General features: G+C 63.7%; 42 protein-coding genes and 5 pseudogenes. 15 read left to right on the forward strand and 32 right to left on the reverse strand.

Going from position 1 to position 52,431, the window contains the following annotated elements:
- Positions 1–93 precede the first annotated feature (93 nt).
- The 3 genes and pseudogenes from FHT32_RS33870 to FHT32_RS33880 all read left to right on the forward strand — a co-directional run.
- Positions 94–660, forward strand: a pseudogene (locus FHT32_RS33870) (transposase); the annotation flags it as partial.
- A gap of 228 nt (positions 661–888) precedes the next feature.
- The gene (locus FHT32_RS33875; protein WP_176668922.1) at positions 889–1,227 is read left to right on the forward strand and encodes a hypothetical protein; all 339 of its coding nucleotides are present in this window, start codon (positions 889–891) and stop codon (positions 1,225–1,227) included.
- A gap of 698 nt (positions 1,228–1,925) precedes the next feature.
- The gene (locus tag FHT32_RS33880; RefSeq protein WP_176668923.1) at positions 1,926–2,930 is read left to right on the forward strand and encodes a serine hydrolase; all 1,005 of its coding nucleotides are present in this window, start codon (positions 1,926–1,928) and stop codon (positions 2,928–2,930) included.
- Between the two features lie 596 nt (positions 2,931–3,526).
- On the opposite strand, the gene FHT32_RS33885 is transcribed toward FHT32_RS33880, so the two are convergent.
- Both FHT32_RS33885 and FHT32_RS33890 read right to left on the reverse strand, forming a co-directional pair.
- The gene (locus FHT32_RS33885) at positions 3,527–4,942 is read right to left on the reverse strand and encodes an ISNCY family transposase (protein WP_176668924.1); all 1,416 of its coding nucleotides are present in this window, start codon (positions 4,940–4,942) and stop codon (positions 3,527–3,529) included.
- 277 nt (positions 4,943–5,219) lie between these two features.
- Positions 5,220–5,492: pseudogene (locus FHT32_RS33890) on the reverse strand (IS3 family transposase); the annotation flags it as partial.
- Positions 5,493–5,556: 64 nt separating this feature from the next.
- Here FHT32_RS33890 and FHT32_RS35545 point away from each other — a divergent pair.
- Positions 5,557–5,727, forward strand: a pseudogene (locus tag FHT32_RS35545) (IS30 family transposase); the annotation flags it as partial.
- 657 nt (positions 5,728–6,384) lie between these two features.
- Entirely contained in the window at positions 6,385–6,831 is a 447-nt protein-coding gene (locus FHT32_RS33895) for a universal stress protein (RefSeq protein WP_176668925.1), read from the forward strand.
- A gap of 14 nt (positions 6,832–6,845) precedes the next feature.
- Here the strand turns inward: FHT32_RS33895 and FHT32_RS33900 are convergent, their stop codons facing one another.
- Both FHT32_RS33900 and FHT32_RS33905 read right to left on the reverse strand, forming a co-directional pair.
- Positions 6,846–10,175 carry an EAL domain-containing protein gene (locus FHT32_RS33900; protein ID WP_176668926.1) on the reverse strand — a complete coding sequence of 1,110 codons (3,330 nt, stop codon included), beginning with the start codon at positions 10,173–10,175 and terminating at the stop codon, positions 6,846–6,848.
- 287 nt (positions 10,176–10,462) lie between these two features.
- A complete protein-coding gene (locus tag FHT32_RS33905) occupies positions 10,463–11,995 on the reverse strand; it encodes a GGDEF domain-containing protein (protein WP_176668927.1) in 1,533 nt (510 codons plus the stop codon).
- Positions 11,996–12,281: 286 nt separating this feature from the next.
- On the opposite strand from FHT32_RS33905, the gene FHT32_RS33910 reads away from it, so the two are divergent.
- Together FHT32_RS33910 and FHT32_RS33915 are read left to right on the forward strand one after the other, a co-directional pair.
- Positions 12,282–12,773 (forward strand): helix-turn-helix domain-containing protein, encoded by a 492-nt coding sequence (locus FHT32_RS33910; protein WP_176668928.1) that lies wholly within the window; start codon positions 12,282–12,284, stop codon positions 12,771–12,773.
- A gap of 370 nt (positions 12,774–13,143) precedes the next feature.
- A complete protein-coding gene (locus FHT32_RS33915; RefSeq protein WP_371132313.1) occupies positions 13,144–13,905 on the forward strand; it encodes a tyrosine-type recombinase/integrase in 762 nt (253 codons plus the stop codon).
- A gap of 46 nt (positions 13,906–13,951) precedes the next feature.
- On the opposite strand, the gene FHT32_RS33920 is transcribed toward FHT32_RS33915, so the two are convergent.
- Positions 13,952–14,257 (reverse strand): hypothetical protein, encoded by a 306-nt coding sequence (locus FHT32_RS33920; protein WP_176668929.1) that lies wholly within the window; start codon positions 14,255–14,257, stop codon positions 13,952–13,954.
- A 219-nt stretch (positions 14,258–14,476) separates the two neighbouring features.
- Here FHT32_RS33920 and FHT32_RS35255 point away from each other — a divergent pair.
- The 4 genes and pseudogenes from FHT32_RS35255 to FHT32_RS33935 all read left to right on the forward strand — a co-directional run.
- A pseudogene (locus tag FHT32_RS35255) lies at positions 14,477–15,075 on the forward strand (NAD(P)/FAD-dependent oxidoreductase); the annotation flags it as partial.
- A gap of 211 nt (positions 15,076–15,286) precedes the next feature.
- Positions 15,287–15,955, forward strand: a complete 669-nt coding sequence (locus tag FHT32_RS33925) for a haloacid dehalogenase type II (protein WP_371132314.1) — start codon at positions 15,287–15,289, stop codon at positions 15,953–15,955.
- A gap of 92 nt (positions 15,956–16,047) precedes the next feature.
- Positions 16,048–17,817: a dihydroxy-acid dehydratase gene (locus FHT32_RS33930; RefSeq protein WP_371132315.1), complete on the forward strand. Its 1,770-nt coding sequence runs from the start codon at positions 16,048–16,050 to the stop codon at positions 17,815–17,817.
- A gap of 3 nt (positions 17,818–17,820) precedes the next feature.
- Complete coding sequence (locus FHT32_RS33935; RefSeq protein ID WP_176668931.1) at positions 17,821–18,747, forward strand: glyoxylate/hydroxypyruvate reductase A; 927 nt, start codon at positions 17,821–17,823, stop codon at positions 18,745–18,747.
- A 206-nt stretch (positions 18,748–18,953) separates the two neighbouring features.
- Here FHT32_RS33935 and FHT32_RS33940 read toward each other — a convergent pair whose 3' ends face one another.
- The 10 genes and pseudogenes from FHT32_RS33940 to FHT32_RS33985 all read right to left on the reverse strand — a co-directional run bounded on the left by FHT32_RS33940 (position 18,954) and on the right by FHT32_RS33985 (position 26,668).
- Positions 18,954–19,622 carry a haloacid dehalogenase type II gene (locus tag FHT32_RS33940; RefSeq protein WP_176668932.1) on the reverse strand — a complete coding sequence of 223 codons (669 nt, stop codon included), beginning with the start codon at positions 19,620–19,622 and terminating at the stop codon, positions 18,954–18,956.
- Between the two features lie 103 nt (positions 19,623–19,725).
- Positions 19,726–21,051 carry an FAD-binding oxidoreductase gene (locus FHT32_RS33945; protein ID WP_176668933.1) on the reverse strand — a complete coding sequence of 442 codons (1,326 nt, stop codon included), beginning with the start codon at positions 21,049–21,051 and terminating at the stop codon, positions 19,726–19,728.
- Between the two features lie 20 nt (positions 21,052–21,071).
- Positions 21,072–21,791: a cupin domain-containing protein gene (locus tag FHT32_RS33950; RefSeq protein ID WP_176668934.1), complete on the reverse strand. Its 720-nt coding sequence runs from the start codon at positions 21,789–21,791 to the stop codon at positions 21,072–21,074.
- A 42-nt stretch (positions 21,792–21,833) separates the two neighbouring features.
- Positions 21,834–22,277, reverse strand: coding sequence for an aldehyde dehydrogenase family protein (locus tag FHT32_RS35550; RefSeq protein ID WP_176668935.1), 444 nt, complete (start codon positions 22,275–22,277; stop codon positions 21,834–21,836).
- 167 nt (positions 22,278–22,444) lie between these two features.
- Positions 22,445–22,617, reverse strand: a pseudogene (locus FHT32_RS33960) (IS3 family transposase); the annotation flags it as partial.
- Positions 22,618–22,761: 144 nt separating this feature from the next.
- Positions 22,762–23,235, reverse strand: coding sequence for a hypothetical protein (locus FHT32_RS33965; RefSeq protein WP_176668936.1), 474 nt, complete (start codon positions 23,233–23,235; stop codon positions 22,762–22,764).
- Positions 23,236–23,428: 193 nt separating this feature from the next.
- The gene (locus FHT32_RS33970) at positions 23,429–24,328 is read right to left on the reverse strand and encodes an amidohydrolase (RefSeq protein WP_176668937.1); all 900 of its coding nucleotides are present in this window, start codon (positions 24,326–24,328) and stop codon (positions 23,429–23,431) included.
- An 8-nt stretch (positions 24,329–24,336) separates the two neighbouring features.
- Entirely contained in the window at positions 24,337–24,876 is a 540-nt protein-coding gene (locus FHT32_RS33975) for a carboxymuconolactone decarboxylase family protein (RefSeq protein ID WP_176668938.1), read from the reverse strand.
- Positions 24,876–25,838 (reverse strand): tripartite tricarboxylate transporter substrate binding protein, encoded by a 963-nt coding sequence (locus FHT32_RS33980; RefSeq protein WP_176668939.1) that lies wholly within the window; start codon positions 25,836–25,838, stop codon positions 24,876–24,878. The genes FHT32_RS33975 and FHT32_RS33980 overlap by 1 nt, the downstream gene beginning before the upstream one ends.
- Positions 25,839–25,870: 32 nt before the next feature.
- A complete protein-coding gene (locus tag FHT32_RS33985; protein WP_176668940.1) occupies positions 25,871–26,668 on the reverse strand; it encodes an SDR family NAD(P)-dependent oxidoreductase in 798 nt (265 codons plus the stop codon).
- Between the two features lie 103 nt (positions 26,669–26,771).
- Between FHT32_RS33985 and FHT32_RS33990 the strand changes: the two genes are divergently transcribed.
- On the forward strand, positions 26,772–27,656 hold the full coding sequence (locus FHT32_RS33990) for a LysR substrate-binding domain-containing protein (protein ID WP_176668941.1): 885 nt from the start codon (positions 26,772–26,774) through the stop codon (positions 27,654–27,656).
- A gap of 39 nt (positions 27,657–27,695) precedes the next feature.
- On the opposite strand, the gene FHT32_RS33995 is transcribed toward FHT32_RS33990, so the two are convergent.
- The 9 genes from FHT32_RS33995 to FHT32_RS34035 form a co-directional block, all read right to left on the reverse strand.
- Positions 27,696–28,679 carry a tripartite tricarboxylate transporter substrate binding protein gene (locus tag FHT32_RS33995; protein ID WP_176668942.1) on the reverse strand — a complete coding sequence of 328 codons (984 nt, stop codon included), beginning with the start codon at positions 28,677–28,679 and terminating at the stop codon, positions 27,696–27,698.
- Between the two features lie 103 nt (positions 28,680–28,782).
- On the reverse strand, positions 28,783–29,652 hold the full coding sequence (locus tag FHT32_RS34000; RefSeq protein ID WP_176668943.1) for an alpha/beta fold hydrolase: 870 nt from the start codon (positions 29,650–29,652) through the stop codon (positions 28,783–28,785).
- Between the two features lie 129 nt (positions 29,653–29,781).
- Complete coding sequence (locus tag FHT32_RS34005; RefSeq protein WP_176668944.1) at positions 29,782–31,119, reverse strand: MmgE/PrpD family protein; 1,338 nt, start codon at positions 31,117–31,119, stop codon at positions 29,782–29,784.
- Positions 31,120–31,206: 87 nt separating this feature from the next.
- Positions 31,207–32,187, reverse strand: a complete 981-nt coding sequence (locus tag FHT32_RS34010) for a tripartite tricarboxylate transporter substrate binding protein (RefSeq protein WP_256099275.1) — start codon at positions 32,185–32,187, stop codon at positions 31,207–31,209.
- A 45-nt stretch (positions 32,188–32,232) separates the two neighbouring features.
- Positions 32,233–33,039 carry a 3-oxoadipate enol-lactonase gene (gene pcaD / locus FHT32_RS34015; RefSeq protein WP_176668945.1) on the reverse strand — a complete coding sequence of 269 codons (807 nt, stop codon included), beginning with the start codon at positions 33,037–33,039 and terminating at the stop codon, positions 32,233–32,235.
- 8 nt (positions 33,040–33,047) lie between these two features.
- Positions 33,048–34,067 carry a tripartite tricarboxylate transporter substrate binding protein gene (locus tag FHT32_RS34020; RefSeq protein ID WP_176668946.1) on the reverse strand — a complete coding sequence of 340 codons (1,020 nt, stop codon included), beginning with the start codon at positions 34,065–34,067 and terminating at the stop codon, positions 33,048–33,050.
- 128 nt (positions 34,068–34,195) lie between these two features.
- A complete protein-coding gene (locus FHT32_RS34025) occupies positions 34,196–36,295 on the reverse strand; it encodes an acetate--CoA ligase family protein (protein WP_176668947.1) in 2,100 nt (699 codons plus the stop codon).
- A 4-nt stretch (positions 36,296–36,299) separates the two neighbouring features.
- The gene (locus FHT32_RS34030; protein WP_176668948.1) at positions 36,300–37,091 is read right to left on the reverse strand and encodes an enoyl-CoA hydratase/isomerase family protein; all 792 of its coding nucleotides are present in this window, start codon (positions 37,089–37,091) and stop codon (positions 36,300–36,302) included.
- Positions 37,092–37,125: 34 nt separating this feature from the next.
- Complete coding sequence (locus FHT32_RS34035; RefSeq protein WP_176668960.1) at positions 37,126–38,043, reverse strand: tripartite tricarboxylate transporter substrate binding protein; 918 nt, start codon at positions 38,041–38,043, stop codon at positions 37,126–37,128.
- Positions 38,044–38,279: 236 nt separating this feature from the next.
- Here FHT32_RS34035 and FHT32_RS34040 point away from each other — a divergent pair, with 236 nt between their 5' ends.
- A complete protein-coding gene (locus FHT32_RS34040) occupies positions 38,280–39,080 on the forward strand; it encodes an IclR family transcriptional regulator (RefSeq protein ID WP_176668949.1) in 801 nt (266 codons plus the stop codon).
- 264 nt (positions 39,081–39,344) lie between these two features.
- On the opposite strand, the gene FHT32_RS34045 is transcribed toward FHT32_RS34040, so the two are convergent.
- The 4 genes from FHT32_RS34045 to FHT32_RS34060 all read right to left on the reverse strand — a co-directional run bounded on the left by FHT32_RS34045 (position 39,345) and on the right by FHT32_RS34060 (position 43,750).
- The gene (locus FHT32_RS34045) at positions 39,345–40,655 is read right to left on the reverse strand and encodes an FAD-binding oxidoreductase (RefSeq protein WP_176668950.1); all 1,311 of its coding nucleotides are present in this window, start codon (positions 40,653–40,655) and stop codon (positions 39,345–39,347) included.
- A gap of 257 nt (positions 40,656–40,912) precedes the next feature.
- Positions 40,913–41,923, reverse strand: coding sequence for a 2-dehydropantoate 2-reductase (locus FHT32_RS34050; protein WP_218088541.1), 1,011 nt, complete (start codon positions 41,921–41,923; stop codon positions 40,913–40,915).
- An 11-nt stretch (positions 41,924–41,934) separates the two neighbouring features.
- Positions 41,935–42,702, reverse strand: a complete 768-nt coding sequence (locus tag FHT32_RS34055; protein ID WP_176668951.1) for a class II aldolase/adducin family protein — start codon at positions 42,700–42,702, stop codon at positions 41,935–41,937.
- A 169-nt stretch (positions 42,703–42,871) separates the two neighbouring features.
- Positions 42,872–43,750 carry an alpha/beta fold hydrolase gene (locus tag FHT32_RS34060; protein WP_176668952.1) on the reverse strand — a complete coding sequence of 293 codons (879 nt, stop codon included), beginning with the start codon at positions 43,748–43,750 and terminating at the stop codon, positions 42,872–42,874.
- 157 nt (positions 43,751–43,907) lie between these two features.
- On the opposite strand from FHT32_RS34060, the gene FHT32_RS34065 reads away from it, so the two are divergent.
- Positions 43,908–45,209: an NAD(P)/FAD-dependent oxidoreductase gene (locus FHT32_RS34065; RefSeq protein WP_176668953.1), complete on the forward strand. Its 1,302-nt coding sequence runs from the start codon at positions 43,908–43,910 to the stop codon at positions 45,207–45,209.
- 68 nt (positions 45,210–45,277) lie between these two features.
- A complete protein-coding gene (locus FHT32_RS34070; RefSeq protein WP_176668954.1) occupies positions 45,278–46,003 on the forward strand; it encodes a TetR/AcrR family transcriptional regulator in 726 nt (241 codons plus the stop codon).
- A gap of 108 nt (positions 46,004–46,111) precedes the next feature.
- Here FHT32_RS34070 and FHT32_RS34075 read toward each other — a convergent pair whose 3' ends face one another.
- Genes FHT32_RS34075 through FHT32_RS34090 form a run of 4 tightly spaced genes read right to left on the reverse strand, consistent with a single transcriptional unit; the run spans position 46,112 to position 52,349 of the window.
- On the reverse strand, positions 46,112–47,080 hold the full coding sequence (locus tag FHT32_RS34075; RefSeq protein ID WP_176668955.1) for a YCF48-related protein: 969 nt from the start codon (positions 47,078–47,080) through the stop codon (positions 46,112–46,114).
- 14 nt (positions 47,081–47,094) lie between these two features.
- Positions 47,095–49,476 carry an RND family transporter gene (locus FHT32_RS34080; RefSeq protein ID WP_176668956.1) on the reverse strand — a complete coding sequence of 794 codons (2,382 nt, stop codon included), beginning with the start codon at positions 49,474–49,476 and terminating at the stop codon, positions 47,095–47,097.
- A 25-nt stretch (positions 49,477–49,501) separates the two neighbouring features.
- Positions 49,502–51,211, reverse strand: a complete 1,710-nt coding sequence (locus tag FHT32_RS34085; protein ID WP_176668957.1) for a DUF1302 domain-containing protein — start codon at positions 51,209–51,211, stop codon at positions 49,502–49,504.
- Between the two features lie 19 nt (positions 51,212–51,230).
- Positions 51,231–52,349: a DUF1329 domain-containing protein gene (locus FHT32_RS34090; RefSeq protein ID WP_256099276.1), complete on the reverse strand. Its 1,119-nt coding sequence runs from the start codon at positions 52,347–52,349 to the stop codon at positions 51,231–51,233.
- Positions 52,350–52,431 lie beyond the last annotated feature (82 nt).

The raw sequence follows: 52,431 nt of genomic DNA on the forward strand, positions 1-52,431 counted from the left end.
CCACGCCACACCGCATCGCGCCTGTGATCGCAGGTCGTGCTCCACATAAAACGACGCTCGAGATAATGTGCCTTATGCGGAGCTCCGCATAAGGCACACGCGCGCCGGCCGTTCATCAAGGCCGAGGAGTCCATCCCGAAGGCAGCTCGTTCACCCGATCAGCTCGCGACCCGGTTCGTACGGCTGATTGCCAAGCTGTACAGTGCGGAGGCGCTGGCCAGGGACTGGACGCCCGAGCGCCGGCTGCGACTGCGTTCGCGCTACAGCGCCGCCGTTGTGCGCGAGGTCGAACGGCTGCTGCTCACGCACCTGCACGCCGTCGCGCCATCGAGCCTGCTGGGCGAAGCGCTGCAGTACCTGCACGGGCAGTGGCCCAAGCTCGTGCGGTTCCTGGACAACGGCACCTGGCCGTTGGACTCCAACCCGGTGGAGAACGCGATCCGCCCCTTCGTAGTTGGAAGGAAGGCATGGTTGTTCGCCGACACCCTCGGCGGTGCCAACGCGAGCGCCAATCTCTACTCGCTGATCGAGACCGCCAAGGCCAACAATGTCGAGCCCTACCGCTACCTCGTCGCGCTGTTCAAGAAGCTGCCGCTGGCGCAGACGGTCGACGACTACGAGGCGCTGCTGCCCTGGAACATCGAGCTCGGCGGGGCGTAGCCCTCCCTGCGCACATCGGCTCCGACACCACGCGCAAGGGCGTGGTTTATTGACTGCTTACAGCGTGCAGCATGTTCGGCAACCGTACTCGTTCGAGCTACCGTGACGTCTGAGCACTCTCAGCGGTCGTTCGAAGGCGGCGCAAAAAGCGATCGATAGCGTTCGGTGGCATTGAGCGCATGGGCCACTGCCGTACTATCGCCATCTCAGAATACCGAACCTCAGCCGATGAAATCGCCAGACAATCAAGAGAAACTTCTGGATGCCATGACCCTGCTGGAGATCGCGAACAGAACCTATCCGTCGATAGACCACTTCTTTTCAAAGTACTCAACGTCCGACCTGGTAAGTGGTGCCCACGACCTTATTCAGTGTGTTTACAGCAATGGCGAATCGTTGATTGAAGACGAAACGCACGAGTTGCTGGCCACGCTTGCGGCGGCTCGAAGTTATATGGATTGCGGAGGGCACCTCTGGAAGCCTTCGGTTGCTCCCCCCGAGCAGGTGGACCATCCCCAAGCGCCATCGAGCCTTCTGCGACGCATTCGCGCGAGATTTGGCGTTTAGAGCACGGACAGCAAACAGTTCTGCCCTGAAGTTACGGCGACAGGCATGTCGCCGTCGACAGCATGCTCCACGCCATTTCGAAGCAGCAGGTGGCCCACCACGCAAGCGTGCGGCGAGCCCGCTGCGACGCATCGGCCAGCATCAGCGGTTGCGGCCCAAACCAGCCGGCTGCGGCGTCGGTAAAATTCCACCAGGAGTGACTCTCCTGCGAGAGTCGAAAGAAGCAAGAATGCACGAATGGTCGATTCTGACTCACCGTATGGGAAACGACATTCGGGAACCTGGTCGAGGTCAGATGTTGGCCGTGCTGAACGAGCTTTTTACTTCTGAACGAGACCACGAACACCCGGATTGTTGCCTTCGCTGCGGAAGTGACGAAGGCAACTTGGGGGCCGTCTCTGTCTACCAGAGCGGGCGCGCCGAATACGTCAAGTACTCGGACTCTGACATGACGACAGAGCTTGAGCGTAGAACGCTCTCCGCGAACAATCCGGCAGAAGCGCTGACGCTCTGGGAAGCTCTGACAGAAGACCGCCTTTGAGACGACAGGCAGCTGGGAGCAGCCGTTCAAGATATCCGGCAACTTTGCCCTGAAGCGTGCATTCGTGCTGATCCCTCCAGTCGCGCTTCGCCGGCAAAATGGAGACAGGGCCGTCGATCAGCGGTGACGCCCTTCAAGATGAAGCGTGAGGGACAAGATGCGGAGATTCATCGTCTGGCTTTGTTCGATGGTTGCGTCCACCGCCTTTGCGCAGGCGTTGCCGCCTTGGCGAGCCTCTACGCCGGAAGAACAGCGCCTGGACGCCGTTGCGTTCGAGAACATCGACAAGGACATCGAGCAGAAACTGGGCGATGTCCAGAGCTTGGTGGTTGTCCTCGAGGGCCGGACCGTACACGAGTACTACCGCGATGGCGACCCGAACGCATTGCGGGACACCCAATCCGTCACCAAGAGCGCCTTGGCGCTCCTGGTAGGCACTGCATTGAGGCGAGGGCAGCTGTCTTCTCTTGAGCTATCGGTTGTCGAGCTTATGCCGGAGTGGCGCGCGCTCAACTCGGATCCTCGCGCGCAGACCATCACGTTGCGACACCTCATGGCCATGACTGCGGGCTTTGCGGTAGATGACCGATCTGGTACTGCAGCACCGCTCACACCGGCTTCCGCTTGGGCAAGGTCAATTCAGTCGGAGCCAGGGCAGCGCTTCGCCTACGACAACAACGGACCGCCCATGGTTCAAGCCGTCCTCGAGCGGGTTACCGGACGACCGATGGCAGACCTCGCACGCGACCAGCTCGTGACGCCTCTTGAAATGAGGGAGCCTACGTACTCTCGCGGCGGCCTTGCTTCCATGAGAACTGTTGACATGGCAAAGCTGGGGCACCTGGTGCTGCTGGATGGCACCTGGGCCGGCACCCCGTTGCTTCCCCCGGGCTTCGTCGCCCAGATGGTCAAGCCTCAAAGTTCGGGCGGGCCGCCCGTTAATTTGCCTTACGGACTCTTTTGGTGGGTGCCCTCGGGCTCCACCTTCTTCGCCAGCGGCTACTCTGGGCAGCTCATCTGGGTTCACTCGCCTCTTCGCTTGGTTGTGGCAGTGACATCCACGATTTCGCCGGACAGTGCGCATCGCGGGCAGGCCCTGACGCTCGCGCGAGGCCCGGTGTTTCAAGCCGTTCAACGGCGACTGGCCTTGTCTCCGAAATAGGCCTGAAGAGGCCGTCAGATTTAGGAGCCACTCCAGACGTACGACCGGCTCCGTCCCCAAGACAGTACTTCGTCAACTACCTTGGGGTGCTCAAGTGTGAGCAGTCGACCACCTCGCGATCGACTACAGTCAACAAGAACTAGTTCGGTCACCGGACCGCACATGTGTTGCATCGGAACATCTGGTCGCGCGGCGCGACTTTTTTCACGACCGAGGTTTGCCGGTAGTTGATCTCGAGCTGAGAAGATGCAGTGCACTGGATATGTCTCTCGTAACGGCACATCCAGCATGAGTAGCCCTGCACAACACATACTTCTCGCGAGAATATGAGAGCTCTCTGCCTGATTTTGAGCATAGCCGCATTGGCTGGCTGCGCTTCTAATCGTCCGACGACGAACGAAACCTCTGCGGCGAACCTTCCACGGGCGATCAGCGCGTTTGAGGAAATCTGTCAGTTTTGTCAAGGCCAAGTTCAGATGTCGCATCTCTGGCCAAATAGAAATGTCGCATTTCTTCTTTCTGGAAGTTCTCTAGCGAACGCAGTGACTGCCTTGCATCTGCACAGGCTTGGCTTGCCACCGAAGGCATCATGATCGTCATTTCAGCGCTGCCCGATGGGTCGGCGCGGGCGGCTTGCAAACGCTCATCACGGCCAGCTCGAGGTCTTCGGATGTGAACTGCCTCGAGCGCTTGGTGCCGGGCAGAGCCTTGCGAGGGTAGGGCGCCTGCCCCTGATTCGTGCGCGAGGGCGTGCTCGATTTCCTTCGATCGTCGCGCTGGCTCTGGATCACCAGGGCGGCCTGCAGTGCATGGCTCAGACGCTTGTTCTCCACGATGGCAGCCGTGTCCACCTGCGGCAACCTGTCGTAGCGCTCGTAGGCCAGACCGACGCCGTCCGCGCGCAGTTCAATACGGCCGTCCGGATACTCGTAAACATCGATGTAGCGATGGATCAGCTTGCGGTTGGCCGGCGTGTCCTTCAGCAGGTAGATCACGCGGTCGTGCTGCAGCGTCAGTGAGAGTGACACCTTGCGCTGCAACCGCCAGGTGAAGATCAGATCGAGATCTTCGTCAGCTCGCACAAGCCGATGGGCATCGAAGTCCCGTTTGGCCGGCTTCGCAAACCGGGCGTTAAAGTCAGCGATGAAGTGCGGCGCAAACGCATTCGCTGCCTCGCGCGTGCTGATCCCGCGCAGGCGCAGCTCCTTGACCAGACGGTCCTGCAGGGTCAGGTTGGCGCGTTCCACGCGACCCTTGGCCTGGCTTGTGTTGGCACACATGATGTCGATGTTCAGCTCGAACAGTGCACGGCCGTATTGCGTCGTGCCGCGGCCGAAGTCGGTCGAGTCGCGCGCTGAACGGAAGATGGTGGCCTTGTCGCTGTAGAACGCCACGGGTTTGCCATGTTCCTCGAGGTACGACCGCGTGGCTTCGAAGTACGCGAAGGCCGACTCGGTCGGCACGAAGTGCAGCTGCATCAATCGGCTGGTCGCGTCGTCGACGAACACCAGCAGCGTACAGGCCGGCGCGCGGTCTTCGAACCAGGCATGGTCGCTGCCATCGATCTGGATCAGCTCGCCCAAGCACGAACGACAATTCCTTGGTTGATGGATCTTGGGGGCGCGCTGTTTGCGGGGCGTCCAGAGACCTGCGGCTGTCATGAGCCCGCGTAAGGTCTCAACGCCGATCTTCAGCCCGTGCAGTTCCGCGAGCTTCTCTGCGGCCAGCGTTGGGCCGAAGTCAGCATAGCGCTCGCGCACGATCCTCAGCGCCCGATCTGCCACGCCAGCGCTCAGCTGGTTATTGCTGGGTTTGCCGCGTTTGCGCGAGACCAAGCCTTCAGGGCCGTCATCACGGTAGCGCTGCGCCAGCCGCGCTACCTGGCGCACCGTGAGCCCCAGACGCGCCGCGGCCTGCGCGGGTCGCAGCATGCGATCCATCAATGCCTGCATCGTTTTGATGCGGTCGACTTCGCGCATTGTCATAGTGATCGTCGCACTTGGCTGGGCCATCGCGCCACCTCGAATCCCACACAGCGGAAGCGCCACGATGCGACATTTCTACTTGGGAGAAAACGGACATTACTACTCGGGGCCTACAACGGCGATTTACACAATTATGATTATGTTAAATAAAAGAAAGGCTCGAATCACCGGCTATGTGCCAGACGGGTGAAGTAAATCTTTTGACAACGCGATGTCCTACGGCGCCGCGTGCTTACGGCGTGCTGGGCGCCCCGCGTTGGCGAAGAGCACCAAGTGGGCTGCTGCCGGTCTCATAGACACCGACCTAAGCTTTTTGAGCTTTCTCGAACTCTATGGGACTGACGAAGCGGAGCGTCGAATGACGGCGCGTCGGGTGTAGAACCGCTCGATGTAGTCGAACACATCGGCGCGGGCCTGTTCCCTGGACCGGTACACCCTTCTGGCCGTGCGCTCAGTCTTCAGTGAATTGAAAAAGCTCTCCGTGGCCGAGTTGTCCCAGACGTCGCCCGCGGCTCATGCTGCACGTGATGCCTTGCTCCTTAAGCAACTCCTGGAAGTGCTCGCTGGTGTACTGGGTGAATTCAACCGGTCGTCGCAACACTTTCAATCATGGAGGTGTTATAGGAAGACCGGCAGGTTGGATGCGGGAGTTGACGGGGCGATCGACAATGCGCTCGCCCGGTGCTCCTTCGCTTCGGCGAGAAGCGGAGCGACAGTTCTGGGCGCAGATCGCAACTGGAATCACGAGCGAGAAGGCAGCTGAGGCCGTAGGCGTCTCTCAGCCGGCTGTCGAAGACCTCCTGCACCATCGCCAGGTTTTCGCGCGCCGTGGCAATCGCCAGAGACTTGCTACGGCTTGCCGTGTGCAGGTGCTGCTGCCCTGCCCTCGCAGCCACAGCGTTCATTGCGGGACCGCTGATGCGTCGGGCCTGCCCGTAGGGCCGGTGCACTAGGCCACGCAGATGCCGGGTATGCCTACCTTCTGAAAGAGATGCGGGACACCGCGGACAGCTTCATCGTCGATGAGCATGCTGCCCCTCGGTCGCCGGTTTCTTTTGTGACTCGAACTTGACCTTACCTGCACAGTCGCAGGTCAAAGGCTGGCCGACATCCGCCGAAAAAGCTCTGCGGCAAATCCCGGGAGCGTTCAAACATTCTCTGCTCCGCCGAGTGATCAACGCCTGGGGAACACGAAGACGAAAGGGTAGAAATGACCTGCGAATTCAGTCTACACGAGGCTGTCCAAGGCGATGCGCGAGATCAGCAGCAGCAACGCGCAGCAGGTTGCGCGGACCGTGGCGCCACTGCGGCCTGTGCTTGCTCCGCCCTCCTCTATCACCTCGAAGGGAATCCCCTTTCCGAGCGACTTCTAGAGGGGACTGCCCAGATTCTGACCTTGTGGGCCTGAAAGCTGCGGACTAGACTAATCTACAGGGGCACCCGCGGTGCCGGGGGCCGAGGAGCCTGCCATGTACAAGCGGATTCTTGTCGCAACCGATGGCTCTGATTTGTCGGTGCGCGCGGTGGCCACAGCCATCGATCTGGCCCTGCTGAGCGGCGCGGAGCTGGTGAGCGTGACGGTCGTGCACCAGCAGCCCTACGGCTACTTCGAGGGCTCGATAGTGCTCAATCAACGAGAAATCGAAACCATGCAGGAGCAGTCGGATGCCACAGCCCAGCGGCTGGTGAGCGTTGTCCAGTCCACCGCGCTCGCTAAGGGGGTTCGCAGCGCACAAGCCATGGTCATGCGATCGAACCAGATCGCCGAGGCCATCATCACCGCGGCCAAGAATCGCCAGTGCGACCTGATTGTCATGGCGTCGCACGGACGGCGCAGCCTGGCCCGCCTGCTGTTGGGCAGCGAGACCCTGCACGTGCTGACGCACTCGCACATCCCGGTGCTGGTACTGCGCTGACGACGTGCGCCGCATCAGGCGGCCGATGACGGAACAAGCCGGCTGTGCAAATGACGGGCCATGAAGTCGCGCGCCTCGTCGGTCGGCATCGGCTTGCACAGCCAGTAGCCTTGGACCTCGTCGCATCCGCGACGGTGCAGGTAGTTGAACTGCGCATCGGTCTCGACGCCTTCGGCCACGACCTTCATGCGCAGCCCGTGGGCCAGGGTGATGATTCCGTCGATGAGCGCGCGCGCGTCCGCGTCCTGCGAAAGGTCGTTGATGAAGGAGCGGTCGATCTTGACCGTCGACAGCGGAAAGTGCCTCAGATACGACAGCGAGGAGTACCCCGTGCCGAAGTCGTCGATGGCCAAGCCCACGCCCATGTCGCGGATGGTCCGCAGCAGCTTCGCCGCGTGGTCGGGGTCCGCCATCATGGCGCTCTCGGTGATCTCCAGCTCCAGCAGCGAAGGATCGAGTCCGGATGATTTCAGGATGGTTTTCACGTCCGCGATGAGCGTTCGGCTCTCGAACTGCCGCGGCGACAGGTTGACACTGGTCAGCACCGGCGGCAAGCCGAATTTCTGCCATGCGAGCGCGTCGGCGCAGGCCTGCTCCAGCGCCCACGTCCCCATCGACACGATCAGGCCGAGCTCCTCGGCGATCGGGATGAACTGCACTGGCGGAATCATGCCCAGGACCGGGTGGTGCCAGCGCATCAGCGCCTCCACGCCGACGATACGCCTTGTCTGCATGTTCATCTTCGGCTGGTAGTGCATTTCGAGCTCGCCACGCTCCAGGGCGTGACGCAGCGCGCTCTCCAGCATGAGCTGCTCTGAGCTCTGCGCATTCATCTTGGCTGCATAAAAGCGGTAGGTGTTGCGCCCCTTTTCCTTGGCGCGGTACATCGCGGTGTCGGCGTTCTTCAGCAGCGTCTCGGCATCGCCGCCGTTCTCCGGATAGATGCTCACGCCTACGCTGGCGGTGACGTGAAGCTCGCGTCCTTCAATCACGAAAGGCTCTGCACAATGCTCGAGGACCCTTTGCGCGATCACCGCCGCGTCGTTGGCTCTCTCCAGGTCCTCTATCAGGAGCACGAACTCATCGCCGCCGAAGCGCGCCACGACATCGGTATTGCGCAGCAAGGCCTTGAGGCGTTGGCCGCAGGTCTTGATCATCTCGTCGCCGACGCCGTGGCCCAGCGTGTCATTGATGTGCTTGAAACGGTCCAGGTCGACGAACATCACGGCGAACTGCTTTTGCTGGCGATTGCTGCGCCTGATGGCGACAGCCAGCTCGTGCTGCAGCGACGAACGGTTGAGCAGCCTTGTCAGCTCGTCGTGGCTGGCCATGAAGCGAAGGCTGCGCTCGGCCAGCTTGCGCTGCCTGTACTGGGCGATCTGCAGGGTGATGACACGCAGCGACTCCAGTGTCTCGCTCTCGACGGTGGAAGGATTGACGCTGAAGAGCTCCAGGGCCGTGGTCGCGGCGGGGGCGACCATCGGCACGATGAGCCCGGTGGTCAGTCCCGCCTCGCGGGCCATCGCGTCGCGCACGAGATGAGCCGGCGACGCCTGCGTGTCGACGCGTACGACGCCACCGATACCCAGGGCGCGGCCCAACGAGCCTTCCTCTGGCCGGTAGGCGAGCGCTCGACTGTCGCGGGAGAACTTCATTACCGCAGCTCCCTTTTTTGCGGCATGCCAGGCGGCATCACAGCGGGCCAGGCCATCTTCGCCAACGCTCCACAACGCCGCACAGTCCCAGCGCAGATCGGTGCATATCGCCTCCAGCGCCAGCGCGATCACCGTCTCGGTCCTGCCGTCGCCGGCCAGCAGCTGGGCGATCTTGTATTCGAGCTTCTGGCGCAGCGCATCCTTGCGGGGGCGCGTGGCGTCACGCAATGTGCCGCGCACCAGCCTTCTTCCCCCGTCTTCTCCGGACTGCGCGATGACGTGGAGCCAGCGCTCGGTGCCGTCGGACAGGCACACGCGGTGCTCGAATTCGAAACGCTCCATGGACTCGGAAGCCTGCGTGATCTGCCGGTGGACCGCCGGTCGTTCCTGAGCCGGAACCCGCGAAAGCAGCGCGTACAGATCCAAGGGCGAGGCGTCGTCCTCAAAACCGAGAATGCGCCGGGCCTCCTCGGAGCATTGCAAGGCTCCGCTTCCAGGGTCGAGGGTCCAGCTCCCCAGGCTGGCCAGGTGCTGGGCTTCCTCTAACTGCCGTTCGCTGGCGCGCAGATTGGTGGTCATCTCACTCGCCAGCACCTGGGCCCGGCTGCGCGAGGTGTTCAGCGAGAGGACGATGCCCGCGATCAGTGTGCTGGTGGCCAGTCCGCCGAGAAGGACGAGCCACGGGATGATCCTGTCCAGCGGCCCGAAGACCTCGTTTTCGTCCTGGTCGACCTCGATCAACCAGGAGTGACCACCGAGCTCGAAGCCGAGCATGCGCTTGAGGCTGCGTGCGGGCGAAGCGAGCGCGGCGGGCGTCACCAGCGCAGCGCTGTCGAACAACAATTGATGCTCGCCGTACGCCCTCGGCGCCACGAACCTGGTCTCGACGCGCGTGCCGATCGGCGCCGTACCGGCCCCCGCATCGGCAAGGCGCAATCGCAGCGTTCGCAAGCGATCCGGATTGACCACGTCGCGCAGCATTCCCGCAATGCTGAAGCCCGCGCCCACGGAGCCCATGTAGGCACGGCGGCGCTGCTCGAGCGTATCCAGCGGCATCTGCGGCTGATAGACGGGCAGCCGCATCGCCAATCCGATGTCGGCCTCGCGCCCGGGGATGCGGACCTTGCGACCAGAGGTGACGAGCCCGCCCGTGTCGCGCCCCTGTTCGAGGGCATTTCCCCGGTCGGGCATCGCACCCAGATCATTGCCCAGCAGCTTCCCGTTGCTGGCCTGCGGTTCGATGTAGAGCAGTGGATAGTAGATAGTCCGCTCTCCGGGCGGCTTGATGGTGAAGCCTGGGCCAAGGTCTGCATCGAAGCCCGCCTCACGGCGTACCCGCTCCTCGAAGGCCCTCTTCTCGTCGGCGGTCACGAAGGGGGCGTAGCTGACGGCCTGGAAGCCAGGGTACACGCTCGGCAAGTTGAGCCCCTCGACGTAGTCCCTGAAATCGCTGCGCGTCACGCCCTCGGGGGTGTTGAATCGCGCCCGAAGCCCGGTCAGGACGGCGACATAGTCGTCGAACCTGTCTTCGACCTTGCGCGCCAGGTCGAGGGCGGTGGCGCCGAAGCGCGTCCGCGCGCTGCGCTCGATCTCCTGGTGCACGGAGATGCCGAGGGCGACCGACAGCGCGGCACCGACTACAAGAATCGCCAGCGGCAGGCGATTCTTGACCCAGATGGACATTGACATGGGATTCACCCCTCCGTCGATGGCTCAGGCCATTGCATCGTTGCTGCAATATATAGAGGCAGCGCAGCCGCGTCACGCAATTCAGCATGGATGTCAGCGCCCTCGTTCGACCGGTGCTTTTGAGCATCGACCCTCGAGAGCTACCCAGGCGGAAGGACGCCTGTTTCCGCTCTGGTTCCCAAGGGACAAATAGCAGGCGGTGTTCCTGTGGAAAGAACCGTCTCCTGCCCTGCCCCACTCAAAGCGGCCCGGCTCGCGCGAGAGGCTCCAGGTCGCAACTGCGCGATTCAGGAGACGGAGGGGTGCGCGGCGGCGCAGACGCGATCGCGCCCTTGCGTCTTGGCATGATAGAGGGCCTTGTCGGCGGCTTCGATCAGTTCCTTCGACTTTGCGCTCGAGTCGGCAGGCTTCAGCGCCTCCACGCCCGCGCTGAGCGTCACGAAGCCATTCGCCATCGCCGCGTGAGGGATCTTCAGGTCACGCACGGCATTGCGAATCCGCTCGGCCAGGTGGACTGCCGCCTGCACATCGGTATGGGGCAGCAGCACCGCGAGTTCTTCTCCGCCATAGCGCGCCGCCAGATCGCCCGGCCGCTTCGCGGCGACAGCGGCGACCGCGCGCCCGATCTTTTGCAGGCACTCGTCGCCCGCCGCATGCCCATAGATGTCGTTGTATTGTTTGAAGCAGTCCACATCGATCATGATGAGTGCTAAGGTGCTGGCGTCGCGCACCGCCCGAGAGATTTCGGCATCCAGCGTCACATCGAACTTGCGCCGATTGGCAAGACCGGTCAGCCCGTCTTCCATCGCCAGCGTGTTGAGGGTGGTGTTCAGCGTCTCCAGTGCATCCCGCGCCCGCCGCAACTCAGCCTCCGTCTGGATCTGCAGCTGGAACTGCTTGACGAGGCGCCATCCGACGCCCCCGACGATCAACACCAGCAGAACCACGCCTGCGGAGTGCCACAGCGTCTCGCGCCACCAAGGGGCTAGGATTTCCTCCTTGGAAAGCGACGCGGCGACGAACAGCGGATAGTTCGGCAGGCGCCGGAAGCTGTTGAGGCGCAGAACCCCGTCCTGCGCGGACCGGATGTAGGCCGTACCCACCGGCCCCTGCGACCGGTACGCCTGAAAGAGCTCGCTGCCGCGCATGTCGCGCCCCACCATGCCCGGATTGAACGGGCGCCGCGTGATCATGGTCCCGTCTTCGCGTATCAGTCCCAGGGCGCCGGCCTGCCCGATGTCAAGGCTGTCGAAGAAATTCCCGAAGAAGTCGACCCGGATGGTGGCCAGTGCCACCCCCGCGAAGCTGCCATCGGCATGGTTGATGCGCCGCGAGATAGGGACCAACGACCTGCCGCTGGTTCGGCTCGTCACCGGCGTGCCAACGTGGGGCCGGCGGCTCGTATTCTCACGATGGAACCGGAAGTACTCTCGGTCGGCGTTGTTGAGGTTTTGCGGCCAGATCTGCCGGGAGTTCGCGACCCAATTCCCGGCCTCGTCGTATACGTGGAGCCCGTCCAACTGCGGAAGCTCGGCAATGCGTTGCGCGAGGAATTCGCGAAGCCGCGCAACCTCGATGGGTCCTGCCCCGTCGGATTCGATCCTCTCGACAATGCCGATGAGCACCGTGTCGGCCAGCTTGATCTGATCGTCCGCTTGCTGCGCCATGGCGCGTGCGAGGTTGGAGGTCGCCACGCTCATCTGCCGCAGGTGGAGCTGACGGGACTGCCAGCTGTTCCAGCCATCTATCGCGACCAAACCCAGGCACACGATGGTCACGAAGACCACCGTCCTGAGCGTGATGGACGGTCGTCGCAGCACTGCTTACTCTTGCGGTGAGAGGGCCATGAACGGACTTTGACACATTCGCAGCGATTTGGAGAGGCGTGGTTGCAGTGGCTCGCGGCAGCAGGCACATGTTCACGCTGAGGGGGATCGATAACCTAGGCGGATGGTGTTACTTTTTCGTTCGCAGCCCGGGGCCGCATTGCCATGCATGGCAATCCCAGCCCCGATCCATGTAACAACAGCAGCGAGGATGTAGGACAACGCGCATCTGTCGATGTAGAGTTGATCGGCATGAAGGCGCGTGCAGAAGGAGGATCGGGTGCAGTATTTCGCCAGGGAATCCAATGAGCCGATGCTCGTTCAGACATCGAGCATCCCGACTGGGTCGCAAGGGCCCGTGTTCGATTATCAATTGCTGCGCTTGAAGCGGGAGCTGCGTGTTTCTACGGATGGGGAGGTCGCCAAGGCGCTCGGCATGACCAAGGCCGCGTTCTCCGAACGAAAACGGCGCAACTCTTTTCCCAAGGACAAGCTGCTCGCGCTCGTTGGTTTTCGGCCCGAGTTGAAGGTCGATGCGGCTTATGTACTGACCGGAATACCCTCGAGCACCCCGGCGATGCCGGAATCCGTCAGGGCCACGCTGCAGCAGGCTGTTTTCGAGCAGCTGCGGCGGGATCTGCCGGTCGACGAGCAACTTCTGCTGGACACGTATCGTGCATTGGACGATCGCGCCAAGAAACGGATGCTCAGCCAGATGATCGCCTCTTGGCCCTCCTCCCCGAGGAGCGGATCCACCCTGCCCCAGGCTTAGCGAGGCTAGGATTGCGTTGTCTGCAACGCAGGCGGTAGGAACTTTTCGTGCCTCAACGCCCAGATGCACGCCCCTACGCGCAGTAATCTCTCCACGCGCGCTTCATAGGAGACGTCACTTGGATCTTCCTCGCTGATCATTGCGGCGATGCAGTCCAGCGCGGCGACCGGCGTCGGTCCGATGCCTGCACGTGCCATGCACGCACGAGGACCTGCTGCTCTACCAGCGCTTTCTCGCAGACCCACAGCCGTCCGAACGGTGGGTCATGGCGCCTGGACAGCGCCCGGGCCGCGATTCACCGCGCTGGCGCCCCTTTGCCGGCCCTCTGGGGCCTTCGAGCCTGCGCCAGGCCCTGTCCATCCTGAATGCCATGTTCTCCTGGCTCGTGGAGGCGGGCTACCTCGCCGGCAACCCCCTCGCACTGAGCCGGCGCAAGCGCCGCCACGCGGCACCGCGCGTGAGCCGGTTCCTGCCTGAGGCGCACTGGGAGTTGGCGAAGGCTGCGATCGAAGCAATGCCCGCGAGCAGCGAGCGCGAGAAGCTGCAGGCTTCGCGCACCCGTTGGCTGTTTTCGCTGCTGTACATCGGCGGGCTGCGTGTCTCCGAGATCTGCGCTGCCGGCATGGGCGGGTTCTTCTGCCGGCGCGGCGTCGATGGCCGCGAGCGCTGGTGGCTCGAAATCACCGGCAAGGGCAGCAAGACCCGCTTGGTGCCGGCCACGGGCGAACTGATGGCCGAGTTGATGCGCTATCGGAGGGCCCAAGGGTTGAGCCCTCTTCCCCATGAGGGCGAGAGCACGCCCCTTGAGATGACGCTGATCGCGCCGCTCAAGCCGATGGCCCGGAGCGCCATCCACGAGCTGGTCAAGGCGGTGATGAAAGACGCGGCAGCGTCCCTGCGCAAACATGGACCCGACCACGAAACCTCGGCCGCGCAGCTCGAGCAGGCCTCGACGCATTGGATCCGGCATACCGCGGGAAGCCGCCTGAGCGAGAAGGTCGACCTGAAGGTGGTTCGCGACAACCTAGGCCACGCCAACATCAGCACGACCAGCATCTATCTGCACACGGAAGACGATGCACGACACGACGCGACGATGGCTGCACACCGCATCGGCTGGCGTTCCCCCTGATGCCCGGTTGACGGCTGCCAGCTGCGCCGTTGCGCGCTGAGGCCTGTCACGCCGCGAGCGTCACGAGCGTTGCGACCGCAGCCATCAGCATCTTCAGGCGGCGCCCAATCACCCATTTGCCCATCACCTTGCGGCACGAGGCCGTCAGCAACACGCCGATACTGATCGGCACGGACGCCAAGGCATTAATGAGCGCCTCTCCGCACTCCCAGGAACGCAGGGACAAGCTTGTCGTCAACATTCTCAGTGTGAAGGATGTAAAGAAAATGGCCTGGATGGCCTGGATGGCCTGGATGGCCTGGATGGCCTGGATGGGAACCTCAGCTTCCGCGAGCACCGGCTTGGGGGGCATGAAAGCAGGAGTCTGAGAGTACGGTGGCATTGAGCCCGTTGCTCGGTGCGGCGGTGGAAACGGAGATAAGCCCTGTCCCGACGTTCTTTACGATCACGCGAGGGAGCCGCAAGTTGTCGAGCGCGGCTGTGTGAACTGGAGCTGTTGATTTGCGGTTTAGCTGGTCAAGATTGCGTCGGCACTAACAGCCACGAGGTTGAAACGCCCGGCGCACGCATGCAGGCACGCCAAGCCCTGCTTGCCACCGGCATATCGGCGGTGAGCCCCTTTGCCTGGTTCCGGCGGCGCATCGGTCCGGTGGTGCGTACATCATCGTCACGGAACAACTGCCGTAGGAACTGCTCGACCGGATCCTGCCGCAGCGTCGAAATGCGACGAACACCCGCAATCTCGTGAACTTCTTCCGCGTCACACCGAACGACAGGCTCCTGTTCTGTGGCCGCGCTCGGCTCGCCGCCCCCGTCCCGAATCGGTCAAGAAAAGCGGAGAGATCCTGCGCCGCGACATGGTCGCCATATTTCCGAATCTCTCGAAAGTGCGCATCGATTACTGCTGGGGCGGCCTGGTCGACATGACCCGCGACCGATCGCCCCGAGGCCGGCGAGAGTGATTGCATCTACTACTCCATGGGCTACAGCGGGCATGGAACGCAGATATCCACCCACGTGGGCACCGTAATGGCGGACATCATTGACGGTGCCCAGGACCGCAATCCCTGGAAGGACTTCGATTGGCCCGCGATCCCCCGGGCATTTCGGCAAGCCGTGGTTCTTCCTGCAGTGGGTGCGTCTTACCAGTTGATGGATGTCCTGCGGTAGGCACCCGAGCCAGCCCTGCGAACGGAGGTCGCCACCGGCAACGACACAGAACGCATGAAGCACGCGGCACTTCACTATTTCCGTGCGCGCGGAGGGTGCTCAACCGCAGCACCTGCGGCGGCCGATGCATAGCATTCATGCATGGACATCGGCTGCTTCGCACGAGCATCCGACCGAGCTTTCCGCCATCACTTCCTGCAAGGAGAACCCTGTGACCTTCCGGCCCAAATACATCACGTTCGACTGCTACGGCACCCTGACCTATTTCCCGATGCACCAGATGGCATACGACATCTACGAAGGCCAGTTGCCTCCGGAGCAGATGCGCCTGTTCGTCAGCGACTTCGCCGACTATCGTTTCGACGAGGTGATGGGAGACTGGAAGCCATACCATGAGGTGCTGCAGTCGGCGCTGGAGCGCACCTGCAAGCGCCACGGCCTCGCCTATCGCGATGAGGACGCACGCAGGGTGTACGACGCCGTCCCCACCTGGGGCCCGCATGCCGACGTTCCGCATGCACTCAGCCGCGTGGCCAGGAAGATCCCGCTGGTGATCCTGTCGAACGCGATGAACGAGCAGATCCACTCCAACGTGGAGAAGCTGAAGGCGCCTTTCCACAAGATCTACACCGCGCAGGACGCCGGTGCCTACAAGCCGCGGCTGGCCGCATTCGAGTACATGCTCGACCAGCTCGGCTGCGCGCCGGAGGACGTCCTGCATGTGTCCGCCAATCCGCGCTACGACATCTTTCCGGCCGACAACCTGGGCATCAGGAACAAGGTGTTCGTGAACCGCGGCCATGAACCGCGGCCCAACGAGGCGTACAGCTTCGCGGAGATCCGCGACATCAACGGCCTGCCCGCGCTCGTGGGTCTCTGAGCTCGGCGTTTCCTCTTGCCCGCCATCGCGGGCCTGTCATCGGCTCAAGGACGAGCCGGCCCGATTCCGCCTATTTCAACCAGGAACATTCCGTGAACGCCGAACCCATGGACGACAACGAGGCCCCGCGGAAGCGGCCGCTGCGAAGCGCGCGCTGGTTCCGCAAGGACGACCTGCCCGGCTTCGTGCACCGCTCTACGCTGGCCGCGGCCGGATGGAGCCGCGAGGACCTCATGACGCGACCGGTCATCGGCATCCTGAACACCTGGTCGGACATCAACCCCTGCAACCTCAATTTGCGCGCGCTGGCGGAAGACGTGCGCACGGGCATCCTGGAGGCGGGAGGCATCCCGCTCGAGATTCCGCTGATGTCTCTGAGCGAGAACATCATCAAGCCCAGCTCGTTCCCATTCCGCAACCTGCTGGCGATGGAGGTGGAGGAGACACTGCGCGCCCACCCCTTCGATGCCGTGGTGCTGCTCGGGGGCTGCGATAAGACGCAGCCGGCGCTGCTGATGGGCGCGGCGAGCGCCAGGGTCCCCTTCATCTTCCTCGCCAGCGGCCCGGCGACGCCGCGATCGGCGACGGGCGGCCAGCTCGCGAACGCCACCGGCGTCTGGCGCCTGGTCGACCAGTTGCGCGCCGGCCAGACGCAATGCGATTTCGCCGCGTTCGAGCGCAGCGTGATGGGTACCGTGGGTCACTGCGCCGAGATGGGCACCGCGTCGTCAATGTCGGCCATCTGCGAAGCGCTGGGCGTGGCCCTCCCCGGCAGCAGCATGGTGCCGGCGACGGACCGCCGCCGCAACCAGCTGGCTCGCGAGACCGGCCGCCGCAGCGTCAGGCTCGCCGCCGAAGGCGGCCCGCGCCCCGAGGAGATCCTCGATGTGCGCGCCTTCGACAACGCCATCACGCTGCTGTGCGCGGTGGGCGGCTCCACCAACTGCATCATCCATCTGCTGGCACTGGCCGGCCGCGTCGGCGTGCCGTTGACCCTCGAGCGCTTCGACGAGATCGGGCGCAGGGTTCCGCTGATCGCCAACGTGCAGCCCGCCGGCGAACACCTGACCGAGCGGCTGATGACGGCCGGCGGCGTTCCCGCGTTGCTCAAGACACTCGAGCCCCTGCTCCATCTAGACGCGCGCACGGTCGATGGGCGCACCATCGGCGAGATCATCGAGAGTGCCCAAGTGCTGGACCCGGAAGTCATCCGGCCGCTAGACAAGCCCGTGAAGCCCGGCGAAACATTGGTCGTGGTGAAGGGCAACCTCGCACCCGACGGCGCCGTGATGAAGGCCTGCGCCGCCGACTCGAAGCTGTTCCGCCACCGCGGCCGCGCGGTGGTGTTCGAGGACGTGCAGAGCGTTGCCGACCGCATCGACGATCCGACCTTGGGGATCGACGAGAACAGCGTGCTGATCCTGCGCAACGCCGGCCCGGTGGGCGCGGCCATGCCCGAGTGGGGCATGCTGCCGCTGCCCCGCCGGCTGCTCGAGCGTGGCGTGCGCGACATGCTGCGCATTTCCGACGCACGGATGAGCGGAACGGCCTACGGCGCGGCCGTGCTGCATGTCTCGCCCGAAGCCGCTGTTGGCGGCCCGCTTGCGCTGGTGCGGGACGGCGACATCATCGAGCTCGATGTCGCCGAACGCCGGCTGCAGTTGTGCGTGGACCCTGAAGAGCTGGAACGGCGGCACCGGGCCTGGCAGCCGCCCGCGCGCGTGCATGCGCGCGGCTACCGCCGGCTCTACGACCAACACGTGGAGCAGGCGCATCGCGGCTGCGATTTTGACTTCCTGCGCGGCGCCGACGCCGAGACCCTGCCGGAAGGGCTGTTCGACGGCTGGGTGGGAGGCTGGTAGGCCATGAATGTTCTCTATCGATCGGATGCGCCGCGCGCCGCAGCCTGGGCGCGCTACTTCGCCGAGCACGCCCCCGACCTCAACTTCCGCGTCTGGCCCGACGCCGGCAACCTCGACGAGATCGAATACCTGATCGCCTGGCAGGCGCCGCGAGAGTTCCTCGCCGCCCTGCCCCGGCTCAAGGTGTTCTTCTCCTCCGGCGCCGGAGTCGACCATGTCGACTTTTCGGCCGTGCCGACTCACATTCCCATCGCGCGTATGGTGGAGCCCGGCATCATCAACGGCATGGTCGAGTACGTGAGCCTCGCCGTGCTGGCCCTGCATCGGGACTTTTTCGACTACGTGGCCGCGAAGGCATCGCGCAGCTGGAGCGCGCTGGAGGTGCCGCCCGCCTCGAGCCGCACCGTCGGCGTCATGGGCATGGGCGTGCTGGGACGCGCGGTGCTGGAGCGCCTGGCGGCCTATGGGTTCGGGCTGCGTGGCTGGAACCGCTCACTGCGCCCCATGCAGGGCGTGCAGAGTTTCGCCGGCGCCGAGCAGCTGCAGCCCTTCCTCGCGGGGTGTGACGTCCTCGTCTGCCTGTTGCCGCTCACGGGGGCCACCCGGGGCATCCTGAACCGCGAGCTCTTTGCCATGCTGCCCGCCGGCGCGGCGCTGATCAACGTAGGCCGCGGCCCGCACCTGGTGGATGCGGATCTGATCGAGGCACTGGATTCGGGCCATCTGTCGCGCGCGATTCTCGACGTGACCGATCCCGAGCCGCTGCCATCCGAACATCCCTTCTGGACGCATCCGCGTGTGTTTCTCACGCCGCACGTGGCGAGCATGACCCAGCCCGAGTCCGCCGCGCCCATCCTGCTGGAGAACCTGCGGCGGCACCAGCGCGGCGAACCGCTTCTGAACGTCATCGACCGGTCCAGCGGGTATTGAGATATCGGGAAGAAGATCGCGGGGCCGGGACAGCACGCTCCGGACTCCCATGCAGCGCTTTGCGCCAGGCACCTCCGCTCAGCGGCGTAACCGGCGAAGAAGCCGTGGACGCAAGCGTTCGAGACCGCCTTGTCGGTCTCGAACCGGCATCGCATGAGCAGCACCAGATCGTGGCGACCTGGATGCTCGCGATGCGTACCGCCCGCTTACAGCCCGACCAGAGCAGGCAGGCCGCCGATGTCGGGGATCTCGGCGAAGCTGTAGGCCTCGTTGGCCCTCGGCTCGTGGCCACGGTTGACGAAGACCTTGTTCTTGATGCCCAGGTCATGGGCCGGCATCAGGTCATAGCGGGGGCTGGACGACACGTGCAGGATGTCCAGCGGCGAGCAGCCGAGCTGATCGAGCATGTACTCGAAGGCTGCCAGGCGCGGCTTGTACGCACCGGCGTCCTGTGCGGTATAGACCTTGTGAAACGGCGCCTCGAGCTTGCTCACGTTCGAGTGGATCTGTTCGTTCATCGCGTTGGAGAGGATCACCAACGGAATCTCCCTGCCCACGCGGGTCAGCGCCTGCGGCACGTCGGCGTGCGGGCCCCATGTGGGCACGGCGTCGTAGAACTTGCGCCCGTCTTCCTCGCGGAAAGCGACGCCGTGGCGCTTGCATGTGCGCGCAACCGCCGACTTCAGCACCTGGTCATAGGGCTTCCAGTCGCCCATGACCTCATCGAGCCGGTACGCCGCGAAGTCCTTGATAAACAGGGTCAGGCGCTCAGCCGGCAGCTGACTTGCGTAGATCTCGGTGGCCACCTCTCGCATGCGGAAGTTGGTGAGGGTGCCGTAGCAATCGAAGCTGATGTACTTGGGTCGGAATATCACGGTGGGTCTCGCTGGTGGTTTGAAGAGAAAGGTACTTCTGGCAATCTCGATCCCGTACGTCGGCTCGAGGCTCCCGGGTGTTCATGCAGTCGATGCGTGCGGCCTAGAAATCGGCGACCTTGCCCCATGCCGAGCCGCTGAACCGTGCTGGCCGGTACGGAATGGGGTCCACGATCGGTTCGCCGCCGCTGGCAAGATCCGCGATCAGGCGGCCTGCACCGGGCGCAATGCCGAAGCCGTGTCCGGAGAAGCCCGCGGCCAGGATGAAACCCGGCAGGCCCTGCACCTCGCCGATGCCAGGAACACCGTCCGGTGTGCTGTCGATATAGCCAGCCCACGCATGGGTGATCTTTGCATCTCGAAGCTGGGGTAGCAGTTCGATTGCGCGACGGTGAGTGTCCTTGATGCTCACGGGATCGGGCTTCGGATCGAGAATGCGCATCCGCTCCATGGGTGTCGGCGCGTCGAGCCGCCACCGCGCCAGCGTTTCATGGCCGCTCCGAATGGCTTCCAGGCCGCCCGGGCGAAGGTTGCGCCAGCGCTTGGCGAACATGGGCACGAACTGTGAAGCGAAGCGCAGGAACTGCCCCGTCGGATCCACGCGCGCACGGCCGCTGATGGCCAGCGCGTAGCGTCCGTCATTGCGGCGCGTGGCGGACACGCCCGCGCTCACCACGGCATCCGGCAAGCGGTGTTCCACGGGGGACACACTCAGGATCGATTGACGAATCGAAGCCTGCGGAAAACGGATGCCCAGCTGGCGGCAAAACGAGGATGCCCAGGCGCCGCCGGCCATCACGGCCGTCCGGGTCTTGATGACGCCGGCTTCCGTGATCACGCCGCTGACGCGTCCGCCTTCGGTCTCGATGCCGCGGGCCGCGCAGTTCTGGTGGACGCTGCCACCGAGCCTAATGAGCGCAGCGGCGACGGCGGGCGCGGCCTTGCCAGGATCGGCGGTGCCATCGCTGGGCGAGAAGACGCCTCCTTTCCAGGCGCGGCCGGTCGCCTGCCCGCGCTCGGAGGCCTCCCGGCCGCTCAGCATGTGGGTCGTCACGCCTGCGGTTTTCGCAAACTCGCGCCAGCTGGCCCAGCGTGAAATCTCGGCCTCGTCGTTGCTCAGATATAGCAAGCCGCAACGATGGAAGCCCGCGTCTTCACCGCTCTCAGCGGCAAATTGCTCCCACAGATCGAGGCTCTTGCTCGCCAACGGCAGTTCGCGGGCGTCGCGGTTCTGCTGGCGGCACCAGCCCCAATTGCGGCTCGATTGCTCGGCGCCGATGCTGCCCTTTTCCACAAGGGCGACCGAGATGCCGCGCTTGGCCAGGTAGTAGGCGGTGAAGACACCGATGATGCCGCCGCCAATCACGACGACGTCGGCCGAGGCCGGCAAGGTGGGCGAAGTCTGAATGCGGCGCAGCGGAGGCGACATGATGAATCCCGCCCGCTCGTTCAAGCCGAGACGGTTTGGCACACGTAGAACTTCGCCACGCGATCGCTGCTTTCCCACCCGATCGGTGCGCCCTGGGGCACGAAGAGCGTATCGCCCTTGCCTACAGACAGCACGCTGCCGTCAGGCGCTGCGAAGCGCACGCTGCCCGCCAGGAGGTGCATGAACTCGTTCATACGATGCGCGCGAACGATCCGGTAGTAGGGGGTCGAGTCCCAGGCGCCCGCAAGGTACTGCGCGGCGTCATCGGTGAAGACCTTGTCGCTGCGGCACTCGGGCGCGGGGCTCAGCAGCACTTCGGCTGACAGCGTGCCGGTGGGCATGAAGTTGGCGTCGGCGTGCAGCGCGAAGACACCGCGTCGGGTCGGTTTCTCGCAGGCTGCCGCGCAAAACACGAAGCGCGTTCGGGATCTGGCCTGCATGCGAACCGGCGTACCGCATCCGATGACGGCACCCGCCTGGGGACAGACCACCAGCGGGGCTTCGCCGGCTGCCGTCAGGGTCAACTCGCCCTCGACCACGACGAGGGTTTCGATGTGGGGGTAGCTTGCGACGTCGAGTTCACCGATGAAGCTCGCGCGGCCCGCGCTCATCTCGGCCGGTCCTTCCCACGCGATCTCGCGATGCCGCGCAAAGGGATCGTCCTTGCCGAACGGCGCCCTGCGGAAGGCGGTTGAAACGGGCACTCCATCGGCGCGATGCAGCACGAGGGCCACAGTCATGATTGCTCCTGCGCGTTGCGCGATGATTTCACCGAAAGCCTGTCAGTCGGCACTGGGTGCCGAGGCATCCTGGAAGCCAAGAATTGCTTTGGTTTCGAGGTCCTCCTCAAGACCTTCGACGCGGTGTTCGCGGCTATTGGCCGAGCGCTTGTAGCCGCCGAAGGGGGCTTGGGGGTTCCATGTCGGATAGTTGATTTGCACCTGCCCGGCGCGGACGCGCGCCGCGGTATGGTCCCACGGCGACATCTCCTGCCCGCCCAGCGCGATCTCCATGGCCGGCTCCTCGGTCGATGAGTCGACGACGGAACTGCGGGCTTGCGTTTCGGGCGCGACCCACTCGCCGCCACCAAAAATGCGATCCAGGCGGCCAGCGCGCCTGAGGCGCTCGATGATCGAGGAGTTCATGGAGTCGGCCTTTCGCGCCGCGACGTACGGGTTGCGAAAGCGTATGAGGCGAGCGCTCGATGGTCCGGTGGGATGCGTCATGATGGGCCTGAAGTCGGGTCTTCGGAAGACCCAAAGCTTAGTCGGCGCAAGCCTCGCGCTGATGCTTCAATGAGTGCTTTGCACAAAGCAGCCTGCCGTTGTGCGACTTGCTACGGCATATCCTGCCGTCGAGCAGGCGCCACAGGGGGTGCGGATAAAAACTTGGTTTATGCCGCAAGTCCAAGGCTGACCCGGTATTCGATGGGGCTGAGAGAGCCAAGAGAGATCTTTATCCGCTTCTCGTTGTACCAGCGGAGTACGAGTCGACCGCCTCGATGAATTGCTCAATGGTGGCGTTCTTCCAGTCGCGAGGATAGAACAGCTCGTTCTTCAATGCACCAAGCTTGGCCCCAGGTTCGTCATTGCATCGGCGGGCGGCCACTCGGCGATTTCCGCCGGCCTTGAACAACGAGGGTTGTTGCTTCGATTGATTGGCAGCTGGCGGCATGTCGCAGTGCTTCATGCCGGCAGACCGGTCGACTGCCTATGCCACAGAGGCGTCGGCCAGCGCGAACATGGTCCGCACGGGCTTCATGAAATGAGGCCGCACGCGAGCGCTCCAGCTCGTCTCGCGAACCGCCAACCACTCGGCAGAGGCAGTGGTCCCGTCCGAGACAAGGTCATAGCACGCAAGCGACTCCTGCTCGTCGTCGTTGTTCCAGAAGCGTTGAGCGCGTACGCAGCCAAGCACCGCTGCCAGCGCGGGCAGGTGTTCTTGGTCGTACCAGCACTGCAACTCTATGCCCCAGCCGGGTTCGGGCTTCATCTCGACGACGTAATGAAAGCGCACAGGCAAACCCGCACTGGCGCCGGCAATGTCGTGCATCAGCGTCAGGCGGGAGGCCGCGACGCGCGTTCCCGGCCAGGCTTTGCCCAATTCCTCGGCAAGCTCGTTCAGGCAGTGCCTCGACAGCGCCATCCGGTGGGACAACCCCAGGTAGACATACGAGAGCTGCAAGGCCTGCGAATGGACATGGCGAATTATGCGACCACCGATCTCCTCGGAGCAAGGCAAGGTTGCGAACCTCTCCCCGAACGAAGTGGGAGTCGAGAGCGATTCACGGCATCGCAGGAGGATGACGTCGGTTGGAATCCGGCCAGTTGCCGACATATGCACCTCGGAGGAGAACACGCCGCAGCGAGGCTGCGGCTCAGTTTGAGAACCGGTACAGCGCTTGGGGGTTGTGCACGAGCAGTTGCTCCAGGTGCCTCGCATCCGGCGCGATGCGGCTTAACGCATCCACGAGCACGCCGTCGTCAGGAATGTGGGTGTGATTGGGATGCGGCCAGTCGGTGCCCCACACGCAGCGCTCGGGAAAGCGCTCGACCAGGACGCGGGCCAGCGCCTCGCCATGCACATAGCGCTCATGCGGCGCCGCGTGCGCGTCAATGCGATCGATACCGCTGACTTTCACGTGGAAGCGCGGGTTCTCGAGCAGCTTCATCAGCGCCTGGAAATCGGGAGCATCCGCTCCGCGCGTGGCATCGACGCGCCCCATGTGGTCGATCACCACCGCAACCTGGCTGCGCTGTAGCGGCGCGGAGAGTTCGTGGACCAGCTCGCTCTCGAAGTGCACCTGCAGATGCATGCCGACTGCCGCCAGGCGCGGCGTCAGCGCGAGCACCGCATCAACGCCCGCGGTGGTCGCGATGTGCCGCATGAAGTTGAAGCGCACGCCGCGGAAGCCCGCTAGCGCCAGGCGCTCGAGCTCGGCATCGGGCACGCCGGTTTCGACCAGGGCGATCCCGAGATAGCGGCCCTGCCCCGCCGCGATGGCGTCCTCGACCACGCGGTTGTCCGTGCCATGGGTGATCGACTGCACGATCACGCAGCGCTCGATGCCCAGGGCACGATGCAGCGCGAAAAGCGTCTCCTTGGGCGCTTCCAGCGGGGTGGCCCGGCGGCCTGGCGCATACGGGAAGCGCGCGGTCGGCCCGAACACGTGCACATGGCTGTCGCACGCTCCGGTCGGCAGACGAAGGCTCGGCCGCGAGGGGTGCTCCAGATAGGTCCGCACGGGAACGTCGGCCTCGGTGGTTGCATCGGTCATGGCGGTGCCTAGTGCGAGATGTTCAGCGCCACGAGGAACCGCGACACCATGTTGTAGGCTGCCACGGTGGCGACCACTTCGACCACGCCCGAAGGCTCGAAGCGCGCGTTCAGGCGGTCCGTCAGCTCGGCGGGCACCTTGACATCGCGCGTCATGCGATCGGTCAGCTCCAGCAGCAGTAACTCGTCCTGCGTGAAGCCGCCTTCGAAGGCGTCTGCGGGATCGGCGGCACGCAGCGCATCGATCTTCTCCTGCGCGAATCCGGCCTTCAACGCATGCGGCACATGCGCCTCGAACTCGAACGCCGCCTCGTTGAGCACGGCGACGCGCAGGATGATCATTTCGCGCAGGTCCGCCGGCACCGAGGTGCGGTTGCGCACGGCCGTCAGCATCGACTCCCACCCGCTGGCGATGCTCGGGCTGTTGAGCAGCACCTGGTAGAGCAGCGAGATCCGGCCGCGCTCCAAGAGGATGCGGGCCTCGATCTCGGCGAGTTCGGGCACCGTGCCCGGCACCACCAATGGAACGCGTATATGGCTCGTGCTCATCATTCGGCCTTGATGTTGCGGGACTTGATCAATGCAGCCCACTTGGCCGTGTCGGCCTTCAGCAGCGCCGCCAGCTCCTGAGGCGTGGAGGTCTTGGGCTCGGCCCCCCCGCGCAGCAGCCGGGCGCTGACGTCGGGGTTGGCGATCGCGCTGCGCACGGCCTTGTTGAGCTCCTGCACCACCGCCGGCGGCGTCTTCGCCGAGACGAAGAGCGCATACCAGTTGTTCGTGTCCACGGCCTTGATGCCCTGCTCGTCGAAGGTCTTGACCTGCGGCAGCGACGGATGGCGCTTGCTCGCCGCGATGCCGATCGCCTTGAGCCGGCCGCCCTGCACGTGCGGCATGATCGCGGCAACGTCGGCGAACACACCCTTGACCTGCCCGCCCATCAGGTCGGTGAAGGCCGGCGCCATGCCCTTGTAGGGCACATGCAGGAAGCGCGCGCCGGTGGCTTCCTCGAGCTGGATCAAGGCCAGGTGGGGAATGCTGCCGGAGCCCGAAGAGGCCATCGGCGTGGACTCCTTGCTGGCCTTGGCGGTCTTCACGAACTCCGCGGCATCCGCTGCCGGGTCCTTCGCGCCGACCACCAGCACTTCCACGTTGTTCGCCACGAGCGAGACCGGCGCGAAATCGCGCTGGGTGTCGTAGGGCGACTTCTCGACCAGCGAAGGATTGACGGCGGCCGCGCCTACGCTGGTGATCCAGATCGTGCTGCCATCCGCTTCGGAGCGAAGCGTTTCCAATGCACCGAGCGCGCCGTTGGCGCCGGGCTTGTTGTCGACGATGACCGGGCGCTTGAGCTCGCGCCCGAGCTGTTCGGCCAGCGTGCGCGCCACGAAGTCGACCGGCCCGCCCGGGCTGAACGAGGTCACGATGCGAACGGGCTTGCCGCCGGCCTGCGCGAATGCGGCCGATGCCAGCGAAAGCACTGCGGCCGCGGCCAGGATGTGTCTTCTTTTCATCGCTTGTCTCCTTTGCTTTGAAGTCCGGCCGATCAGTCGCAGCGCGCCGTCATGCCGCCGTCCACGACCAGTTCGGTGCCGGTCACGAAGCGGGCCTCGTCGCTCGCGAGGTAGAGCGCGGCGCTCGCCGTGTCGCGGCCATCGCCCATGAAGCCCAGCGGGATGCGCTTGACGCGCGAGGCCAGCAGCGCCTCGATGTCGCCGCCGGTGCGCTGCTTTGCCAGCCGCACTTCGACCATCGGGGTGTGCAGCTGTCCCGGCACCACGGTGTTGACGCGCACGCCGTCGGGCGCATGCTGGACCGCCACCACGCGCGACAGATGGATCACGCCGGCCTTGCTGGCCGCATAGGCCACCTGCGCGCTGCCGGTCCAGCGCAGGCCCGAGGTCGAGGCCACGTTGACGATGGCGCCACGCTTGCGCTCGATCATGTGCGGCAGCACGTGCTTGCAGGTGAGGAACACGCTCTTGAGGTTGACGTCGATCTGCGTGTCCCAGGCCTCCTCGCTGAGCTGCACCGGGCCGCCCGCGGCCGAGCCGCCCACGTTATTGATCAGGATGTCGGGCGCGCCGTAGGCCTCGATGCAGGCGTCGACCATCGCCTTCACGCTCGCGGAGCTGGTCACGTCGCAGATGCAGGTGGTGATGGATGCCGCGGCGCCGCCGGCGAGCGACAAGGTCTCGGCCAGGCGCTCGGCGTCGCGGTCGACAGCCAGCACCCTGGCGCCCTCTTCCGCGAGCCGCACGGCCATCGCGCGTCCGTTGCCCCAGCCCGCGCCCACGCACCCCGCGCCGGTCACGATCGCCACTTTCGATTCGAATCTCTTCATCGTCGCTCCTCGAGCCCGGGCTTCCCCGGGAAAACCTTGAGTCTGAGCCGATCACAAGCAAAGTTAAATCGAATGAGGCCTATATCAGATATGTCTTTGCGCTATGGAGCTCAAACAGCTCGAGTACTTCGTCGTCGTGGTCGAGAAAGGTAGCTTCAGCCGCGCCGCGGCCGCCCTGAACCTCGCGCAGCCGAGCATCAGCCGGCAGGTCGCATTGCTCGAGCAGGAGCTCGGCCAGCGCCTGCTGGAGCGCACGGGCCGTGGCGTCACGCCCACACAGGCGGGCCATGCGCTGCAGGCCCACGCCCGCGTCATGCTCAACGCGGCCGCGCAGGCCCTGTTCGAGATCAAGGAGATGAGCGACGAGCCCGCTGGCAAGGTGGTGGTGGGGCTGCCGAACCGGGTGGCCAGCGGCCTGTGCGTGCCGCTCGTGCGGGAGTTTCGCGAACGCCTGCCCAATGCGATGCTGTCGGTGGTGGAAGGCCTGAGTCTTTCGCTTCGGGAGGGGCTGCTCGCCGGCCGCATCGATGTCGGCGTCCTCTTCGACCCCCCGCCGACGCCGCTGCTGAGCTACGAGCCCCTGATGCGCGAGCGGCTGCTGCTCGTTACGCCCGAAGGTTATCGGCTGCCCGAGCGCGTCTCGCTGGCATCCCTTGCCGATTTCCCGCTGATCCTGCCTGCCGTGCCGAACCCCATCCGAAGCCTGGTCGACGCGGTGATGCTGCCGCGCAAGATCAACCTGAACATCGTGGCCGAAGTGGGGGCCGTGCACACGGCGCTGACGGTGGTAGAAGAGGGAATGGCCTGCTCCATCCTGCCCGAGAGCGCGCTCAACCTCAGTACGCGCCGCGCCAAGGTGCGGGCCGCTCCCATCGGCCCCCCGGCCATGTGGAACAGCCTGGTACTGGCGATGCCGACCGCGCGGCCCGCCAGCCGCCTCATCCAGGAGACCGCGAAGCTGCTGCGCGCACTGGACTTCCGCGCCTAGCGGCCGGCGGCGCCGATGCCAGCCGGCGAAGAGTGAGTCTTAGAAGTCGATACGGATGCCCGCATCCTTGACGGCTTTGCCGATCTTGGCGAGGTCGTCCGCGATCAGTTGCCTGAACTGTGCGGGGCTGGACTTCACGGGTACGAATGACAGCTCAGCGAACTTGGCCTTCAACGAGGGCGCATCGACTGCCTTGGCAATCTCGCTGTTGAGCCGGTTCGTGATGTCCGCAGGAAGGTCCGCAGGGCCCCAGATGCCGTACCACGACAGCAGCTCGAAGCCGGGCATGCCGGCCTCCGACAGCGTCGGCACATCCGGCATGGACGGAACACGCACCTTGCTGGTCACCGCGAGCGGGCGCAGGCGGCCGCCCTGCACGAACGGCGCGACGCCGGGCATCGGCGAAATCGCGGCTGAGACGTGGCCTCCGATCACGTCGGTCAGCTGCGGCACGGCGCCCTTGTAGGCAACGATCTCCATCTGCAGGCCCAGGGCGCGGTTGACCATTTCCTCGCTCAGGTGGCTTGTGGTGCCAAGGCCGGAGGTCGCCCAGGTGTACTTGTTCGGATTGGCCTTGGCCAGCTGCACCAACTCGCCCATGTTCTTGGCAGGCACGTCGTTGTTGACGGCGACGACCAGCGGCACGTAGCCGATCTGCCCCACGGGCGTGAAGTCGCGCTGCGCGTCGTAGGTCTTCTTCGCGACGACCAACGGAAGGTAGGCCTGGCTCGAGGCGTTGAACAGCAGCGTGTAGCCGTCGGGCTTGGCTTTCTTGACGTGCATTGCGCCCACGAAGCCGGAGGCGCCCGGCGCGTTGTCGATCACGATGGGCTGCCCGAGCTGGCGCTGCAGCTGGTCGGCCACGAGGCGCCCGACGGTGTCGATCGAGCCGCCAGGCGTGTAGGGAATGACCATGCGTATCGGCTTGTTCGGATAGTCCTGCGCATGAGCGAAGGCACCCACGAGCAGCGCCGCGCCGGCAAACGCCAACTTCAGGGTGGAAAGGCTGTACTTCTTGGTCATGTTGTCTCCTGGTGTGTTCATGTGACTCCATCTCCGCCGCAACGCCTCTGGCGGCGGCCTGACCCGTGCGCCCGAGACCGGCACCGCACGCCGGTCCGTTGCGCTATGCGCCAGTGCGCGAGCCGTAGACGCGGCGCGCAAATGCCGCGATCGCATCGGCCATCGCACGAGGCTGCTCAGGTGCCATCGCGTGGCCCGCGTCGCGGATCACCTGCACCGTGACCCGGTCGCCCAGGTAGGGCTTCATCACGCCGGGAATCACCACAGCGTCGTGCTCGGCCTGCAGATCGAGAATGGGCACGTGCTGGCCCGCGGAGAAGTAGTCATCGACCGGCGTCGCGCGCCGAGCATGGCTTTGGGCCTCGTGCGTCTCAAGGCTCCAGCCGTCCAGCCAAACGCGCGGGTCATGGCCCGGTGCGAAGAAGGCGCGACGGAGGCAGTCGATGCGCTCGTCTTCCGAGAGACTGGGGTCGCTTGCACCGTCGATCGCGTCGCGCAGGCGGCTGTAGGGCTGTTCCTGCGATCCCGGCGGGAGCTTGCCCGCCGAGGCAGCCGCCATCACCACGCCGCACACGAGGTCCGGACGATCCGCGGCCAGCGTGCGCGCGGGCTGGCTGCCCCACGCATGACCCACCACCACGAGCGGGCCGGTGCGCTCGTGGTCCAGCACGGCGGCAACGTCGGCGGCGAAATCGTGCATGTCGAGCGACTGCATCGGCCCCTGGCTGCGGCCAATGCCGCGCGGCTCCGGGCGCAGCACGCGAAAGCCCTCGTGCGTCAGCATGGCTGCGACCTCGTCGTAGTCGCGCCCAGAACGCGCGAGCGACGGAAGGATGCAGATCGCGGGGCCCTCGCCTTCGTCGGCGTACTCGATGTGGATCAACGTGCCCTCGCGCGCCGAGGGATAGGTGATCAGCTTGCGCGATACGGGGGCGTGCGTCGCGGCTTGTGCGGTTGAATCTTTTGTCTCCATGCCCGCAGTCTTTCAGGCAAGCTGGTCAAGGGTAAGCACATGGCTCCTATAGCAGATATGTTTTTCAGCTATTGGCTTCAGTGGTGGCGACGAAGCGGCAGCCCTATGGCCATGGCGGCCGGCGAACGCTCAGGCCGCGAGCCCCTGAAGGCCTTCGGCCTTGTCCAGCGACCAGATGTTGCGCAGCAGCACGCGCGCACGCTCGGCGCCGATCACGGGCGCCGCGAGCTCCAGGAATTTGTCGTCGAGCTCCGCGTCCGATAGCGGCAACTCCGGGTCGCCCTTGCGGTCTGGCTGCAGCCAGACGTAGTGCAGGCCGTCGTTCGTCTCGATCTCGACGCGGGCCGAGCGCCGGCCCGGGAAGGCCGCGTCGATCTTCGGATCGACCACGGCCGCGATGCGCGCCATCATCGCGCGCGTATCGGCATCCGCCAGGCGCTCGGACGTGTACGCCGCCAGGCGCACGCTGCCGTGCACCAGCGCGGTCGCTACCACGAAGCGCATGCTGAAGCGGGCTTCGTTCTCGGTGCGCGGGTCTTCGTAGCAGGCGATGTCCAGCGCCGGGCCGTAGGTGGCCACGTGGACGCGGCGGATGTCCGCGGCCTGCAGGCCGTGATGGCGCACCAGCTCCAGGGCACCGTCGATGGCGGCGAAGGTGTGGCCGCAGCCGATGTGGTTCTTGAAGGTCAGCCGCTTGATGTGGAAGTCGCGCCCCAGCGTGTTGCCCACCGTCGACCAGTCGGGGCCGTCACTCATGGCGCGGCCGAAGCCGGCCTCGCCGTCGAGCACGTCGAGCGAGCCGGTCACGCCCTGCGCGGCCAGCTGCGCGGCGAGCACGCCGCCTTCAGCGGCGCGGCCCGCATGCAGGGGCTTGGACATCGAATCCATGCGGAAGGCCTGCTGCAGCCCCGCCGCGAAGGTCGCGGCCGTGGCAAGCGCATGGGCGAAGGGCACGCCGTGCAGCCCCAGCAGGCCGGCGGCGGAAGCAGCCGCGCCGAAGGTGCCCACGGTGCCGGTGTTGTGCCAGTGGCGATAGTGGGCTCGCCCCATCGCCACGCCGATGCGCGTGGAGACCTCGTAGCCGAGCACCACGCCGCGCAGGAAGTCCAGCCCGCTGGCGTCGCTGTCCTGCGCGATGGCCAGCGAAGCCGCCACCGTGGCCGCGCCCGGGTGGTACATGGCATCGCGGAAGCTGTCGTCCACCTCGGCCGCGTGGGCTGCAGTGCCGTTGAGCAGCGCGGCCGCGCGGGCAGGTGCGAGGCGGCCATCGGGCAGACGTGCACGGCCGCCGCCGATGTCCTCGGCCAGCAGCGCGCGCAACTGCGGCATGGGCGCGACATCGAGCCCCGGAAACAGCGCGGCATGCCAGTCGATCACGGCACGCTTGGCGTGGTGAAGCACCTCGTCGTCGAGCCGGGCCTGGCGGAATTCGGTGACGTAGCGGGCGAATGTTTCGGTCGCGTGCATGGGGGTGTCCGATCGATGATGAGAAAACAGCAGATGAGAGAAGCGGCGATGCGTGCGTGGGCGGGCCCCGTGAAGCCGGGTTGCGGACTACTCGGCGATGATGCCGTTGGCCTTGATCAGCTGGCGCCATTTCGCTTCTTCGGCGCGCTGGATGCGCAATGCCTCGGCGGCGCCGTCAAGCGTGAGCACCAGGCCTTCGGCTTCGGCCCTGCGCTGGAAGCCCTCTGTGCGGCTGGCCTTGCGCACGGCGGCACCCAGCCTTTCGATGGCCGAGGCGGGCGTGCCGCCCGTGACGAACACGCCGTACAGCACGTCGGCCGAATAGCCCGGCGCACCCGACTCGGCGAAGGTGGGCACATCGGGGAACAGCGGCGAGCGCTTCGCGCCGGTCACGCCGAGCGCGCGGACCTTCTCGCTCTTGATGAAGGGCGCCACGCTTGGCAGCGTGCCAAACATGAGGTCGACCTGCCCCGCGAGCACATCGGTGATCGCTGGCGTCGCGCCGCGATACGGTACGTGCGTCATCGACAGGCCCGTGCTGCTCTTGAGCAGCTCGGCCGCCAGGTGCGTGGTGGTGCCGTTGCCGGCGGAGGCATAGCTCAGGCGCCCTGGCTCCGCGCGCAGCCGCTGCAGCAGGTCGCTGGCGGAGCGCAGCGGGCTCTCGGCGCGCACCACCGCCACGTTGGGCGCCACGCCCAGCAGCAGCACCGGGACCAGTGCTGTCTCCGCTGCATAAGGCAGCTTGGGATACAGGCTCGGCACGATTGCGATGGCGCTCGTGGTCAAAAGCAGCGTGTGGCCGTCCGGCACGCTCTTGGCAACCACGTCGTTGCCGATCACCGTTCCTGCGCCCGCCTTGTTGTCGACGATCACCGGCTGGCCGAGTTCGCGCGACAGGCCTTCGCCGAGCGCCCGCGCGAGCACGTCGGTGCCGCCACCCGCCGGAAAGGGCACCACCAGCCTGAGCGGCCTGTTCGGAAAGCCCTGCTGCGCGCGCGCGGCAGTACACAGGCCCAACGTCGTCAGGCCGGCAGTGGCGGCCCATTGGCCCAGAAGTCTTCGTTGCATTGCGTGTCTCCTCATTCGACCAGCCCGCGAAGGCTGCCTCGTGGCTCAGGCGGCCTTCGCCGTTGCAGAGTCCAGGAACATGCGCAGCACGCGGTTGAAGCGCCCGGGCTGCTCGATGCAGGTCATGTGCGCCGCATCGGCGATCACCGCCAGCGTGGACTCGGGCAGGTGCCGGTGCATCTCCAGAGACGCGGCCAGCGGCGTCCCGACGTCGTGCTCGCCCACGATCACCAGCGCCGGACAGACGATCCGGTGTAGTTCGTTCGTGGTGTGCACGGCGGCTATGGCTGTGCAGCAGCCGGCCCATCCATCGACGCTGGTGGAGGCGATGACCCGGGCGACGCCTTCGACGACGCCGGGTTGCTTCTCCTTGAAGCCCGCCGTGAACCAGCGCCCGATGGCCGGCTGCACCAGCGGCTGCACGCCCTGCTCGCGCGCCACGCGGATGCGTTCGTCCCACACCGACTGCGGCGTGGCACCGTGCTCGCTGGTGGTGTCCGCCAGCACGAGTGCCTGAACGCGTTGCGGATACTTCAGCGCGAACGTTTGGCCGATCATTCCGCCCATGGAGAAGCCGATCCAGATGGCCTGCGCGATGCCCAGGTGATCCATCAAATCGGCCGTATCGTCGGCCAGCGTGTCCAGGGTGAAAGGTCCGTCGCCGGCGCCGCTGCGGCCGTGTCCGCGCGTGTCATAGCGCAGGACGCGGTAGCGCTCAACCAGTGCCGGCATCTGCGCGTTCCACATTGAGATGTCGCAGCCCAGCGAGTGCGACATCACGAGCCAGGGGCCCTGCGTGCCGTCGATGGCGTAGTGGATGGCGCCACCCTCGGCGCGTTCGAGAAGGTTCATGGTGTCTCTCACAGCGGCGCCATGCCGGCGGCCTTGGCGATGCGCTTGTACTTGGCCACCTCGGCCTCGATCAGCCTGCCGAATTCGGAGGAAGTGCCGGCCGACACGTTCACACCCATCGCCTCGAGCTGCTTCTTCACCTGGGGGAGGCTCAGGATGCCGGTGATGTCCTTGTTGAGCTGCGCCACGACCGCAGCCGGCGTCCTGGCGGAAGCCAGCAGGCCGTACCAGAAGCTCCATTCGTAGCCTGGAACGCCGGCCTCGGCCGTGGTGGGAACGTCGGGCATCTCGGCGATGCGCCGAGGGCTCGTCACGGCGAGCGCGCGCACCCTGCCGTCCTTCACCATGCCCATCGCCGAGACGTACGGCGCGATGTGGAACTGCACGCGTCCGGCGATGGTTTCGGTCATGGCTTCGCCCACGCTCTTGTACGGAATGTTCACGCCCTCGACGCCGGCCTGCTGGCACAGCAGTGCGGCCGCGAAGTGCGAGCTGCTGCCGACGCCTGCCGAGGAATAGCTCATCGAGCCGGGGCGAGACCTGGCCTGCGCGAGCATTTCGGCGAGGTTCGCGGCCGGCAGGTTCTTCGGCGCGACGACGAGCGCCGGCCCGTCGCCGATCATGGTGACGGGCGCGAAGTCGCGAAGCGTGTCGTAGCCGGGGTTGGCGAAGACGGCGGGGGCCGTGGCATGGGCCGGCGACACGCTCAGCAGCGTGCTGCCGTCGGCGGGTGACGCCAGCACGGCCTTGGCTGCGAGCGTGCCGCCCACACCGGTCTTGTTCTCGACGATGGCGGGCAGCTTCCAGCGCTCCGACATGGTGGCCGCGATCAGGCGCGCGGCCGCATCGGGCACGCCGCCCGCGCCGAAGCCGACGATGAAACGGTAGCTCGACAAGGCTGGCGCGGCCAGCTCGCCCCCGGCGCCCTGGCCTTGGGCCCACGACGGAAGGGCCGCGCAGGCCGCACCGGCGGGCAGCCAGCGCAGCAGCGCACGGCGTGACGAAACGTGCTCAGCAAGCAGATGCATGAATGTCTCCTGTTGTTCGCTGCCTCTATTCGAGCTGGGCAGTCTGGGTTCGGATGCGGAGCGCCGTCCGCTCCGGCTTTGGGAGGGACGGCAAAGCGCACGCCTTGCCGGTTGCAATCCAGGGCCGCTCAGGCCAGCACCACCACCCCATCGGCGGCGCGCGCGCCCTGCCCCTGCGGCAGCACGAAGACGGGGTTGATCTCGGCCTCGACCAGGCGCTCGCCGAGCTGGGCGGCCATCCCCGAGAACGCGACGATCGCGTCGACCAGCGCCTCGACGTCGGCCTTCGGCCGGCCGCGGAAGCCGTCGAGCAGCGGCCAAGTCTTGAGATCCTGCGCCATCGACAGCGCCTCGGCACGGCTCAGCGGCTTCAGGCCCTGTGCATCCTGCACGAGCAGCCGCATGGTGGTGTCCTTGAAGAGCTCCGCCGTCACTCCGCCCATGCCCAGCAGGATGGCCGTGCCCAGTGCATCGCGGTGCATGCCCAGGATCAGCTCCGTGCCGCCCGCCACCATCTCCTGCACCAGGAAGCGCTGTACATCCGTGCCGGTGCGGCTCTTCACCTCGCTCGCCATGCGGCCGATACGCTCGCCGATGGTGTCGGCGGTCAAGCCGACGGCGACGCCGCCCACGTCGCTCTTGTGCGTGATCTGCGACGACAGGATCTTGAGCACGACGCGCCCGCCCAGCTCGCGCGCGGCAGCCTCCGCCTTGGCCGGCGAAGCGACCACGCGTTCCGCGGCGCAGGGCACGCCGAAGCGCGAGAACAGCTGCTTGGCCTGCGCCTCGTCGAGCGAGCCGGAGGGCAAGTCGCCGGCCTCGACCAGCGGCAGCGCCGAGTCGTCTTGTGCAGGCGCGACGAAGCGCTGCACGCGCAGCATGCCGGCCAGCGCGGCCGTGCAGCTCTCGGCGGCGGTGAAGGCCGGCACGCCGCGCCGCGTGAGCAGTGCGCCCACTTCGGGCGCATGCGGGCTCACATAGGCCATCACCGGCTTGTCGGAGTTCGGCAGGCATTCCTGGATGGCGCCGGCCAGCAGCTCGGGCATCGCCAAGCTCGAGGAGCCGACGATGATCACCAGCGCGTCGTAGCTCGGGCTCGCCAGCAGCGCGTTGATGGCGCCGCGCAGCAGGTCGGGGCGCAGGCCCGCAAGCGTCACGTCGATGGGGTTGCGATCGAGCACAGCTTCGCTGCCGGTCTGCAGTGCGCGCAGCGCATCGGCAGTGTCGGCGTCGGGCGCGGGCGTGTCGAAGCCTGCCACGCCCAGGTCGTCCGATACCAGCGTGCCGGCACCGCCAGTGGAGGTGAGGATCGCGACGCGCGCACCGCGCAGCTTGCGGCCCGCGGCCAGCGCGGCAGGGATGTCGAGCAGGTCGGAAAAGCTCTGCGCGCGGATCACGCCAACCTGCCTGAACAGCGCGTCGTACATGCTGTCGGCGCCCGCCATCGCGCCGGTGTGGGACACGGCGGCCTTCGCGCCCGCCTCCGAGCGGCCGATCTTGAAGGCCACCACCGGCTTGCCCATGCGCGCGGCCTTCAGGCAGGCGGCGCGGAACCTGGCGGGGTTGCGCACGGTCTCGACGTAGAGCGCGATCACCTGGGTGGCCGGATCTTCGGCGAGGTGGTCGATGAAATCGGCCAGTTCCAGGTCGACCTCGTTGCTCGTGGAAATCAGCTTCGACAGGCCGATGCCACGCGCCGCGGCACGTGACAGCAGCGAGCCCAGGATGCCGCCGCTCTGCGAGACCACGCCGATGCCGCCGGCCTGGAACTCGTCCATCTCCAGCGCGCCGGACGGCGACAGGACGATGTTGTCCGTGAGGTTGACGAGGCCGATGGTGTTCGGCCCCAGGATGCGCATCGCGCCGGCCGCCTCCACCAGCTGCTGCTGGCGCCGCGCGCCCTCCTCGCCGGTCTCGGTGTAGCCGCTGGCCAGCACGATGGCGGCGGCGCAGCCGCGCTGTGAGAGCTCCTTCACGGCCATGTGCGCACGCTCCGCGCCCAGCAGCACGACGGCGACGTCGGGCACTTCGGGCAGCGACGCGATGTCGGGGTAGCACTGCAGTTCGCCGATGCGCTCGACCTTCGGGTTCACCGGCATGATGCGCCCCGCGAAGCCGTGCTTCTGCAGGTAGGCCACCGGCCGGCCCGTGGTCTTTTTCGGATCGGCTGAGGCGCCGATGACGGCGACGCTGCGCGGGGAAAGCAGCCTTGAGATGGCTTCGTTCATGGCGTCACTCCTTCGAAGCCGTCTTGGCCAGGAAGGCCTCCACCGAGGCGCGGTGCTCGCTGCTGGTGTAGCAGATGCCCTGCGCCTGGCTGCCCTGCGCGAACACGGCGTGCGAGGAAAGCTCGAAGCTCTGATTGAGGATGGTCTTCGTCAGCGCCAGCGCGGTGGAGGACGCAGAAGACAGCTCGCGCGCCCATGCCTGGGCGTCGGCCACAAGGGTCTCCGCGCTGGTCTTGCGATCGACGATGCCGAGCGCGAGGGCTTCGTCCACTTTGACCTGGCGGCCGGTGAAGATCAATCCCTTGGCCTTGGGCAGACCCACGCGGCGCGGCAGGAAGTACATGCCGCCGCCGTCGGGAATGATGCCGCGCAGCACATAGCTCCAGGTGAAGCTGGCCCACTCGCTGGCGATGACGAAGTCGCACGCCATCGCGGTGTCGGCGCCCAGCCCCGAGGCGGCGCCGTTGACGGCCGCAATCACCGGCTTGGGCATGGTGTGAAGCAGGGCCTGCACATGGTGCACGCGCTGCTGGCGGTGCCAGCCGTTGAAGCCCACCTCTCCCGCAGGCGCGTTCATGCGCTTCTGCATCCCGCTGATGTCGCCGCCCGCGCAGAAGCCCTTGCCCGCGCCAGTGAGCACCATCGCCCGGATGTCCTTGTCGGCGGTCACGCGCTCCAGCACGTCGATGAATTCGGTGCGCATGTCGTCGCTCATGGCGTTGCGCTTGTCCGGGCGGTTGAACGTCACGGTCGCGATGGCGTCCGTCACCTGATAGTCGATGAGGGTGTAGGTCATGTTCTTCTTCCTGGGGCGGGCCGGTGGCCGCCGTTCAATCGGCCTTGATGCCGTTTTCCTTGATGACGCGCGCCCAGCGTTCTTCCTCGGCTCGCACATAGGTGTCCAGCTCCGTCGGCGGGCCGGCATTGATCACGAGGCCTTCGTGCTCGATCTTGCGAACGAAGTCGGGCGCGCGCGCCGCCTTGCGGGCCGCGGCGTTGAGCCGCTCGATGACGGCCGCCGGCGTGCCGGCGGGCACGTACAGGCCATACCAGCTTTCGACCACATAGCCCGGCACGCTGGCGGCGATGGCTGGCACGCCCTTGAGCGCCGGCGAGGGCTCGGCCGTGGTCACGCCGAGCGCGCGCAGCTTGCCGCTGTCGACGAAGTTGGAGACCGCCGCGGCGGTGCCGAACATCATGTCGACCTGGCCGCCGAGCAGGTCGGTCAGCGCCGGACCGGCACCGCGGTAGGGAATGTGCGAGAGCTTGACCTTCGCGAGGTTGGCGAACATCTCGCCGGCCAGGTGGGCGGAGGTGCCTGCCCCCTGCGACGCGAAGGTCAGCTTGCCGGGGCTGGCCTTGGCGGCGGCGACCAGGTCGGCCACCGACTTGTAGGGGCTGTCGGGACGCACCACCAGCACGTTGGGGCCGCGCCCGATGAGGATGACCGGCGCGAAGGCCTTGTTGCTGCCGTACGGAAGCTTGGGCTGCAGCGCCGGATTGATGGCATGGGCGAACGAGGCGACCACCACGCTGTAGCCGTCCGGCGCACTCTTGGCCACGTTGTCCGTGCCTATCAGCGTTCCGGCGCCGGGCTTGTTGTCGACGATCACGGGCTGCCCCAGATCCTTGGACATTTCGACGCCCAGGGTGCGGGCGATGATGTCGGTGCCTCCGCCCGGAGCGAACGGCACGACGAAGCGGATGGGCTTGTCGGGGTACGCGGCGAACGCCGCGCTGAAGGCCATGAAGCCGAGAAAGAAAAGGAAGAGCGCGCGCAACCGGCGCAAGCCATGAGCAGCCATGATCTGTTTGTCTCCAGAACCAAGTAGTGAATCCCCGGCAATCGCGAACGTTCTTGGCGACGTCGCATAGGGGTGCACTGACTTTAGGAGGAAGCGCTCGGCTTCGGGGGATGCAATTCCACTGCTTGGAATTTCCCTGCGATGATCGCCGGACCTTTGGACACTCACCGTCGAGCGCCATGACCGATCCAGCCCGCTTCTTTCTCGACCACAAGCCGGGGCGCTCGCCCGCCAACCGCTCGCTGGAGCGCGGCATCGAGATCCTTCGTGCGTTCCGTCCTGGCTCGGAACTTCTGGGCAACGGCGAACTGGCCGAGCGCACGGGCCTCTCGAAGGCCACGGTCAGCAGGCTCACGCAGACCCTGGTGGGCAGCGGGATGCTGCAGCTCGACAAGGCCGAGCGCGCCTACCGGCTGGCACCTGCGGTGCTGAGCCTCTCGCATGCCATGCGCACCGCGTCGCGCGTCTTGCAGGCCGCAGCCCCGCGCATGCTCGAGCTGGCGCGGCGGCGACACATCAACGTGGGACTGGCGGCGCCCGACCGCGAGGAGATGGTCTACCTCGAATCCATCCGCTACGCGAAACGCGCCGCGCTACGGCATGTGGTCTCCGGCCAGCGCGTGCCGATGGAGCTCACCTCGCTCGGGCGCGCCTACCTCGCGGCGCTGGCGCCGCAGCACCGGTCGCAGCTCATGCAGCTTCTTTCACGGCGCCGCATGCGCTGGAAGGCGATCGAGTCGGAGATCAAACAAGCCTGCGCCGACGTGCGATCGAAGGGTTTCTGCGCCGCGGCGTGGCAGCCCGAGGTGGTCGCCCTGGCCACCCCGCTGGAGGTGGAGGGAACGATCTACGCGCTGAACGTCAGCCTGTCGACGCAGGAGTCGATCGCTGCCATCGCGCAGGAGCTCGGGCCTTCGCTGCTCGGCCTGGCACAGGCCGTGCGCCACGAGCTCACAGTGCGAGAGCCGAGGTCTGGTTGAACTGACGCCCGCGCGATCGCAGAGCCGCACAAAACCGAGGAAAAGGATAGCGAAGTCTATTGACAAACCGATGCTTCGGCCTATTCGGTGCCGAACTCGCCGCGGTTGTACTGCCCTTTTCCGCAGATCAGATTGGTCAACAGGGTGTATTTCTTGGCCGCATCACACCGTCCGATGTCGCCACTGCGGGTGTTCTGGTGACCATCTCGCTACTCCAACTTTGCGGTTTAGCCGGTCAAGATTGCGTCGGCCTAAGATGCATGCCTATTTCTCAAAGACGAGTCGCGGCTGCATTTTCCGACCAATCTTTCGAATGTCGCGGCGCATGGCGGAACTCAGGCTGCGAACCACCGGCGAAACGATCATCCGACTGGGCCAATCGATCTTTTTACGAGTCACAAGCCATGATGCCGAATCCGTTGTACGACGATTGAGCATGAGCCCGGCAAGAGTTCGTCCGTTGCTAGTGCCTAGTGGCATCCCGTGACCCCAGCATCCATTTGCATAGCCTATCCGATCATCGGCAAGCAAACCCACATGTGGGATAAAGTCCCGCGTTGTCGAGATCGGCCCTCCCCAACTCTGCACTGTCCTGAGGTCTGAGAGGGCGGGAAAAAAGGATGCCAGATGGCGAGGGCCCTCTGTGAGAAAGTCCTTGCTGATGTCTAGCGACATTTCGTTGCCCTGTGGGACTCTCGCGTAGTAGCCACCAACGTAAAGTAACCGGCCGTCGCGAGTCGGCGCAAAAGAATAGAACAGCTTCGACATGAGGTTGACGCCCGCTCTGCGTGGCCAGTTCAAGGCCCCCCATTGCGACTCCGACAAGGGTTCGGTCACATTGGCGTAGACGAAAACAGGCGATTGAGACCGAATCATTCCCAGATCTTCAAGCCCGGGAAGAAGGTGGGAATATGCGTTCGTTGCAACCACCAGCTTCTGGCATCGCAAGGTGCCTCTTCCGGTGCGCAGGGAGATGCAACTCGGCTCGCGCTCTATACACACCACCGGACTGTTCTCGTGAACCTGCACCCCGAACCTCTGTACGACGAACTTAAGCTCTCGCAGGTACTTCAGTGGATTGAACTGACCGCCGCGCCGATCAAAGACGGCTTTGCCAAAGTATGGGCTTTGAAAGGACCGCGCCACCTGCGCCTCCGAGATCGGTTCGAGGAACGAGTCCTGACCGATTCCTCGGCAAAACGCCAGATACTCGTCAAGCGTTTCACTCCCATCGGCTCTGAGTCCCATTTCGAAGTAACCCGTTTGCTCATAATCGCAAGCGATGTCGTGCTCGTTTATCAGATCTTCGATCGTCGAGATACCTTCGTGAATGTAGGTGTACGCCTCTCGTAACTTCGCCGCGCCATGGCGTCTCATTTGCGCCTTGAAGTCGCTCTCGCCGAACGCAACAATCAACTGCCCCGCATTTCGCCCGCTCGCACCAAATCCCACCACCTCGCTCTCGAGCAGGGCGACAGAGGCATGCTGGTCCAGCTTTTTCAGGTGATACGCAGTCGAGAGGCCGGTAACGCCACCACCCACTACGCAAACATCGACGTTAAGAACGCCCTCCAACGGTGCACTGGGTGCGTACGGTTCGGCAGAGTGAAACCAGTGGGATCGGCTTCGATGTAGCAAGTGCGTCCTCGGTGGAGTTGGTGTGGGTGGGTTTATCGGGGTTTGCAGGGGCACGCTACCCTACAGAGCCTTGGTCTGATCTTTATTCCGAACCATCGGGTCACAAGGTCCACGAACAAACGTTCTCATCGGCGCGATGCCGCCCGACGAAGGGCGCGGCTCTCTGGAACTGCAGATTTGATGAAGGTGAAGAACTAGCTCAGGTTGAGGGCCCGAATCAGGGCGTCTGGCGACATGTGCCGGTCGCCTCCTCTTTCAGCGACGTGTATCAGTTCGCATATCGCTTTGTTCGTTTCCGCAGTTCCCCCGTACTGGGCCGCGAGGCGAACCACTGCGCCATTCAGATCGTCGACTTCCGTCAATCTTCCTGCTTCCAGGTCCTCCCACATCGACGACCTCGCTTGCGGATCCATGGCGGAGATCGCGGGAACGGCGGTCAGATACTGCTGATCTTCCAGGCAGAGCAGACCCGGAATTTTTTCGCATGGAAGTCCGCCGACCGCCGCAGGCTTGATCGAGGCAGCATCCAGCACCATCAAGGCCTCCTCGACGAGTGCGGCCAACACGCGTCGATAGCCACGGGTAGATAGCTGCGCGCGGAGCGGCTCGCCCGACAAAGCGTTGATCGGATTATTGAGGTTGAGGAGGAGTTTTCCCCATTGCACCTCGACAAAGTCGGTCCTGAGAGTCAACGGAAGCCGCGCAGTTGAGAACAGCGAAAGCCAGGGATGCCATGCTTCGTGACTTTCCACCATCAATTCACCGAGTGTCGCGCGGTGCAAACGACCGTCAGGAAGTTGCACGACATTGAAGGGAATCATTGCTCCCACAACGATTTGATTCGGAAGCGCGTCTCGAAGCTTCTGGACGTTGCCGACCCCGTTCTGGAAGCTTGCCACTATCGAGCCCGGCTTCGCGAGGCGTCCGATGTCCGGCAGCACACCATCCGTATCGGCGCTTTTCACTGCGACGATCAAGAGATCGCTCGGAGGGACTCCTGCGATGCTATCCGAGAATTGGACGGATTCGGCAGGAATCGAGACGTCCCAGCCGTGGAGATCGGAGACATGCAATCCATGCTTCTTGATCCGCTGCCCCATGGCGCTGCGACCGATGAAGCGAACATCGGCGCCGGCGTTAAGTAATGCTCCGCCGACAAAGGCGCCGATCGAGCCCGCGCCAAGAATGGTGATAGTCGATGCCAAGGCGCCCTCCTTCAGGCAGAGTAGCCTGGATCGAGTCGATCGAGCTTGCGCAAAAGCGACGGCCAAACGAACTCCCCTGCCATCCCTGCGGTTTGCACCTTCATTGCGTGAGCCACTCCCGTGATGATCTTGGGGTCTACTTGGACGAGCTCACTACCTCCCGATTGAGCCGCAATTTGGATTTGACAGGTAGTCTCGAACGTATACATCGCGAGGAAGGCATCGGCAATGGTCCTTCCACAGGTCAAAAGACCATGGTTACGCAATAGAAGAAAGTTTGCGCTCCCCAGGTCCGCCTGCAGACGCGACTTCTCGTCGTCGTGAATCGCGACTCCTTCATAGTCATGGTAAGCAAGCGATGAAAGTACGAAAGTCGCCTGCTGGCTGATAGGCAAGATGCCGTTCTTCTGAGCGCTGACGGCAATGCCCGAGCGCGTATGCGTGTGAAGAACGCACTGAATGTCCTCGCGCACGGCATGCACCGCGCTGTGAATCACGAAGCCGGCTGGATTCACCGGATACGGCGAATCGATGATCTTCTTGCAGTTCTGGTCCACCTTGATCAAGTTCGATGCTGTGACCTCGTCGAACATTAACCCGTAGGGGTTGATCAAGAAATGATGTTCCGGTCCTGGGATACGTGCGCTGATATGGGTGAAGACCAGATCGCTCCAGCCATGAAGGGCGACCAAGCGATAGCAAGCCGCGAGATTGACTCGAAGTTGCCACTCCTCGTCGGAAACGAGACGTTGCACTTCAGATTGCACGGATTTGTTCATGAACCTTTCCTTTTTATTAGGCACTGATATTTGATTGGAGCGATATGCAATCCCGCCGGAGTCACACAGCGGAGGTCTCTGGATTCAGAACTCTGGTCAGGTGAACAGGTGCGGCCGCTGACGCAGCCTTCGACTGGCAGGAGGCCGGCAATTCCGAGTCCAAGAGGCTTCACGCGTCTGCGGACGCCTTCCGAAGCAGCGCACGAATAGCCTCAAGAGACTCGGGTTCGTCGAGGAGCGGCGGGTGCCCACGGCCCTTCACCGTTGTGAGCACCGTGTCCGAGTGGCGTTCGAGCATGCGCTCGACAGTGTCGACCGTAAGAAAGTCGGAATGCTCACCACGTAACAGCGCGATGGGCACCCCGCGCGTAGCGAGATATGCGTCCCACGCATCTGGGCTCTCACGTCCCATCCGAGCAGCGTCTGCCAGAACGAGCAGATCGAAGTCGCGGGCATACCGTCCAGGGGTCATCTCGCGATAGGCTCGAAGCATCAGCTTTACCCATTGATCTTCTTTTAGATCGGGGTACTGGGCGCCGAAGTGATCCTTCACCCGCGCTAATGCGACATCGAAGCTGTAGTCTGCATCTTCGGCGTGCCCGGCGGATCTTTTCACGGACGCCGAGCCGATCTCGGCCCCGATGTCATTGAGGACGATCCCACGCACACGCGCAGGAGCCTCTCCCGCCATGTTCAAACTTATGAGTCCTCCTAATGCGATGCCCAGAACCGCGACACGGTGGACGGCGACATGGTCAAGGAGGCTCCAGACGTCTTGCACGAGAAGATCAAAGTGATACTCCTTGACATCCGTGTACCGAGCAGAGAAGCCTCTGCCCCGCAAGTCCGGAGCAATCACTCGAACGCCCGACTCAGCAAGAACTCGCCCCAATTCTTCGAAATCGCGCGAGTTGCGCATGAAACCGTGCAGGCATAAGAGCGGGACGCCTCCTGTGCTGGTCTGAGGCACGAAGTCTCTGTAGAAGATGCTCGCTCCAGAGCGCGAAACAAACCGATTCTCGGTAATTCGGATCTCATTCTTGGCCATCAGGGAACTCCTGTGAGTGAAAAGTTGGCGCGACTGGCGCGACCATCGAGGTGAGCCTCGAGCGGTGTCACTGTATCATTAATCCGATGTTAGTCAACTTTGAGGTAAACTCATGTTGCGCGCATGTGCGCTCCACATTCACAAACCAAGCGAAGACATGAGTGACACGAACATCGTCATTGGCGCCGGCATCACGGGCCTGACCGCAGCCATCACCCTTCAGAACGCAGGCAAAAAGGTGGTCGTTGTCGAGGCATCAGAGCGGCCGGGCGGCAGGCTGGTGAGAATTGAACGAAACGGCGACGCAGCTGAGGCAGGCGGCCAGGGAATTCACTCAAACTACCGCGATATGCTCGGACTCATCCGAGCCGAAGGCCTTGGCGGTGATCTCATGCCGCAGTTAAATCATCAAGCCGGCCACCTGAGTCGGCAAGGAGCTCTTTGCTATCCCAAGGGGAATTTAGGCTTGGCCAAATTGATGGGCCCACGAGGTACGCGAGACTTGGCTTGGTTCGTCACGCGATATCTTATGCTGTCGAAAAAATTCGACTTATTTGAGTCGTCTGTCGATATTCCAGCTTACGACAATGCGACCGCCGCTGAAGCGTTCAGTTGGGCCGGAGAAGGGTTTCGAGACTATGTTTTGCGCCCCGCGGCACATGCCATGTCGAACACGACGCCAGAATTCACAAATTTTTACTTTTTGTTGAATTTGATGAAGCTGGTAGCTACCACAAAGGTGATGACCCTACGCCGGGGAAATGCATCCATTGCAGAACATCTGGCAAAAAAACTGGATGTTCGATATGGCGTTGGAGCCAAAAAAATCTTGACGAAGAAAGGCGACACTGAAGCGGTGCTTCTCGAAGATGGGAAAACACTCAAAGCAAGCCACGTAATCTTGACTGCTCCAATGGATCGCGCAGCAGAAATCATTCCGGATGATCTAATTGCTGAGCGGGAATTTTTCTCTAAATTCCCGAACTCTCCTTTTGTTTTGGTTTACTTCTTTCTTGATCGCCCCCTCCCAACTGAAGCGTTTGTATACGTCGGACATGCCTTTCGCGACGTTGCCTTCAACATGGCGATCAACCACACAGTGAAGACTCCCCACTTGGTAAAGAGCGGCAAGGCGATCATCTCTGCATGGTCCAGTTTTCCCAGATCCGCTGAACTCATCCGAAAGCCCGACAGCGAAGTCATCAAACAGGCACTGAACGAAATCGAAGTCTTCTTTCCAGGTATCACTGGATGGGTAGAGGAGGCACGCGTCCAGCGGCACAACTGGGGAATCGCGCGCCTCTCCCCCGGCCAACACGGTAAAATCCTTAAATTCAAGAAAAATGTCGAAGCGCTAAGCGGGATTTCGTTCGCAGGAAACGATTACGACGGTGTTCATATGGAATCCGGCGTGCGAGGGGGCTTACGTGCAGCACAACGTGCTCTGAAGCATAAATAATTCCCCCGCTATAGCGTGTCGATGCCCCGCCATCTATTCGAGTCATGCGAAAACAGGGCCCTAGCGAAATGAGCGACGAAATTCCGAACACGAGCCCGGCGCCATCTGTGCGACCGAAAGCCTCCCACCGCAAAGGACGTACGGCCGAGACCACTCGAACGCCTCGCATTCCGACGCAGGAACGGAGCAAGGCACGCTATCAGGCAATCATCAAGGCTGCCGAGGAACTGTTAGAAAGATCCAATATTGAGGATCTCAGTCTTTACGATATTGCAAAACAGTCCGGCATCGCACCGGCTTCCGTGCATTATCTCTTTAGCACAATTACAGCGGTCCACCTCGAATTGCATCGACTACATAATGACAAGCTCACCGAGCGTGTGATCTCGAGCACGGCGCCTCTGATTGCTCAAAAAAATCCCAGCTGGCAAGACTGGATAAAAACGGGCATGAAAGAAGCACGTGACGCGTTAAACAGCAGTCGCCCCATGTCGGAGGTAATGCTCGGTCCGATCATGCATAGGCAAACCCGTTTGACGAATCTTGAGACCAATTTTTCGCTTGGCCGAAAGGCCGTCGAACATTTGCATGCTGTTTTTATAATGCCCGACATTCCGCATCTTGATCGCTATTACGGCTATTCCGCCGAGTTCAGCGACGCGTTGTGGGCCGGAGCCTACTCAGCGCATGGCCGAATAGACGACGAGACATTCGCCGAGTCGGTCAGGGCGACAGTTGCGTACCTCCGCTGCTTCCTCCCAGAGACTTTGCATCTCCGAACAGCGAAACCGTAGCTTCAGTTTGAAGATTTCGGGCTCCAAAACTCGATGTAAACCGAATATATAAGGCCGAGTCCCCAGGGTAACCGAAGTCTCTCGTCAGCGCTGCTTTGGGGACTGCATCTACTTCACGTCTCCCACGACGCCACGCTTCGAAAGCAAGATCCACCGCCGCTCATCGGTGGCCAAAGCCGCAGTCAGCGAGTCGCCTGACGGGCGGACAGCGACCGAGAAGGTCCGTCCACCGTCCCGACTATGAGCTTGCAAGCCATCGAGCCCAATGACCAGGACGTCGTTTCCATTGACCGATATGGCAGTTACCGAGCTTTTGCTTTGAAGGTCGATCAACTGCCATTGTTGAGTGGTTTCATTGCGGCGCATCAAAGTGCCGCGCTGGCCTCCCACGAGCAATGTGCCGTCAGGAAGCGCAGCGCCTGCCCAGAGCGACCCTTTGTAGCCCGTATCAAGATAAGTCCATGTATGCCCCTGGTCCGTCGATCGCAGAACCTGGCCCCGCTCTGCCGTTGCATAGATGGTTCCCTGCTTATCCGCGAACAGACCCAGTAGATTCAGATCCGCTTTCTTGCCTCCCGGAGGCGGCGCCATGTTCTGGGGCGCCCACGTCTTGCCCCCGTCGTCCGTCGTGAGCACGAGAGACCACAAGCCGACAGCAACGCCATGCGTGGAATCAAAGAAGTGGACGGCAAAGAGGGGCCGATCTTCGTCGGTCGAGAGCCTCTGGATCTTCCAATTCTCACCGCCATCGGCCGTGGAAAGCACAACGCCCCAATGCCCCACAGCCCAACCATGAGCCGCGTCTGAAAAGCTCACGCTTGTGAGCGTCGAACTGACCGGGACCTCATGCGCCTGGCGAAAGGTTGATCCCTGATCATCGGACAGGAGCACAACGCCGTTTGCCCCGACGGATACAGCGCGCTTTCCACTCCAGGCAGCCCCAAGCATCATCGCCTGGGTCGCTATTGGCGTCCGTATCGCCGACGTGGGGCGGAGTGCGGGAGCCTCGGTCGCTTGTACTACCACAACGCCGACGGCAAGACCGACCGCTGCAGCGGCGCGAAAAATACATTTCATATCTGACTCTTTGCTCAATGTGCCAATGCTCCAACCGTACGCACCGGCCTGCGTCGGGGGAAAATCCGTTCCAGCCAGACCGCAAACGCCGGCAGCACCGTGATCGCCATCACCATGTTGACGATGAACATGAAAGCCAGCAGCTTGCCCATGTCGGCCTGGAACTTCAGAGAAGAGAACGACCACGTCACGACACCAGCAGCCAAGGTGATCGCGGTGAAGATCGTGGCAGTACCAACCTCCAGAATTGCGTGCTCGAACGCTTCGACGATTCCGAGTCCTTTCGCAAGATGCAACTGCAGGCGGTTGTAGATATAGAACGCGTAATCCACGCCTATACCGACGGCCAGCACCATCACGGGGAGGGTCGCGACGGTCAGTCCGATATCGAGCTCCTTCATGAACCAGTAGCCGATAAAGGTGCCGATCGTCAGAGGAAGGCAGCACGCGAGTACCGCACGAAGATCCCGATAGGCAGCGAACACGAGCAACACGATCGTCGCGTAGACATACAGCATCATCGGCAGTTCGCTGTGCTCGATCTCGTCATTGATCGCCGCCAACACCCCTGCATTGCCGGACGCGAGACGGATCTTTACGCCATCCATCGGGTATCTCGCGCGGAAATCCTTTACCGCTGCGATGACTCCATTGATAGTGGTCGCCTTGTGGTCGGCCAAATAGATGTGAGCCGCGGTCATGCTGCAGTCCTTGCGCATGGTTCCGGGAATCCGGCTTATCTCTACAGCGAGTGCAGAGTAGTTCCCGGAATCGATCGGCACCACCGACATCTTCGGGTTCCCTTCGTTGTATCCCTCGTTGTATTGCCGCAGAAGGGAAGAAAACGAAACGACCGAAAGGACACCCGGGACCGGCTGCATCCACCAGGCAAACCGTTCCTGGTAAGCCCCGATGGTGACGTTGTCGCAGGAATCCGGCGGCGCTTCGAAAGCGACGCTGAGCCAGTCCAGCCCGACGTCGTAGCTCGCGCCGATCGATTGCGCATCACGATTGAAGCGCGCGTCCGGCCGCAGTTCCGGAGCGCCGGCTTGCAGCGTTCCTATGACGCGGTCCCTGCTCTCCCAGGCTGAAGCCACCAAAACGACCGAGGCCGAGAGCAGAACCACCAAGGCAACCCGAGGCTCGGCCACGCGGGTGACAAACCGAAGCCAGCGGGCCCGCTCCGCGCCCTTGCGTTCGGCTCCAGCGGCATACGCCTGGTCTACCTGAACCAGGGAAGCGGCGATGGGCAGCATCACCAAGTTCGTGACGATCTTGTAGGCGACGCCAAGCGATGCCGTCACCGCGAGTTCGCGCACCATCGGAATGGGGACCAGAAGCAGCGTGATGAACGATACGAATGCCGTCACCAGGGCGAGCGTCCCTGGTACGAGCAAGCCTCGAAAGCTTGACCTCGCCGCCTGTTCCGTCGTCTTACCTTGCGATATCTCGCGAACGATGAAGTTGATCTGCTGAACCCCGTGTGATACGCCGATCGCGAATACGAGGAACGGCACCAGGACTCCGAGTGGGTCAAGGCCATAGCCCAGAAGATGCAGCGTCGCAAACTGCCAGACCAGAGACGTCAGTGAACATGCGATCGGCAGCAGCGTGAGCTTGATTGAGCGGCAGTACCAGTACACCGCTGCCGCGGTCAGAAGGAGAGCCAACCCGCAAAACTCGAGGACAGATGATGCCCCCTCTGCGATGTCACCGATCTGCTTGGCGAAGCCGATGATCTGGATCTCGTAGTTCCGATCTTCGAACTTGGAGCGAAGCTCGGATTCGAGCACGCGGCCGAAAGAGACATAGTCGATCCGCTGGCCTTGGGCATCGAACTCGTTGAGGTCGGCGGTGATCATCGCGCTGGTCTGGTCGCGCGACACAAGGCTGCCGATGTAGCCGCCCTGGGCCGTCGACCGTTTGATCGCCTCGACGGCACCGGCATCAAGCCGGTCCGGCGTGACGGTCCCTGGAATGATGGGATCGGCGCGAAACCCGTCCTCGGTGATCTCGTTGACGAACGAATTCGGCGTCCACAGCGATTGCACGCTGCTTCGAGAGATGTACGGCAAGAACGTGAGAGCCTGAGTGACGTCGCTGAGCTTCTTCAGCCCTTCGGGCGTCCAGATGGATCCCGCTCTTGCCTTGACCACGACGGTCAGGCGGTTCGCTCCCAGGAAGTCGTTGCGGTAGGTGTTGAAGGTTTGGACATATTCATGTCCCACCGGCAACTGCTTCTCAAAGCCTGCATCCATCCTCAACTTGAGGGCGAAGAAGCCCATGATCACTGTAAAGACGGCCAGCCCGATCAGGACGGCGCGGCGGTGAGCGAACAGTATGGCTTCGATCCTTGCAAGGAACCGCTGCGACGCGGTGGCTCCACCGGGAGCCATTGCACTTGTCTCTTTCACGTCGGGCCTAGAAGTTGCGGGAAACAACGATGCCGAAGAAATCACGATCGCGTACAGGGTTGTCGAGCAACGTGCGTCCACCCATGAAGCGCGTGTAGTTGGCGCTGACCTGCCAGGTCGCGGGATTCTGAATGAAGTTCACGTAGTAATTCACCGCTGTGACACCCTTCATGAACTGGGAAGAAATCCCGGGGGTTCGACCGAACAGGCCTCTTCGAATGTAGATACCCGGATTGACCTGCCAGCCCTTGATCAGGGAGCCGTCGTACACCCAGTTGAAATCCACGTTGATCCCGCCCGAGTACTTGGTACCTACGGACGAGCCGGGGGTGACCAGAGCACCGGTCTGAACCACATCGTTCAGTTCATTGCCCCACAGCAGCCCTCCCGAAGCAATCGGAGAGCCTGCGTAACTGGACTTGAGATTTGGATAGCCAATGACAACCGTCTCGGTCGTCAGCGTCGCGGTATCCGCTTTGAGAAGGCTGAGAATCGGACCGGCGTTGCCAGGCTGAAGTGCGAGAAGCGATGTCAGATGCCACTGATAGCGCTCGGTATCCGCCCAGCATTTGCCCCCTTGGGCCACGCACCCGCTTGCGGGATTCAGAGGCACCGCGTCTTTCGGCCGGTACGACAGTTCGGTGCCGATGGCCCAGTCCCCCACCGGAAAGTTCGCACTCAGGCCGAACATGCGGCGATTCTCCGGGTAGCGATAGATGGTCGCGCCTTCAGGACTCAGAGACGTCTGGGGCAGCTTGTCGTGATAGTTCATCACGTAGGCGCCGAGATTCAGGTCGGTCCCTTTTGGCTGGTAGCGCAGCGCGAGTCCCCATTGACCGGAATCTTTTGCCCGGGTAGTCGTCACGCCGTAGGCGTTGCTTCCGACGCCGACGACGGAGGTCGAGAAGTAGCTGCCCACAGGCGGCAAGTAGCTCTTGTTCCAGCCCACCTGCACATAGCCCTCCACGTTCACCCCCCCGCCCAGGCCAGCAGCGACGCTCACCATGGGGGCTGGCAGCACGAACTCTTTGACCTGCGCCCCTGGCTGAGCGGCCCGGTTGACGTCGATTGCGTTCGTGGCGTTGATGCCGCCGATCTCGTAGAGGCTCTCGCCCCAACTGATGACCTGGTTGCCTGCACGAACCCGGACCTGCTGCCCCGCCACGTCGAAGGTCTTGCTGACCCAGAGGTCAAGGAGGCGCGCCTTGAACCGCAGATCTCTGCGCGCATCTGCGGAGAGACCACCCTGGATGTTGGGCGGCACAGCCGACACAAAGTCCTGACCGCTCACCGCGCCCGTCGTGTGGGTCGCGGAGAAGTCTCGAGCCCATGCGGCACGCGCCATAAAAGACAGGCCCTCCGAAGGCATCTTGAGCAGAAGCTCATGGGTGCCCTTGAGGTACGTTGTGAACGGCCTGCCCTCCTTGTAATTGATGTTCCCTTGGTCGCTGAGGCCGCTGAATTGCCCCATGATGCCTCCGCCCGTGCGCGCGAAGGTCGTACTGTCGTACGTAGGAGAGACCAGAGAGTTGCTCGGGGATTCGGTTCGAATGCCGGTTCCGATCGAAACGGTTGAATCGAAGCTGCCCTGGATCGACCCGTCGGCGTTTTTGAAGGTTGCCGCCTGCGCGGCACCTGTTGCCAAGGCAATCGCCGCCAACTGATAGCGAACGACTCGCGTCGAGCGGCTCGAGGAGCGAAGGATGATGTTGTTCATTGCTTTTACTCCGCTCGAATCAACGCTCACTGCGCGCGCGCAGACTCTCGGCAGAGTAATAGTCAGGCTTCATCCGGGCGTTGCCCGTGCCGTCGACGACCCATTTCATGTCGGTGCCGTTGGCGAGGGCGGCGCCGTCAATGAGGTAGCGGCCTTCCGCCAAGTTGTGCTGGACGAAAGCGACCGAGTCGCAAGACCCGGTTTCGTAGACAGGAATGACAAACCCTTCTCGAACCTTCCAGGCCTTGCCTTGCGCGTCATAGTCGACTGCGCCCACGAAGGTCCAGCTGTCCTCGTCGATGTAGAACTCCCGCTTCGGCGCGGAGTGGCGCAATCCTGGTTTGACGGTGGCCTCCACAACCCAGACGCGGTGCATCTCGTACCGACGATGCGTGGGGGAGATGAAGTCCGGCTTCAACACGTCATCGGCCTTGGCCTTGAAGTCGTATGGACCGAAGGCGTTGTAAGGAATCACCATCTCCTTCTTTCCAACAAGCTTCCAGTCGAATCGGTCTAGTGCGCCGTTGAACACATAGCCTTCATCGATGTTGTACTGGTTCTCGTAGCCGATCTGAGGCGCATCGTAGGCATAGGCCGGCATCCGGCGCGTGCGCCGCTGGCCAGGAAAATAGTAGAACGCTTCCGAAGCTTTATTGGCCGGCAGTACGAAGACCGCGCCTTGTCCCGCCAGTGCCGTCGGCGATTGATAACTCATCGTGTAGTACGACTCGATCTGATCGGCCTTTGCGAAGGTCGTACTGCTCTTTTCCGCCCACGGCAAGTAGGTGAAGCTGTCAGCAGTTACCTTGATCCATTCGCTGCTGCCCTTGCGCGGAGACACATACACGATCTGGTTCACCATTTCGATGCCCACGCCGCGGTAGTGCACCTTCGCATTGATCATGACCTCCGCCCCACTCTTCGGCACCGGAAATGGAATGCCAGGAACGAACGCGTCCGCGAGACTCAGTCCATCCGGACTCAGCTTCGCAAAGCCGATGTTCTTCTTTGTGTTTTCTGCCACGGCGCTCGGTGCGCCGCACGTGCGACGGCTAGGATAGACATCCATGCTGTAGCCCTTGGTGGACTTGATCAGAGCCACCTGACCTGCATTCAGCTTGTCTGTGTTGATTTCCATCCAGAAGTGACCCACTTGGTCGTGTGATTTCCATCTAAATCTGACCCACGTGATAACCCTAACCTGCTGCTTTTAGCAGCAG

Source organism: Variovorax sp. SG517 (assembly GCF_013376045.1).
GTDB lineage: Bacteria > Pseudomonadota > Gammaproteobacteria > Burkholderiales > Burkholderiaceae_C > Variovorax.

Coding starts and splice junctions, on each gene's coding strand:
- FHT32_RS33895 (WP_176668925.1), top strand. CDS start 6,385: ATGTACAAGCGGATTCTTGTCGCAACCGATGGCTCTGATTTGTCGGTG.
- FHT32_RS34025 (WP_176668947.1), bottom strand. CDS start 36,295: ATGAACGAAGCCATCTCAAGGCTGCTTTCCCCGCGCAGCGTCGCCGTC.
- FHT32_RS33975 (WP_176668938.1), bottom strand. CDS start 24,876: ATGAGCACGAGCCATATACGCGTTCCATTGGTGGTGCCGGGCACGGTG.
- FHT32_RS34010 (WP_256099275.1), bottom strand. CDS start 32,187: ATGCAACGAAGACTTCTGGGCCAATGGGCCGCCACTGCCGGCCTGACG.
- FHT32_RS34035 (WP_176668960.1), bottom strand. CDS start 38,043: ATGGCCTTCAGCGCGGCGTTCGCCGCGTACCCCGACAAGCCCATCCGC.
- FHT32_RS33885 (WP_176668924.1), bottom strand. CDS start 4,942: ATGGCCCAGCCAAGTGCGACGATCACTATGACAATGCGCGAAGTCGAC.
- FHT32_RS35550 (WP_176668935.1), bottom strand. CDS start 22,277: ATGACGCATCCCACCGGACCATCGAGCGCTCGCCTCATACGCTTTCGC.
- FHT32_RS33915 (WP_371132313.1), top strand. CDS start 13,144: ATGTTCTCCTGGCTCGTGGAGGCGGGCTACCTCGCCGGCAACCCCCTC.
- FHT32_RS34090 (WP_256099276.1), bottom strand. CDS start 52,349: ATGGAAATCAACACAGACAAGCTGAATGCAGGTCAGGTGGCTCTGATC.
- FHT32_RS34030 (WP_176668948.1), bottom strand. CDS start 37,091: ATGACCTACACCCTCATCGACTATCAGGTGACGGACGCCATCGCGACC.
- FHT32_RS33980 (WP_176668939.1), bottom strand. CDS start 25,838: ATGAAAAGAAGACACATCCTGGCCGCGGCCGCAGTGCTTTCGCTGGCA.
- FHT32_RS34070 (WP_176668954.1), top strand. CDS start 45,278: ATGAGCGACGAAATTCCGAACACGAGCCCGGCGCCATCTGTGCGACCG.
- FHT32_RS33970 (WP_176668937.1), bottom strand. CDS start 24,328: ATGACCGATGCAACCACCGAGGCCGACGTTCCCGTGCGGACCTATCTG.
- FHT32_RS33985 (WP_176668940.1), bottom strand. CDS start 26,668: ATGAAGAGATTCGAATCGAAAGTGGCGATCGTGACCGGCGCGGGGTGC.
- FHT32_RS33990 (WP_176668941.1), top strand. CDS start 26,772: ATGGAGCTCAAACAGCTCGAGTACTTCGTCGTCGTGGTCGAGAAAGGT.
- FHT32_RS34085 (WP_176668957.1), bottom strand. CDS start 51,211: ATGAACAACATCATCCTTCGCTCCTCGAGCCGCTCGACGCGAGTCGTT.
- FHT32_RS34000 (WP_176668943.1), bottom strand. CDS start 29,652: ATGGAGACAAAAGATTCAACCGCACAAGCCGCGACGCACGCCCCCGTA.
- FHT32_RS33875 (WP_176668922.1), top strand. CDS start 889: ATGAAATCGCCAGACAATCAAGAGAAACTTCTGGATGCCATGACCCTG.
- FHT32_RS34060 (WP_176668952.1), bottom strand. CDS start 43,750: ATGGCCAAGAATGAGATCCGAATTACCGAGAATCGGTTTGTTTCGCGC.
- FHT32_RS33900 (WP_176668926.1), bottom strand. CDS start 10,175: ATGTCAATGTCCATCTGGGTCAAGAATCGCCTGCCGCTGGCGATTCTT.
- FHT32_RS34040 (WP_176668949.1), top strand. CDS start 38,280: ATGACCGATCCAGCCCGCTTCTTTCTCGACCACAAGCCGGGGCGCTCG.
- pcaD (WP_176668945.1), bottom strand. CDS start 33,039: ATGAACCTTCTCGAACGCGCCGAGGGTGGCGCCATCCACTACGCCATC.
- FHT32_RS33950 (WP_176668934.1), bottom strand. CDS start 21,791: ATGACTGTGGCCCTCGTGCTGCATCGCGCCGATGGAGTGCCCGTTTCA.
- FHT32_RS34065 (WP_176668953.1), top strand. CDS start 43,908: ATGAGTGACACGAACATCGTCATTGGCGCCGGCATCACGGGCCTGACC.
- FHT32_RS33920 (WP_176668929.1), bottom strand. CDS start 14,257: ATGCCCCCCAAGCCGGTGCTCGCGGAAGCTGAGGTTCCCATCCAGGCC.
- FHT32_RS34055 (WP_176668951.1), bottom strand. CDS start 42,702: ATGAACAAATCCGTGCAATCTGAAGTGCAACGTCTCGTTTCCGACGAG.
- FHT32_RS33935 (WP_176668931.1), top strand. CDS start 17,821: ATGAATGTTCTCTATCGATCGGATGCGCCGCGCGCCGCAGCCTGGGCG.
- FHT32_RS34075 (WP_176668955.1), bottom strand. CDS start 47,080: ATGAAATGTATTTTTCGCGCCGCTGCAGCGGTCGGTCTTGCCGTCGGC.
- FHT32_RS34080 (WP_176668956.1), bottom strand. CDS start 49,476: ATGGCTCCCGGTGGAGCCACCGCGTCGCAGCGGTTCCTTGCAAGGATC.
- FHT32_RS33995 (WP_176668942.1), bottom strand. CDS start 28,679: ATGACCAAGAAGTACAGCCTTTCCACCCTGAAGTTGGCGTTTGCCGGC.
- FHT32_RS34005 (WP_176668944.1), bottom strand. CDS start 31,119: ATGCACGCGACCGAAACATTCGCCCGCTACGTCACCGAATTCCGCCAG.
- FHT32_RS34020 (WP_176668946.1), bottom strand. CDS start 34,067: ATGCATCTGCTTGCTGAGCACGTTTCGTCACGCCGTGCGCTGCTGCGC.
- FHT32_RS33880 (WP_176668923.1), top strand. CDS start 1,926: ATGCGGAGATTCATCGTCTGGCTTTGTTCGATGGTTGCGTCCACCGCC.
- FHT32_RS33945 (WP_176668933.1), bottom strand. CDS start 21,051: ATGTCGCCTCCGCTGCGCCGCATTCAGACTTCGCCCACCTTGCCGGCC.